This window comes from Oxalicibacterium sp. (assembly GCF_057353965.1).
This window is the reverse complement of record NZ_JBMQZD010000004.1, coordinates 1-57545: the sequence shown is the minus strand read 5'-3', so window position 1 is coordinate 57545 and position 57545 is coordinate 1. Positions and strand designations below refer to the sequence as shown.

At 61.0% G+C, this 57545-nt stretch carries 51 protein-coding genes (1 of these 51 running past the window's edge); 23 read left to right on the top strand and 28 right to left on the bottom strand.

What is annotated here, in order from left to right; translation table 11 throughout:
• Positions 1-1045: the 5' portion of a class II fumarate hydratase gene (gene fumC, locus ACO1VH_RS06720; RefSeq protein ID WP_486243726.1), read on the bottom strand. The gene continues 344 nt to the left of window position 1, outside the view; 1045 of the gene's 1389 nt are visible here — the first part of the coding sequence; its start codon is at positions 1043-1045; its stop codon lies off the left edge, out of view.
• 304 nt (positions 1046-1349) lie between these two features.
• Here fumC and ACO1VH_RS06715 point away from each other — a divergent pair, with 304 nt between their 5' ends.
• Together ACO1VH_RS06715 and ACO1VH_RS06710 are read left to right on the top strand one after the other, a co-directional pair.
• Positions 1350-2333: an aliphatic sulfonate ABC transporter substrate-binding protein gene (locus ACO1VH_RS06715; protein WP_486243724.1), complete on the top strand. Its 984-nt coding sequence runs from the start codon at positions 1350-1352 to the stop codon at positions 2331-2333.
• A 35-nt stretch (positions 2334-2368) separates the two neighbouring features.
• Positions 2369-3619 carry an acyl-CoA dehydrogenase family protein gene (locus ACO1VH_RS06710; protein WP_486243722.1) on the top strand — a complete coding sequence of 417 codons (1251 nt, stop codon included), beginning with the start codon at positions 2369-2371 and terminating at the stop codon, positions 3617-3619.
• Between the two features lie 89 nt (positions 3620-3708).
• Here ACO1VH_RS06710 and opgC read toward each other — a convergent pair whose 3' ends face one another.
• Together opgC and ACO1VH_RS06700 are read right to left on the bottom strand one after the other, a co-directional pair.
• Positions 3709-4833: an OpgC domain-containing protein gene (gene opgC, locus ACO1VH_RS06705; RefSeq protein ID WP_486243720.1), complete on the bottom strand. Its 1125-nt coding sequence runs from the start codon at positions 4831-4833 to the stop codon at positions 3709-3711.
• Positions 4834-4998: 165 nt separating this feature from the next.
• Positions 4999-5898 (bottom strand): LysR family transcriptional regulator, encoded by a 900-nt coding sequence (locus tag ACO1VH_RS06700; RefSeq protein ID WP_486243718.1) that lies wholly within the window; start codon positions 5896-5898, stop codon positions 4999-5001.
• Between the two features lie 102 nt (positions 5899-6000).
• On the opposite strand from ACO1VH_RS06700, the gene ACO1VH_RS06695 reads away from it, so the two are divergent.
• Complete coding sequence (locus ACO1VH_RS06695) at positions 6001-6621, top strand: glutathione S-transferase family protein (protein WP_486243716.1); 621 nt, start codon at positions 6001-6003, stop codon at positions 6619-6621.
• Positions 6618-7571, top strand: coding sequence for a pyridoxamine 5'-phosphate oxidase family protein (locus ACO1VH_RS06690; protein ID WP_486243715.1), 954 nt, complete (start codon positions 6618-6620; stop codon positions 7569-7571). Before ACO1VH_RS06695 ends, ACO1VH_RS06690 begins: the two co-directional genes overlap by 4 nt.
• Positions 7572-7583: 12 nt before the next feature.
• Here ACO1VH_RS06690 and ACO1VH_RS06685 read toward each other — a convergent pair whose 3' ends face one another.
• The 7 genes from ACO1VH_RS06685 to cyoA are packed head-to-tail and all read right to left on the bottom strand — an operon-like array spanning position 7584 to position 14350.
• Entirely contained in the window at positions 7584-8126 is a 543-nt protein-coding gene (locus tag ACO1VH_RS06685) for a response regulator transcription factor (protein WP_486243713.1), read from the bottom strand.
• On the bottom strand, positions 8116-9462 hold the full coding sequence (locus ACO1VH_RS06680) for an ATP-binding protein (protein WP_486243711.1): 1347 nt from the start codon (positions 9460-9462) through the stop codon (positions 8116-8118). The genes ACO1VH_RS06685 and ACO1VH_RS06680 overlap by 11 nt, the downstream gene beginning before the upstream one ends.
• The gene (locus ACO1VH_RS06675) at positions 9431-10282 is read right to left on the bottom strand and encodes an SURF1 family protein (RefSeq protein WP_486243709.1); all 852 of its coding nucleotides are present in this window, start codon (positions 10280-10282) and stop codon (positions 9431-9433) included. The genes ACO1VH_RS06680 and ACO1VH_RS06675 overlap by 32 nt, the downstream gene beginning before the upstream one ends.
• Positions 10279-10710 (bottom strand): cytochrome o ubiquinol oxidase subunit IV, encoded by a 432-nt coding sequence (cyoD, locus tag ACO1VH_RS06670; RefSeq protein ID WP_486243707.1) that lies wholly within the window; start codon positions 10708-10710, stop codon positions 10279-10281. Before cyoD ends, ACO1VH_RS06675 begins: the two co-directional genes overlap by 4 nt.
• On the bottom strand, positions 10707-11342 hold the full coding sequence (gene cyoC / locus ACO1VH_RS06665) for a cytochrome o ubiquinol oxidase subunit III (protein ID WP_486243705.1): 636 nt from the start codon (positions 11340-11342) through the stop codon (positions 10707-10709). Before cyoC ends, cyoD begins: the two co-directional genes overlap by 4 nt.
• Positions 11335-13332: a cytochrome o ubiquinol oxidase subunit I gene (gene cyoB / locus ACO1VH_RS06660; RefSeq protein ID WP_486243703.1), complete on the bottom strand. Its 1998-nt coding sequence runs from the start codon at positions 13330-13332 to the stop codon at positions 11335-11337. Before cyoB ends, cyoC begins: the two co-directional genes overlap by 8 nt.
• The gene (gene cyoA / locus ACO1VH_RS06655) at positions 13322-14350 is read right to left on the bottom strand and encodes a ubiquinol oxidase subunit II (protein WP_486243701.1); all 1029 of its coding nucleotides are present in this window, start codon (positions 14348-14350) and stop codon (positions 13322-13324) included. The genes cyoB and cyoA overlap by 11 nt, the downstream gene beginning before the upstream one ends.
• Before the next feature lie 149 nt (positions 14351-14499).
• On the opposite strand from cyoA, the gene ACO1VH_RS06650 reads away from it, so the two are divergent.
• A complete protein-coding gene (locus ACO1VH_RS06650; RefSeq protein WP_486243699.1) occupies positions 14500-15825 on the top strand; it encodes an MFS transporter in 1326 nt (441 codons plus the stop codon).
• An 84-nt stretch (positions 15826-15909) separates the two neighbouring features.
• Here ACO1VH_RS06650 and ACO1VH_RS06645 read toward each other — a convergent pair whose 3' ends face one another.
• The 6 genes from ACO1VH_RS06645 to ACO1VH_RS06620 form a co-directional block, all read right to left on the bottom strand.
• Positions 15910-17121, bottom strand: coding sequence for an MFS transporter (locus tag ACO1VH_RS06645; protein WP_486243697.1), 1212 nt, complete (start codon positions 17119-17121; stop codon positions 15910-15912).
• Positions 17122-17310: 189 nt separating this feature from the next.
• Positions 17311-18327, bottom strand: a complete 1017-nt coding sequence (locus ACO1VH_RS06640) for a lysylphosphatidylglycerol synthase domain-containing protein (RefSeq protein ID WP_486243695.1) — start codon at positions 18325-18327, stop codon at positions 17311-17313.
• Positions 18324-19547, bottom strand: a complete 1224-nt coding sequence (gene clsB / locus ACO1VH_RS06635) for a cardiolipin synthase ClsB (RefSeq protein WP_486243693.1) — start codon at positions 19545-19547, stop codon at positions 18324-18326. Before clsB ends, ACO1VH_RS06640 begins: the two co-directional genes overlap by 4 nt.
• A gap of 77 nt (positions 19548-19624) precedes the next feature.
• Positions 19625-20881: a CaiB/BaiF CoA transferase family protein gene (locus tag ACO1VH_RS06630; RefSeq protein ID WP_486243691.1), complete on the bottom strand. Its 1257-nt coding sequence runs from the start codon at positions 20879-20881 to the stop codon at positions 19625-19627.
• On the bottom strand, positions 20878-21669 hold the full coding sequence (locus tag ACO1VH_RS06625) for an enoyl-CoA hydratase/isomerase family protein (protein ID WP_486243689.1): 792 nt from the start codon (positions 21667-21669) through the stop codon (positions 20878-20880). Before ACO1VH_RS06625 ends, ACO1VH_RS06630 begins: the two co-directional genes overlap by 4 nt.
• 95 nt (positions 21670-21764) lie before the next feature.
• The gene (locus tag ACO1VH_RS06620) at positions 21765-22919 is read right to left on the bottom strand and encodes a DSD1 family PLP-dependent enzyme (RefSeq protein ID WP_486243687.1); all 1155 of its coding nucleotides are present in this window, start codon (positions 22917-22919) and stop codon (positions 21765-21767) included.
• A gap of 283 nt (positions 22920-23202) precedes the next feature.
• On the opposite strand from ACO1VH_RS06620, the gene ACO1VH_RS06615 reads away from it, so the two are divergent.
• The 3 genes from ACO1VH_RS06615 to ACO1VH_RS06605 are packed head-to-tail and all read left to right on the top strand — an operon-like array spanning position 23203 to position 26317.
• Positions 23203-24207, top strand: coding sequence for a Bug family tripartite tricarboxylate transporter substrate binding protein (locus tag ACO1VH_RS06615; RefSeq protein ID WP_486243685.1), 1005 nt, complete (start codon positions 23203-23205; stop codon positions 24205-24207).
• 60 nt (positions 24208-24267) lie between these two features.
• Positions 24268-24786, top strand: a complete 519-nt coding sequence (locus ACO1VH_RS06610) for a tripartite tricarboxylate transporter TctB family protein (protein WP_486243683.1) — start codon at positions 24268-24270, stop codon at positions 24784-24786.
• 10 nt (positions 24787-24796) lie between these two features.
• Positions 24797-26317 (top strand): tripartite tricarboxylate transporter permease, encoded by a 1521-nt coding sequence (locus ACO1VH_RS06605; protein ID WP_486243681.1) that lies wholly within the window; start codon positions 24797-24799, stop codon positions 26315-26317.
• Positions 26318-26486: 169 nt separating this feature from the next.
• Here the strand turns inward: ACO1VH_RS06605 and ACO1VH_RS06600 are convergent, their stop codons facing one another.
• On the bottom strand, positions 26487-27215 hold the full coding sequence (locus tag ACO1VH_RS06600; protein ID WP_486243679.1) for a GntR family transcriptional regulator: 729 nt from the start codon (positions 27213-27215) through the stop codon (positions 26487-26489).
• Between the two features lie 279 nt (positions 27216-27494).
• On the opposite strand from ACO1VH_RS06600, the gene ACO1VH_RS06595 reads away from it, so the two are divergent.
• From ACO1VH_RS06595 to ACO1VH_RS06585, 3 genes are all read left to right on the top strand, one after another.
• Positions 27495-28712, top strand: a complete 1218-nt coding sequence (locus ACO1VH_RS06595; protein ID WP_486243677.1) for a pyridoxal-phosphate-dependent aminotransferase family protein — start codon at positions 27495-27497, stop codon at positions 28710-28712.
• A gap of 104 nt (positions 28713-28816) precedes the next feature.
• Entirely contained in the window at positions 28817-29581 is a 765-nt protein-coding gene (locus ACO1VH_RS06590; protein ID WP_486243676.1) for a 2-keto-4-pentenoate hydratase, read from the top strand.
• Between the two features lie 57 nt (positions 29582-29638).
• On the top strand, positions 29639-32692 hold the full coding sequence (locus ACO1VH_RS06585) for an FAD-binding and (Fe-S)-binding domain-containing protein (protein WP_486243674.1): 3054 nt from the start codon (positions 29639-29641) through the stop codon (positions 32690-32692).
• Positions 32693-32740: 48 nt separating this feature from the next.
• On the opposite strand, the gene ACO1VH_RS06580 is transcribed toward ACO1VH_RS06585, so the two are convergent.
• The 3 genes from ACO1VH_RS06580 to ACO1VH_RS06570 form a co-directional block, all read right to left on the bottom strand.
• A complete protein-coding gene (locus ACO1VH_RS06580; RefSeq protein WP_486244223.1) occupies positions 32741-34813 on the bottom strand; it encodes a TonB-dependent receptor family protein in 2073 nt (690 codons plus the stop codon).
• A gap of 121 nt (positions 34814-34934) precedes the next feature.
• Entirely contained in the window at positions 34935-36227 is a 1293-nt protein-coding gene (locus ACO1VH_RS06575) for a PQQ-dependent sugar dehydrogenase (RefSeq protein ID WP_486243672.1), read from the bottom strand.
• Complete coding sequence (locus ACO1VH_RS06570) at positions 36224-36658, bottom strand: DUF2231 domain-containing protein (protein WP_486243670.1); 435 nt, start codon at positions 36656-36658, stop codon at positions 36224-36226. Before ACO1VH_RS06570 ends, ACO1VH_RS06575 begins: the two co-directional genes overlap by 4 nt.
• Before the next feature lie 575 nt (positions 36659-37233).
• Here ACO1VH_RS06570 and ACO1VH_RS06565 point away from each other — a divergent pair.
• The 5 genes from ACO1VH_RS06565 (at position 37234) to ACO1VH_RS06545 (ending at position 43199) form a co-directional block, all read left to right on the top strand.
• The gene (locus tag ACO1VH_RS06565) at positions 37234-38103 is read left to right on the top strand and encodes a hypothetical protein (RefSeq protein WP_486244222.1); all 870 of its coding nucleotides are present in this window, start codon (positions 37234-37236) and stop codon (positions 38101-38103) included.
• A 306-nt stretch (positions 38104-38409) separates the two neighbouring features.
• Entirely contained in the window at positions 38410-38700 is a 291-nt protein-coding gene (groES, locus tag ACO1VH_RS06560; RefSeq protein WP_325510838.1) for a co-chaperone GroES, read from the top strand.
• A 74-nt stretch (positions 38701-38774) separates the two neighbouring features.
• Positions 38775-40415: a chaperonin GroEL gene (gene groL, locus ACO1VH_RS06555; protein WP_486243668.1), complete on the top strand. Its 1641-nt coding sequence runs from the start codon at positions 38775-38777 to the stop codon at positions 40413-40415.
• 246 nt (positions 40416-40661) lie between these two features.
• On the top strand, positions 40662-41588 hold the full coding sequence (locus ACO1VH_RS06550) for a porin (RefSeq protein WP_486243666.1): 927 nt from the start codon (positions 40662-40664) through the stop codon (positions 41586-41588).
• Positions 41589-41678: 90 nt separating this feature from the next.
• Positions 41679-43199: a BCCT family transporter gene (locus ACO1VH_RS06545; protein WP_486243664.1), complete on the top strand. Its 1521-nt coding sequence runs from the start codon at positions 41679-41681 to the stop codon at positions 43197-43199.
• A 33-nt stretch (positions 43200-43232) separates the two neighbouring features.
• On the opposite strand, the gene ylqF is transcribed toward ACO1VH_RS06545, so the two are convergent.
• A complete protein-coding gene (ylqF, locus tag ACO1VH_RS06540; protein WP_486243661.1) occupies positions 43233-44144 on the bottom strand; it encodes a ribosome biogenesis GTPase YlqF in 912 nt (303 codons plus the stop codon).
• Positions 44145-44388: 244 nt separating this feature from the next.
• On the opposite strand from ylqF, the gene ACO1VH_RS06535 reads away from it, so the two are divergent.
• From ACO1VH_RS06535 to mltB, 5 genes are all read left to right on the top strand, one after another.
• Entirely contained in the window at positions 44389-45408 is a 1020-nt protein-coding gene (locus ACO1VH_RS06535; RefSeq protein ID WP_486243660.1) for a transporter, read from the top strand.
• 196 nt (positions 45409-45604) lie between these two features.
• On the top strand, positions 45605-46525 hold the full coding sequence (locus ACO1VH_RS06530) for an AAA family ATPase (RefSeq protein WP_486243658.1): 921 nt from the start codon (positions 45605-45607) through the stop codon (positions 46523-46525).
• A 25-nt stretch (positions 46526-46550) separates the two neighbouring features.
• Positions 46551-47558: a DUF58 domain-containing protein gene (locus ACO1VH_RS06525; protein WP_486243655.1), complete on the top strand. Its 1008-nt coding sequence runs from the start codon at positions 46551-46553 to the stop codon at positions 47556-47558.
• Positions 47555-49630 (top strand): transglutaminase TgpA family protein, encoded by a 2076-nt coding sequence (locus ACO1VH_RS06520; RefSeq protein ID WP_486243653.1) that lies wholly within the window; start codon positions 47555-47557, stop codon positions 49628-49630. The genes ACO1VH_RS06525 and ACO1VH_RS06520 overlap by 4 nt, the downstream gene beginning before the upstream one ends.
• A complete protein-coding gene (mltB, locus tag ACO1VH_RS06515; RefSeq protein WP_486243651.1) occupies positions 49627-50736 on the top strand; it encodes a lytic murein transglycosylase B in 1110 nt (369 codons plus the stop codon). The genes ACO1VH_RS06520 and mltB overlap by 4 nt, the downstream gene beginning before the upstream one ends.
• Before the next feature lie 49 nt (positions 50737-50785).
• Here the strand turns inward: mltB and ACO1VH_RS06510 are convergent, their stop codons facing one another.
• Entirely contained in the window at positions 50786-51340 is a 555-nt protein-coding gene (locus ACO1VH_RS06510; RefSeq protein ID WP_486243649.1) for a YaeQ family protein, read from the bottom strand.
• Positions 51341-51488: 148 nt separating this feature from the next.
• Here ACO1VH_RS06510 and ACO1VH_RS06505 point away from each other — a divergent pair, with 148 nt between their 5' ends.
• A complete protein-coding gene (locus ACO1VH_RS06505; protein ID WP_486243647.1) occupies positions 51489-52055 on the top strand; it encodes a DUF1415 domain-containing protein in 567 nt (188 codons plus the stop codon).
• 378 nt (positions 52056-52433) lie between these two features.
• Positions 52434-52787, top strand: coding sequence for a hypothetical protein (locus ACO1VH_RS06500; protein WP_486243645.1), 354 nt, complete (start codon positions 52434-52436; stop codon positions 52785-52787).
• A 32-nt stretch (positions 52788-52819) separates the two neighbouring features.
• Here the strand turns inward: ACO1VH_RS06500 and cysM are convergent, their stop codons facing one another.
• The 6 genes from cysM to ACO1VH_RS06470 form a co-directional block, all read right to left on the bottom strand.
• Entirely contained in the window at positions 52820-53722 is a 903-nt protein-coding gene (gene cysM / locus ACO1VH_RS06495; protein ID WP_486243643.1) for a cysteine synthase CysM, read from the bottom strand.
• Between the two features lie 142 nt (positions 53723-53864).
• A complete protein-coding gene (locus ACO1VH_RS06490; protein ID WP_486243641.1) occupies positions 53865-54215 on the bottom strand; it encodes a ComEA family DNA-binding protein in 351 nt (116 codons plus the stop codon).
• 170 nt (positions 54216-54385) lie between these two features.
• A complete protein-coding gene (lapB, locus tag ACO1VH_RS06485) occupies positions 54386-55561 on the bottom strand; it encodes a lipopolysaccharide assembly protein LapB (RefSeq protein WP_486243639.1) in 1176 nt (391 codons plus the stop codon).
• 38 nt (positions 55562-55599) lie between these two features.
• Positions 55600-55914: a LapA family protein gene (locus tag ACO1VH_RS06480; RefSeq protein ID WP_486243637.1), complete on the bottom strand. Its 315-nt coding sequence runs from the start codon at positions 55912-55914 to the stop codon at positions 55600-55602.
• A gap of 101 nt (positions 55915-56015) precedes the next feature.
• Positions 56016-56321, bottom strand: a complete 306-nt coding sequence (locus tag ACO1VH_RS06475; RefSeq protein WP_188420262.1) for an integration host factor subunit beta — start codon at positions 56319-56321, stop codon at positions 56016-56018.
• A gap of 11 nt (positions 56322-56332) precedes the next feature.
• The coding region (locus ACO1VH_RS06470) for a 30S ribosomal protein S1 (RefSeq protein WP_486243634.1) at positions 56333-57545 on the bottom strand (1213 nt) is incomplete at its 5' end.

The following is a 57545-nucleotide window of genomic DNA, read 5'->3' as shown; positions in this document are numbered from 1 at the left end:
CGATGTTCAGCGCGACGTCGTTGCCGAATACCTGACAGCACAGCATCGTCACCGCCTCGCTCTGCGTCGGATTCACCTTGCCCGGCATGATGGAACTGCCCGGCTCGTTTTCCGGAATGCCGAGCTCGCCCAGGCCGGAACGCGGGCCGGATGCCAGCCAGCGCACGTCGTTGGCGATCTTCATCATCGCCGCTGCCAGCGTCTTCAGGCCGCCGTGCACCGCCACCAATGCATCGTGCGCAGCCAGCGAGGCGAACTTGTTCGGCGCGCTGACGAAGGGCACGCCGGTGCGGCGCGCCAGTTCCGCCGCGATGCGCACGCCGAATTCCGGATGCGTGTTCAATCCCGTTCCCACTGCCGTACCGCCAGCCGCCAGTTCACGCAACGGCGGCTGCAGCGCCGCGATGCAGTTCCGCGCATGCGCCAACTGCGCGACGTAGCCGGAGAATTCCTGTCCCAATGTCAGCGGCGTCGCATCCTGCAGATGCGTGCGACCGATCTTGACGATGTCGGCAAACTCGTCCGACTTTGCCTGCAGCGTCGCGCGCAGACGTTCGATGGCCGGCAGCAGCCGGTTGTGCACGCCGATGGCAGCCGCGACGTAGATCGCGGTCGGAAAGATGTCGTTGGACGACTGCCCCATGTTGACGTCGTCGTTCGGATGCACGAGGCGCTTTTCGCCGCGTTCGCCGCCCAGCAGTTCGGAAGCGCGATTGGCCAGCACTTCGTTCATGTTCATGTTGCTCTGCGTGCCGGAACCGGTCTGCCACACCGCCAGCGGAAATTCCTGCGGATGGCGGCCGGCGATGACTTCGTCCGCCGCAGCGACGATGGCTTGCGCCTTCTCCTTCGGCAACCGCTCCAGATCGCGGTTCACCGTCGCCGCAGCGCGCTTGACTTCAGCCAGCGCCGCAATCAATTCCGGCGGCATCTTCTCGGTGGAAATGCGGAAATGCATCAGCGAGCGCTGCGTCTGCGCGCCCCACAGGCGATCGTTGTCGACATCGATCGGCCCGAACGTATCGCGCTCCTTGCGTGTGGTCATGGTGTCTCTCCTTGCATCGTGCATGGCGTCATGGTCTGCGGCGTGGCATTACACACGATAGCAAACAATACGGCCGGATGTCCGAACCCGCGTTTTTTTGCATGTACATATGCGCAAATCGGCTAATGCAAAAACCGCAGATGCATGCGCGAAGAGATTCGTTCCTTTCGCAAAGTCGAATCGTTAATCTGCCGTTTTCCCGCATGCGCTCCAGACATGTCTGCCGACACCCGCCAGTTATCGGTCGCACGCGTTCATCGTTTCGCCATCGCACGATTCAATCATTCATCACAGGGAGAACCACATGAACCATATTCATCAGCCTCTTTCCGCATTGCGACGCCGCGTTGTCACCCTGCTTGCGCTGCTGCCGGTGCTGGCGATCCTGTCCTTCACCGCACAGGCGCAGAGCAAGCCGGATACCGCTCATACCGTACGCATCGGCTACCAGAAATCATCGACGCTGATCACCATCCTGAAGACGCGCGGCACGCTGGAACAGAAACTGGCGCCGCTCGGCGTCAAGGTCAGCTGGCATGAATTCGCCAGCGGCCTGCCGCTGCTGGAAGCGCTGAACGTCGGCGCGGTCGACGTCTCGGCCGACGTCGCCGACACGGTGCCGGTGTTCGCGCTGGCCGCCGGCGCGCAACTGACCTACATCGCGCAGGAAGCACCGTCGCCGAGCGCGCAGGCGATCCTCGTCAAACCCGATTCGCCGATCAAGACCGTCGCCGATCTGAAAGGCAGGCGCATCGGCTTCGCCAAGGCGGCCGGCGCACATTACCTGCTGCTGGCCGCGCTCGATCAGGCCGGTCTGTCGCTGAAGGATGTGCAGCCCGCCTATCTGGCACCGGCCGACGGCCGCGCCGCATTCGAGAAAGGCGCGATCGATGCCTGGGTGATCTGGGATCCCTTCCTGTCCGCTGCACAGCGCCAGGCACATGCGCGCATCGTGACCGACGGCCGCAATCTCGCCGACTACCAGCGCTATTACCTCGCTTCGACACCGTTCGCGAAAGCGCATCCGGATGTCGTCAAGCTGATCGTCGATGAACTGAAAACCACCGGCAAATGGGTCAAGCAGGCACCGGCCAATGCCGCCGCGCTGCTGTCGCCGGTGTGGGGACTGGATGCCGCCACCATCGAGCAAGCCAATGCACGCCGCAGCTACAACGTGCGCGCCGTCGTGCCGCAGCACCTGAGCGAACAGCAGAAGATCGCCGATGCCTTTTTCACCGAAGGACTGCTGCCGAAGAAGGTGAACGCGACTGCCGTTCCGCTGTTCTGATTGATGTTCTGATTTTTGCCACATACGGAATCGAAATGGGCCAACTACCGAAGCCGGGCGAACTGCTGCCGTCCGCCGCTACTTTCACGCCGCAGCATCTGGCGCAGCGCGATTTCGGCGCGCTGACTGATGCCGTCGAATCCACCGCCGCCGCCTTGGCCGCCACCGCCGTCGCACGCGACCGCAAGGGCGGCACCGCGTGGGCGGAGCGGCAGGCATTGCGCGACAGCGGCCTGCTGAAGCTTGCCGTGCCGGCTGCCTACGGCGGACCGGAAAGGCCATGGCCGGACATTTATCGCATCATTCGCCGCTTCGCCGAAGTCGACAGTTCGCTCGCGCATCTGTTCGGCTTCCAGCATCTGCAGGTCGCCAGCGTCGCGCTGTTCGGCAATCCGCAGCAGAAGGAACGCCTGCTTGGCCAGACCGTCAGCGAGAACTGGTTCTGGGGCAATGCGACGAACGGGCTGGATACTCGCACGACATTGACGTGGAAGAATGAGGACGGCGGCTACTACGAGCTGAACGGCATCAAGTCGTTCTGCTCCGGCGCGACGGGTTCCGACATGCTGAACGTGACCGCGCCGCGTTCCGCCGATCCAGCCGACCGCGTATTCCTGTCGATTCCGACCAGCCGCGTCGGCGTGAAGGTGCTGGACGACTGGGACAACATGGGCCAGCGCCAGACCGACAGCGGCTCGGTCACCTTCACACAGGTGCGCGTCGAAAAGAACGAAGTGCTCGGTCCGCCGGGCACCGCCGGCACGCCACGCGCGACGCTGCGCACGCTGGTGTCGCAACTGATCCTGGTCGAGATCTACCTCGGCAATGCGCAGGGTGCGCTGCTGAACGCATGGAAATATGTACACGAACAGGGGCGGCCGTGGTTCCAGTCCGGCCTCGAACGCGCGAGCGACGATCCGTTCACGCAGCAGCGCTTCGGCGACCTGCGTATCGCACTGCGCGGCGCAATCGTACTGGCCGAAGATGCGGCACGGCGATTGCAGCATGCATGGGAACGCGGCGATGCGCTGACCGCGCAGGAACGCGGCGAACTGGCGGTGGCGATTTTCGAAACCAAGATTGCTGCAGCCCGCTCAGCGCTGGACATCACGTCGAAAATCTTCGAGGTGATGGGCGCACGCGCAACGGCGGCCAAGTACGGCTTCGATCGTTTCTGGCGCAACGTGCGCGTGCACACGCTGCACGATTCGCTGGACTACAAGCTGAAGGATGTCGGCCTATGGGTGCTGAGCGGAGAAACGCCGGCACCGTCGATCTATTCGTGACCCGCTGTTTGCCGCCATTCATGGCGATGCAGTTATTCGTGGTCTTTTCCGCAGGGAGAATCCTGCACGGCATTCTCCCTGCCGGCCATTCAGCGGCGTGGACGATTGCGCCAGCCCGCAGCAAGATGTGACACCAGATAGAGCAGCAGTACGCCGCCGATCAGCAGTACGGCATCGTCCCAGTCGGTGCGGTCGTCGAAGCTGTCGCCCAGCACGGCGCGGATCACCAGCACGACGAGCAGATGCATGCAGAACACCGGCAGCGATGCCGCGCCCATGGCTTCGAAGAAACGCAAGCGCGGCAGCATCGGCGCAATACGCTGACCGAAATGCTGCAATACGATCGCCAGCGCGAGGAAGTTCACCATGCGCAGCGGCGCCAGATGCCATTTGTCGAACAGCCAGCGATTCAGCACGTCATTACCGGGAAACGGCGCCTGCCCGACTGCATGGCGCCAGACGAAGCAGATGACGACAATCGCCAGCGCCGTCCCCAGAATTCTTGGCGAAAAAGCCAGCCAGCGATCGAGCCTGCCTTGCGCGTGCATGGATCCCAGCCACAGGCCCAGCACCCACAGCAATTGCCACGCATAGGTTTCGAACGCGCCCGTCTCGCGAAACGGCACGGTCAGGCCAGTCGCCGCAACCAGCATCGCGTACAGTGCGGCCGAAATATCGAACTGTGCCGCCGCCCACAGCAGCAGGCTGACGGCGAAGATGCCGCGCCAGCCGCACCGCATGCCGTGAGCCAGCAGCCACGGACTCAGCAGCAACAGCAGGATGTACAGCGGAAGAATGTCCAGCAGCGGCGGGTTGTAGATCAGCAGGACGCTGGCCCATAGCGCAGTCACCGGATCGTACAGATAGAAGCCGATCAGGCTCTTCAGCCCCGGCTGGCCGAACTTCAGGCCGAGCCCGGCGATGACGGTGAACAGCAACAGCAGACAGCCGACATGCCACGCATAGACGGTCAGCGTGCGACGGAAGAAGGCACGACGCATCGCCGGCACGCCATCACGCTGCGCCTTGCGCGTATAGACCATGCCGGCCATGAAGGCCGACAGGATGACGAAGCCTTCGGCGGCGGAAACGAAACCGAAGGACTGCCCGAAAATATTGCTGTAACGGGTCGGCAAATGGGTGGTGAACATCATCACCAGCATCAGGCCGCGCAGCGCATCCAGCTCCCAGCGGCGGGAAAGCGTATTGGTCATTCTGTCGATCGAGAGAGGAGCAACGCCGTGACGGCAGCATGTTTCATGCCTGCCGATGAAGCTGGCGTCCGTGGAGAGAACGTCTGTAGAACGCGCCAAACAGGAAAAAGTTCTTTCCGGCACGCATTTCTTTTACGCATTGCATGATGCAATGCACGAACTTCTTCAACGCTGCTGAATGATCTTCAGGCTGCGCAACTGCTCCACCGCAAGATCGAGGAAGGCGCGCACCTTCGGCGCCATGTGCCGCGTGCCGGCAACGACCAACTGTACCGGCAGCATTTCCGGCTCATAACTTGAAAGCACGCGCACCAGCGTGCCGGCAGCCAGATCGTCGGCCACCTGGTAAGACAGCACCCGCGCCAGACCGCGCCCGGCCTTCACCGCCAGCAGGGCGACATCGATTTCATTGACGATCAGACGCGGCGACAATTGCATCGTGCGTTCACGGCCTGCGTGGCGAAATCGCCATTCCATCGCAGCCAGGCGGCCGGACGTGTAAATGACGTCATGCGCCGCCAGATCGTCGGGCGTCTTCGGCTTGCCGCGTCGCGCCAGATATTCCGGGCTTGCCACCAGCATGCGGCGTACCGAACCGACACGCCGCGCCACCAGATTGGTATCCGCCATCGCACCGATACGGACCGCGACGTCCAACCCTTCCTCGATCAGATCGAGATTGCGATCGCTCATCACCATGTCGACCCGCATCCCGGGATACAAATCCAGATAACTGTTGACGATAGGCGCCACGTGCCGGCGGCCGAATACCAGCGGCGTCGTCAGACGCAGCGTGCCGCGCAACGGCGCATCCGCATCCTCGCGCACCGCATCGTCGTAATCCGCCAGCACCTGCCGCGCCTGCGCCGCCAGCCGCATGCCCGCTTCGGTCGCTGCCAGATGCCGCGTCGTGCGCTCGACAAGCCGCACGCCGATCCGCTGTTCCAGCGACGACAGCAGGCGTGTCACCGCAGGTGCCGAACGCCGCAGCTTGCGACTGGCGCCAATCAGACTGCCGGTATCGAGAATGGCAAGAAAGACTTCCAGCTCGTCGAGGCGATCCATGATTATTCCTGAAATTGAAATAGTTAATTGCAATTTTGCCTGATTTACTTCATTTTCAGAAATTCATACGATGAAGCCTCTCATTCAACGGAGGATTCCATCATGACCATCAAGCTTTACGGTGTGCCGCTTTCCGGCCATTGCCATCGCGTCGCGCTGCTGCTCGACATGCTGCAACTGCCGTACGAATTCATCGCCGCAGGTGCCGATGTGCGCAGTTCAGAGAATTTTCTGAAACTGAATCCGCTGAGACAGATTCCAGTGCTGGTCGACGGCGATCTCGTCCTCAGCGACAGCAACGCGATCCTGGTTTATCTCAGTCTGCGCCATGCGCCGCAAGGCAAGTGGTATCCATCAGACGCGATCGCCGCCGCGCAGGTGCAGCGCTGGCTGTCGATTGCCGCTGGCGAAGTGCGATACGGCCCGGCCAGTGCGCGCATGACGGCGCTGTGGAATATGCCGGGCGAAGTCGATGTCGCCCTTGCAGAAAAAATCACCGCGCGCCTGTTCCATATGATGGATAGCCATCTGGCGCAACGCCAGTGGCTGGCGACGCCGCATCCGACGATCGCGGATCTCGCCTGCTATTCGTATATCGCGCATGCGCCGGAAGGCCGCATTTCGCTGGAAGCATATCCGGCCATCCGCGCCTGGCTGCAGCGCGTGGAAGCATTGCCGCATTTCCATCCCATGCCGGCATCGCCCGTGCCCGCAGCATCATGAATAACGCACCTATCCTGCCGGCGCGCAAGGAAGAGCCTTTCCACGAAGGCGAACGACGCGCCCATGCACTGGCCGGCGGAGGCCCGCCCGGCTTCGCGATACGCGACGCGATGCCGGATCAGCATCGTGACTTCTTTTCGATGCTGTCGTACGTGATGCTGGCCACGATCGATGCAGACGGTGCACCTGTCGCCACGATCGTCACAGGCCCGCCCGGCTTTATCGATGCGCCGGATGCGCAGACACTGCATATCGACGGCCGCGCAAACTGGCAGGCGAATGTACGGCCCCTGCTTCAACCGGGAAAGCCGATCGGCATGCTGGGCATCGATCTCGGCAACCGTCGCCGCAATCGTGCGAACGGCATCGTCCGTCGCATCGATGGTGCCGTCAGTGAAGGCGGCATCGAACTGCAGGTGACGCAATCGTTCGGCAATTGCCCGAAGTACATCCAACTGCGCGAAGTCGTGCATGTCACGCAAAGCACACCTAGCGAAGAAATACAGATTGCCGACCAGCTGGATGCCTCAGCAAGCGAGATGATCGCGCAAGCCGACACCTTCTTCGTCGCCAGCGGCATCGATGCACGCAACAACGAAGGCGGTATCGACGTATCGCACAAAGGCGGCCACCCGGGCTTTGTACGCATCGACGGCAATACGTTGACGATTCCCGATTTCACCGGAAACCGCTACTTCAACACGCTGGGAAATCTGCTGGTGGACGATCGCGCGGCATTGCTGTTCGTCGATTTTTCGAACGGCGACCTGCTGCATCTGCAAGGCCGCACGGAAATTGTCTGGGAAGTGCCGGAAGCGGAGCGCTTCGATGGAGCCGAACGCCTGTGGCGGTTTCATGTGCAACGCGTACAACGCACGACACATGCGATCCCGTTACGCTGGATGTTGCAGGAAGTATCACCGGCGCTGGCGCGTACCGGCCACTGGTGATGAGAATTCCGACTACTTGACGCGCTGCTTCTCCAGCTTGCGCGCCAGTGTGCGGCGATGCATACCGAGGCGGCGCGCCGCTTCGGAGATATTGAAGTCGGTTTCCGCCAGCACCGCGTGGATGCGCTCCCATTCCAGCGTCTTGATCGACGTGGAACGATTGGTCAGCTCGACATCGGCGTTACCGGCGACCTGCTCGAAGGCAGCCTCGATGTCGTCGGTATTGGACGGTTTGGCCAGATACTGGATCGCGCCCAGTTTGATCGCTTCGACCGCCGTATTGATGCTGGCGAAGCCGGTCAGCACGACGATCAGCATTTCCGGGTCGTGCTCGTGCAGCATCTGCACGCAAGCCAGTCCCGACGTATTACCGTGCAGCTTCAGATCGACCACGGCATAGCCGGGCGAATGCTCTTCCAGCAACGTCTCCGCCTCGTCCTGGCTGGACGCGTGCAGCACGCGATAATTGCGGCGTTCGAACGAGCGCACCAGCGTGCGTGCAAATGCGGCATCGTCCTCGATGATCAGCAACAGGCGCTGTTCTTCAGACTGCATGGATATCGTCCTCCTCGATCGCGATCGTCGCCAGCGGCAACGTAATCTGCACCTGCGCGCCGCCCTCTTCGCGATTATGCGCGGTTACGGTACCGCCCAGCGTGCGTGCGACATTAACCGACAGAAACAGGCCAAGCCCGCCACCTGGCCTGCCCTTCGTCGATTGATACGGCTTGCCGAACTGCGCCAGCATCGCCGGCGCGAAGCCGGAACCGGAATCGGTCACCGTCAGCCGCAGCAGATCGGCTTCGCATTCCGCCTTCATCGCCAGCCAGCGCGGCGATGCTTCCAGCGCATTGTCGAGCACGTTGCAGATCATCTGCTTCAGCGCCGAATCGAAAACCACCGGCTGATCGCGTTCGATGCGATTGTCGTAATCGAAAGCGACGACAGGACGGCTTTCGCGCCATTCGTCGGCCAGCTCGTTCAGGAAGGTATTGATCGTGGTCTTCACCGACGATTCGCCGCGCGCTTCGCCGGCCGACAGCAGGATGCCGCTGACGATAGCCTTGCAGCGCAGCACCTGCGTCTGCATCTCGCCGATCTCTTCGCGCAGTTCCGGATTGTTGGCGAACTCCGGCATGCGGCGCCAGTCGCCGAGAATCACCGACAGCGTCGACAGCGGCGTGCCGAGTTCATGCGCAGCACCGGAGGCCAGCAAGCCCATGCGCACGATGTGTTCTTCCTCGGCCGCGCGCTGGCGCAGATCAGAGAGCTGTGCGTAGCCGGCGCGCAGATTGCGGCCGATGCGCGTAATGAAGAAGACCAGCAGCGCCGCATTGATCGCGAAGCACAGCAGCGTGCCTTGCACGTACAGGCTCAGATAACTGTCGCTGTCTTCGTACGACAGCACCAGCGGTGCGGAAAACTTGGCAAGCCCGGCCAGGCACAGGCTGGTGACGCCAACGATGATCCAGGTTGACCATGCCTCCAGCAGGACGGCGCCCAGGATGACCTGCAGCAGATAGAGGAACGCGAAGGGATTGGTGGTGCCGCCGCTCAGATACAGCTGCGCCGTCAGGATGGCGACATCAATCAGCAGCGCGAGAAAGACTTCGTTGTTGGTGACGATGCGGCGCTCATGCCAGCGCAGCTGGCTGCCGATGTTGAAGGCGATCAGGCAGACCAGCACTTCCAGCATGTGGCGCACCGGCAGTTCGATGCCGTAACCCATCGTGACGACGGCGATCGTCGTGATCTGGCCGATGACGGCGATCCAGCGCAGCTGGATCAACAGCCGCATGTTCTTGTGTCCAGCCGCAGCTTCGCCCTTGGGCGCACTCCATGGCCCGGCGATTCTTTTTTCAGTGACTGGGGTGTCGGTCGTGACTGCCATCTTTGCTGTGGTCCTCTGTTCCACGATGCTGTCGATCGGCGGCGCGCCGGGCGCGGCGCTCGTCGCGCTTGACCCAGAAGGCGGCGCCCGCCACCATCAAGGCTAAAGCATACCAAGTAAGCGCATAGACCAGATGGCTGTTGTGGAAACGGATGACCGTGAGCCCCCCGACCGGACGAACTGCACCATTTGCCGCCGGCGGCTCCATGCCGACATCGGCGTCGACAAAGTACGGCGCGACAGCCGTCAGGCCGCGCGAAGCGGCAATCGCCGCGACATCGCGCGAATACCAAAGGTTGCCGGCAGGATCATTGTGGCGCAGGAAACCGCCACCCGGTTCGCTGATGCGCAGCAGACCGCTGACCGTCACCGCGCCGTCGACCGCCGCGCTACGCGCTGTATCGACGTTCGGGAAGATGAAGCCGCGGTTGACCAGCACAACCGTGCCTTCTTCGGTACGCAACGGCGTCAGCAGCCAATAGCCGCTGCCAAGCTCGGTAGCAGCCTGTACTTTGACGGAAAGTTCGGGGAGATAGACGCCAGTCAGACGGACATGGCGGTATTCGTCGGATGCTGCAGTAATTTGCGGCCAGCGCTCAGGACCTGGCGCCTGCACCGGTGCGGCATGAACGCGCGTTTCGACACGTTCGATCAATGCCAGCTTCCATTGCAACCGATAGACCTGCCAGGTTCCCAGTGCGAGAAACCCGGCAAACAATACAACGGCCGTCGCGGCAAGTATCAGCCGCACGGCCAGGGAACGCGGGCGGCGTTCGATTTCGTGAGAAGCCGTGCCGTCGCGTTCCAGGGCGCCTGTCATGGCATGTCGGACATCGTGTGATTGCTCGGCATGTGCATTTCATGCGTCGGATCAGACATCATGTGCGGCATCATGTTGTGGTTCAGGTGGTACATGACCCAGATCGAACCGGCCAGCATGATGACGACGACGACGATGGTGAACACCATGGCCAGCATCGACCAGCCGCCTTCTACCTTCGAGTTCATGTGCAGAAAGTAGATCATGTGTACGACCACCTGCACTGCTGCGAAACCGAGGATGACGATGGCCGTCGTGCTCGAATTCTCGATCACCTTGCCCATCACCAGCCAGAATGGAATCGCGGTCAGGATGACGGACAGGATGAAACCGATCGCGTAGCTCTTCAGCGTGCCGTGATTGGCATGATCGTCGTGATGGCCGTGTCCGTGGTCATGGCCATGATCGTGGTTGTGATGCGCGCTCATGGCAGAACTCCCATCAGGTAGACAAAGGTGAAGACGCCGATCCAGATCACGTCCAGGAAGTGCCAGAACATCGACAGGCACATCAGGCGACGGTGGTTTGCCTGGCTCAGGCCGTGACGGTTCAACTGGAACAGCAGCGTGACGAGCCAGATGATACCGAAGGTCACGTGCAGACCGTGGGTAGCGACCAGTGCGAAGAACGAGGTCAGGAAGCCACTGCGCTGCGGACCTGCACCTTCATGGATCAGGTGATGGAACTCGTACAGTTCCAACGCCAGGAAGGCCGCGCCGAACAGACCGGTGATGACTAGCCAGACCATCGTGCTCTTCAGCTTGTTGCGTTGCGATTCGAGCATCGCGAAACCGTAGGTGATCGACGACAGTAGCAGGAAGGCGGTGTTGATTGCCACCAGCGACAGGTCGAACAGTTCGGCACCGGTCGGGCCGCCTGCATAGTTGCGGCCCAGCACGGCGTACGCTGCGAACAGGCAGGCGAACACCAGGCAGTCGCTCATCAGGTAGAGCCAGAAACCCAGCAGCGTACCTTGTTCCGGGTGATGCTCATGCACGTAGAAACGTGCGCTCGGGTCAGCGCTCATGGCGCCGGCAGATTGTGCAGTGATCTCAGACATGGCTTTCCAGCATACGGGTGCGAGCATCTTCGGTACGGACGACTTCTTCCGCCGGGATGTAGTAATCGCGGTTGTAATTGAAGGTGTGAATGATGATTGCAGCCAGCATCACGAAGAAGCTGGCGGCCGCCACCAGCCACATGTGCCAGATCAGTCCGAAGCCGACCAGCGCGCTCAAGGCAGCGATGATGAAGCCGGCGCCGGTGTTCTTCGGCATGTGGATTGCGGTGAAGCCGGACAGCGGACGCTTGTAGCCCTGCTTCTTCATGTCCGCCCAGGTATCGCCTTCATACACACGTGGCGTGAATGCGAAGTTGTAGTCAGGCGGCGGCGACGAAGTCGACCATTCCAGCGTACGACCGTTCCATGGATCGCCGGTCACGTCACGCAGCTTGTCGCGGCGCAGGAAGCTGACGCCGAACTGGATGATCATCGATGCGATGCCCAGTGCGATCAATACAGCGCCAACGGCAGCGACCTGGAACCAGATCTGCAGCGACGGATCGGTGAAGTGGCTCATGCGGCGGGTCACGCCCATCAGGCCCAGAACGTACAGCGGCATGAAGGCGAGGTAGAAGCCGATCACCCAGAACCAGAACGAGCACTTGCCCCAGAACGGATCGAGCTTGTAGCCGAATGCTTTCGGGAACCAATAGTTGATTGCGGCGAACACGCCGAACACCACACCGCCGATGATCACGTTGTGGAAGTGCGCGATCAGGAACAGCGAGTTGTGCAGCACGAAGTCAGCCGGCGGAACTGCCAGCAGCACGCCCGTCATGCCGCCGATCACGAAGGTGATCATGAAGGCAATGGTCCACATCATCGGCAGTTCGAAGCGGATACGGCCGCGGTACATCGTGAACAGCCAGTTGAAGATCTTCGCACCGGTCGGGATCGAGATGATCATCGTCGTGATGCCGAAGAACGAGTTCACGCTCGCGCCCGAACCCATCGTGAAGAAGTGGTGCAGCCAGACCAGGTACGACAGGATCGTGATGACGACGGTTGCGTACACCATCGAGGTGTAGCCGAACAGACGCTTGCCCGAATACGTGGAGACGATTTCGGAGAACACGCCGAACACCGGCAGAACCAGAATGTAGACCTCAGGGTGGCCCCAGATCCAGATCAGGTTCACGTACATCATGGCGTTGCCGCCCAGATCGTTCGTGAAGAAGTTGGTATCGAAGATACGATCCAGCGACAGCATCGCCAGCACGGCGGTCAGCACCGGGAAGGCAGCGACGATCAGCACGTTGGTGCACAGTGCGGTCCAGCTGAACACCGGCATCTTCATCATGTCCATGCCGGGTGCGCGCATCTTGACGATGGTCACGATCAGGTTGACGCCGGACAGCAGCGTGCCTACACCGGCGACCTGCAATGCCCAGATGTAATAGTCGACACCGACGTCGGGACTGTGCAGGATGCCGGACAGTGGCGGATAGGCCAGCCAGCCGGTCTTGGCGAATTCACCGACGAACAGCGAAACCATCACCAGCACCGCGCCGAAGGTCGTCATCCAGAAGCTGAAGTTGTTCAGGAACGGGAACGCCACGTCGCGCGCGCCGATCTGCAGCGGCACCACGTAGTTCATCAGGCCGGTAACGAACGGCATCGCCACGAAGAAGATCATGATCACGCCGTGCGCCGTGAAGATCTGGTCGTAGTGGTGCGGCGGCAGGAAGCCGGCGTTGTCGCCAAATGCAACTGCCTGCTGCGCGCGCATCATCAGCGCATCGGCAAAGCCGCGCAGCAGCATGATCAGACCGAGGATCATGTACATGATGCCGATCTTCTTGTGGTCGATGCTGGTGATCCAGTCGCGCCACAGCGGGCCCCACAGGCGGTATTTGGTCAGCAGGGCAAGAACCGCAACACCACCGACTACCACACCGAGGAACGTGGCGATCAGGATCGGTTCATGAAGGGGAATCGCCTCCCAGCTCAGGCGACCGAAGATGAGCTTCGTCAGATCAGTTTGCATCGTTGTTCTTCAATGAATTGGAAGAAGTGCACAGTTGCGCATCGATTTGTGCAATGCGCGGTGCGGATTTGTTGTCGAGGAAGTTGCGCGCCTCGGCATCGATCTTGATGCGTTTCGCATCGTCGGACATCATCTTGTCCATGCAGACGGTACCCTCTGCGACGCAGCGGTTGAGGATCGCATGGTACAGATCGGACGCCACGGTACCGTAGTAGGTCACCGGCTCGCGGGTGCTCGGTTTTTCCAGTTCGGTGTAGACCGCACGATCCAGCGTTGCGCCGTTGGCCTTGGCTTCATTGACCCAGCGGTCGAAGTCGGCGATATCCATGCCGTGATACTTGAAGCGCATGTGCGAGAAGCCGGCACCGCTGTAGTTCGCCGAGAAGCCTTCCGACTCGACCGGCTTGTTGATGACGGCATTCAGTCGCGTTTCCATGCCCGGCATCGCGTAGATCTGGCCGGCCAGTTCAGGAATGTAGAACGAGTTCATCACCGTCGAAGCCGTGATCTCGAAGCGCACCGGCACGTCGATCGGCGTCGCCAGTTCGTTCACGGTGGCGATGCCCTGCTCCGGATAGATGAACAGCCATTTCCAGTCGAGCGCGACGACCTGAATCGTCAGCGGCTTGGCTGCCGAAGAAATCGGACGGTTCTCGTCGATGCGGTCCAGCGGACGATACGGATCCAGCTTGTGCGTGTAGACCCAGGTGATCAGACCCAGGACGATGATGATCAGCAGCGGCGCGCCCCAGATGATCAGCTCCAGCTTGGTCGAATGATCCCATTCCGGGTCGTATTTGGCGGAGGTATTGTTTTTCCGGTAGCGCCATGCAAAGATGATTACCAGGGCGATCACGGGAACGATGATCAGCAGCATCAGCAGCGTGGAGATCACGATGAGATTTGCCTGCTGGACGGCAATGTCGCCTGATGGATTCATCACTACCGTGTCGCATCCTGCGAGCAGTACCAGTAGTGGCAGCAGTAACAATCCGCGACGAGTTGTCAAAGAAATCATGCGGGTGCATTAACAGAGGTTGAAGGATCGTGCTACTGTAACGTCAATGACGCGTTTTGCCGATTGGACGTTTTGTCCTACCCCGGCCGAAACCGTTGTACAGCAAGGGTTTCGACGCGTTAGATAATAACGAAATGGAGGCGAACACCATGGCTACCACCTACGATGCAGCACAGCACGACATTGGCGACGGTCCCCGGAACCTGAATACCCGGAATACCCACATCGCCCCCGGTGAAATCGCCATCGGCGTCATTATCGGGCGCACTTCCGAATATTTCGACTTCTTCGTCTACGCGATCGCCTCGGTGCTCGTGTTCCCGGCGGTCTTCTTCCCGTTCGCGGACAAGCTGGAAGGCACGCTGTACGCCTTCACGATCTTTGCCCTCGCCTTCCTGGCGCGGCCGTTCGGTACCGTCCTCTTCATGGAAGCGCAGAAACGGCTCAGCCGCGAAGCCAAACTGACCATCGCGCTGTTCCTGCTGGGCGGTTCCACGGCGGGCATCGCCTTCCTGCCGGCCTATGCCGATCTCGGCGTAACCGCCATTATCATGTTGTCATTACTGCGCGTCGGCCAGGGTATCGCGCTCGGCGGCGCCTGGGATGGCCTGCCGTCGCTGCTGGCGCTGAATGCACCGCCGAACAAACGCGGCTGGTATGCAATGCTGGGCCAGCTTGGCGCACCGACCGGCTTCATCATCGCCGCCGGCCTGTTCTCTTACCTGTTGCTGGAGCTGTCGCAGCAAGACTTCCTCGAATGGGGCTGGCGCTATCCGTTCTATGTGGCCTTCGCCATCAACGTGGTCGCACTGTTCGCCCGCCTGCGCCTGATTTCGACGCCAGAATACACCCATCTGCTGGATGATCGGGAACTGCAGCCGACCAATGTTATGGAAATGACACAGAACCAGGGGCGCAACGTGGTCATCGGTGCATTGGCCGCACTGGCCAGCTATGCGCTGTTCCATCTGGTCACGGTGTTTCCGCTGTCGTGGATCAACCTGTACTCGACACGCTCGCTCAGCCACTTCCTGGTGGTGCAGATGATGGGCGCTGCGATCGCGATGGTCGGCATCGTGCTGTCCGGCATCGTCGCCGACCGCTTCGGCCGCCGCACCACGCTGGGCACGCTGGCCGTGCTGATCGCGGTCTTCAGCGGCTTCGTGCCGACGCTGATGGACGGCGGCGATCTGGGTCAGGATATCTTCATCATGGTCGGCTTCGGCTTGCTGGGCCTGTCCTACGGCCAGGCTGCCGGTGCGGTTTCCGCCAACTTCCTGCCGAAATACCGTTATACCGGCGCGGCCCTCACGTCGGATCTGGCCTGGCTGGTCGGCGCGGCTTTCGCACCGCTGGTGGCGCTGGGCCTGTCGGCACACTTCGGCCTGGGCTACGTCAGCCTCTATCTGCTGTCCGGCGCAGTCGGATCGCTGGCGGCACTGAGCCTGAACCGGGCACTGGAAATCCGGAACTGATTTCCCTGATCTGAAATAAAAAAAGGGTTGCGGCAGCAATGCCGCAACCCTTTTTCTTTGCCCTTCTATATATAGATGTAGGACTCAGCGAGCCGAAACCGACCGCTCGTCGCGAATCAGCAGGGCGCCGCACAGCAACGCCAGCACGATTCCCAGCGCGCAGATCGTCGGCCAGCCGCCGTGCAACCAGGCCAGCGAACCCAGCGCCGACCCCGATGCAGCGCCGATGAAGTAAGTCGTCATATAGACGGCGTTCATCCGCGAGCGCGCCTCCGGCTCCAGTTCGAAGACGATATGCTGGTTCGTGATGTGCAGGCCCTGCAAGCCGAGATCGATCACCAGCATGCCGACGATGAACCAGACAAGGCTGGTCGCTCCCAGCCAGAAACATCCCCATCCCGCCAGCAGCAACAGCACGCAGACGATGCCAGCCTCGCGCGTCCAGCCGTGATCGGCGCAACGTCCGGCGACATTCGCCATCAACGCGCCCGCCACGCCGGCCAGACCGACTAAGCCGATGCTGGCGTCGCTCAATCCGTGCGACGGCCCGGACAGCAGCAAGGCCATCGTCGAAAACAAGGCGCTGACCGAAGCGAACGCCAACGCGCTCATCAACGCGCGACTGAGCAAACGCGGATGGCGGCGCATCAGCACGCCCATCGATCGCAGCACTTCGCCATAGCTGACCTGCGTCGGATTGCGCGACGTCGGCAGCCTGCGCCATAGCAGCAGCGCCACCACCACCATCGTGATACTGGAAAGCCGGTAGACGGTATGCCAGCCGCCAAGGCTGGACAGAATGCCCGCCACGCTGCGCGCCGCCAGAATCCCGAGCAAGAGGCCGCTCATTACCAGCCCGACCGCACGGCCGCTGCGCGACGGATCGGACAGGATGGCCGCCACCGGCACCAGGATTTGCGCCGCCACCGAAAACATCCCCGCCATCACGATGCCGGCGAACAGGAAATGGATGCTGACGGCAAATCCGCTGATGAATTGTCCGAGTCCGGCCAGCAGCATCAGCGTCACCGCAAGCCGGCGCCGCTCGAACTTGTCGCCCAGCGGCACCAGCAGCACCAGTCCGCAAGCGTAGGACACTTGCGCCGCCGTGACGGTCAGCGCCGCCGTGGTTTCGCTGACGCCGAAATCCAGCGCAATCGAATGCAGCAGCGGCTGATTGAAATAATTGCCACCGGCGCACAGGCCGGAAGCGACTGCCATCAGCAACAGCACGGATGCATCGAGGCCGCGATTGGCGGATGACGCCGCTGTGGGGGGCGTGTGGGATGAAGACATGGGCGGTGACGTACAGGCTCCCGGCATCGGGAGGGAAGGCGATGATAGCAGCCGCGCCGTTTTCCTGCCGGCGCTCGCCGCATCCACCCTGCATCCATGCCGTATCTGTATTACGTCATGGCCGTATTCGCCCTTGCGGCACACATGAAAAGTCTCGGCCGCAAAATCGCGCCAAAACCGATACGGCAGTCATCCGCCGCGCGCATTTTTTCTACTCGCACGCACTTCCATGACCAGCCAGCCGAGCGCCGCCGGCACCAGCGGCACCAGATAGTAAAGAAAGCGATAGGTCAGCAATGCCGCCAGCAACTCGCTGGCGGCCAGCCGATACGACAGCAGCGCCACGAACACCGCTTCCACCACGCCCAGCCCGGCCGGCACATGCACGATCACGCCGGCGACGACGGCGATCAGCAGCACGCACAGCACATTGGTATAGGCGATCTGCCGCTCCAGCAACAGATAGATCACGCACGCCATCAGCATCCAGTTGGCGCAGGACATGACCAGTTGCAGCAAGGCGAACCGCAGCCGTTGAATCGTCACGACGTGGCCACGAAAACTGAGGCGCCGCTCGCTGAAAAAAAGACATATCGCCAGATAGGCAAGCGCTGTCGACAGCAGCGCGGCCCCCAGCACATGCAGGCCCGCACCGCCGATCTTCCATTGCGGCGGCAACTGCAGCGGACTGACGAGAAAAACTGCGCCGGCCAACGCCAGATAGCCGAACCAGTTGGTGAAGATGCTGGTGCCGATGATGCGGGCGATCGCATCGGTCTGCAAACCCTGCCGTGCATACAGGCGATAACGCAGCATCGCCGCGCCGATCAGCGAACCGAGATTGATGTTGAAGGCATAGCTGATGAAATTGATACCCATCACGGTCGGCCACGCCAGCCCGTGTCGCGTCAGATGCCGCCCCAGCAGATCGAAGCAGCTGTACAGCGCATGGCTGGCCACCGTCGGCAGAACGGCCAACCACAGCCATTGCGGCGACTGGCGGCGCATCGCTTCGAACACTTCGCCCCACGCGATCGTGCGCGCCTGCGTCACGATCAGCCAGGCGACGACGAGAAAGAATGCCGTCTGCGCGATCCGCTTCAGCCACGGCCAGCTGCGCCGCCATAGCGACATGCCGCGTCCGCCTTTGCGCGCCGAATCTCCGGCCTGCCTGGCGCGGCCGGCGGCGTTCGACAGCCCGCTCATCGATATGCCTCGCCGTCCATCGCCTGCACGTCGATGGCTGCCACTTCCTGCGCCGGCGTCACGCGCGGCTTGTGCGCCGGCAGCCAGCCTATCCATGCCGGATAGCGGCGCAGGAAATGGAACAGCACAAAGCTGCGCATCAGGCGCCACCAGCTGGATTCCTTCAATTCGCGGATATCGATTTCCTTGCAGTTGCGATCGATCAGGCCCTGCAGCTTCTCCGCCAGCCGCGCGTTGAAATCGCGGTCGCGGATCATCACGTTGGCTTCCAGGTTCAGCGACAGACTCAGCGGATCGAGATTGCTGGAACCGACGGTCGCCCATTCCTCGTCGACCACCGCTACCTTGCCGTGCAGCGGCCGCTCGCAATATTCGTAGATGCGCACGCCGGCGCTGAGCAGATAGTGATACAGCATGCCGGCCGCCGTCTGCACGATCGGCATGTCGGGATTGCCTTGCAGGATCAGCGATACATGCACGCCGCGCCGTGCCGCCCTGCGCAATTCCCGCAGGAAGGCGTAGCCAGGAAAGAAATAGGCGTTGGCGATCGTCACGCGTTCGCGCGCCAGACGAATCGCCATTCGGTAATGACGCTCGATATCGGTCTTGTTACGTTCGTTGTCGCGCCAGACGAAGGCGGCGACGGCGCCCTCTTCATGCGTTTCGGAAGACAAGGCCGCTTGCCGGCGGCGAAACCAGCGCCGCCGTTCGCGCGTGCGCTGCACTGCCGCCAATGCGAAAGTGCGGATCTGCTCGACCAGCGGGCCGCGAATCGAAATCGAGTAATCCTGCTTGGCTTCGGGACCGAAATCGGCCAGATGGTCGGCCGAGAAATTGATGCCGCCGATGAAGGCCAGTTCGCCGTCGACGACCAGCAACTTGCGATGCAGGCGGCGAAACAGGCGCAGGCGATGGAAGATGCCGGGCGCGGGATCGAACACATGCATGCGCACGCCGGCTGCAACCAGCGTGGCGATGAATTCTTCGGACAGATCAGGCGAGCCCCAGCCGTCGACCGTCAGATCGACCTGCACGCCGCGCTGCGCAGCCGACAGCAGCACGTCATGCAGTTCGCGCCCGACCTTGTCGTCGAACAGGATGAAGGTTTCCAGCAGCACTTCGCTGCGCGCAGCGGCGATCGCATCGAACACGCGCGGGAAGAATTCCTCGCCGTTTTCGAGCAGGTCTATGCTGTTGCCGCCTATCCATCGCTGCTTCAATGTCCAGTCTCCTGCATTCCATGCGGAACGCCTTCGACTGTAAGCGGCGAGGCCCGAAAAGTATGTGCGCTGGTTAACTAACCGTGATGACGCATGGCAACGGCCGGGCCGACGAGGATCGCCTGCTGTTGCTGCAGCGCCGCGATTTCTTCGTCGGTGTAGCCCAGATCGCACAGCACTTCGCGCGTGTGTTCTCCGAGCAGCGGTGGTGGGCGGCGCGTGGCATCGTCGCCGGTATCAGCACCTTCCGAGAAACGGATAGGCAAACCGATGCCGCCGACGGTGCCGGCCAGCGGATGTTCGCTGGAGACCGTCATGCCGCGCGCCAGCGCCTGTTCATGCGACAGTGCCTGCGCAATGTCCAGCACCGGGCCGACCGGCAGGCCGACCGCATCGAATTCGCGCAGCCATTCGTCGGTCGTGCGCGTGACCAGTTTGGCGGTCAGCAATTCGACCAGCGCCGCGCGGTTTTCCATGCGCGCCGCATTGGTGGAAAAGCGCGCATCGCCTGCAAGTTCCGGCATCTGCACCACTTGCAGCAGGCGCTCGTAATTGCTCTGATTGGCTGCGCCGATATTGATCCAGCCGTCCTGCGTGCGGAACACCTGATATGGAGCGCTGGTGGAATTGGCCGAGCCCATCTTCGGCAGGATGGTGCCATCGGCAAAGTAGTTCGCGGCCGGCCAGTACATCTGCTGCAGCGCCGCCTCGAACAGCGAGGTATCGACGATCTGCCCGCGTCCGGTTTGCAGCTTGCTGGCATAGGCGGCGGCGATACCGAGCGCGGCGAGAATGCCGGCGTTGATGTCGGCCACCGGCGAGCCGGCCTTGATCGGCGCCTGCCCTTCTTCGCCGGTCATGCTCATCATGCCGCTCATGCCCTGCGCGATCAGGTCGAAGCCTCCCTTGTCGGCCCACGGGCCGGTGCGGCCGAAACCGGAGATCGAACAATAGATCAGGCCCGGATTGATTTCCTTCAGCGCGTCGTAGCCGAGGCCGAATTTTTCCATCGTGCCGGCGCGGTAGTTTTCGATGACGACGTCGGCATCCGTCAGCAGCCGGCGCAGCACGTCGCGCCCGCCTTCGGTCTTCAGGTTCAGGCCGATGCCGCGCTTGTTGCGGTTGACCACCATGAACGATGCCGATTCGCCGCATGGCAGCATGGGCGCGAAGCGGCGCGAATCATCGCCGTCCGGCGTCTTCTCGACCTTGATGACATCCGCGCCCATGTCGGCCAGCATCATGCCGCAGATCGGTCCCGACATGATGTGCGCCAGTTCGATGACGCGCATGCCGGCCAGCGGACCGCCGCGGTTTTTCTGTGGCGCGCTCATTCGCCGCTCCATGCAGGACGCCGCTTGGCAAGGAAGGCTTCGACTCCTTCATGGAAATCGCGGCTGCCGTAACAGGCGCTGATCAGATCGCTGCCGTCCGGCAGGCCGAACTGGATCAGACGGCTGATCGCTTCCTTCGACGCGCGCATCGTGATCGGCGCATGACCGGCCAGCTTGCCGCACAGCGATGCCGCCGTCGCCTCCAGTTCGTCCGGCGGCACGACCGCGGTCAGATAACCGGCAGCCAGCAATTCGTCGGCCGGCAGATTTTCCGCCAGCAGCAGCATGCGCTTGGCGCGATTGACGCCGAATGCCGCCATCACGCGCGCCATGTTCGCCATCGAGATGCAATTGCCCAGCGTGCGCGCGATCGGCAGGCCGAAGCGCGCGTCCGGTGTGGCAATGCGGAAATCGCAGGCGGTCGCGATCGCCAGTCCGCCGCCGGTCGCCCAGCCTTCGACGATGGCCAGCGTCGGCATCGGCAGCGCCTCGACTTGCGCGATGCGTTCGTTGATCGTGCGCTCGTAGGCCAGGCCGTCGTCGCCCGAACGGAAATCGCGGAACTGGGCGATGTCAGTGCCGGCGACGAAGGCTTCGCCGCCCGCGCCACGGAAAGTGACGGCACGCACGTTGCGCTCGCCGCGCAGCCGTTCGCAGATCTCGCCCAGTTGTTCGTACATCGTCCACGTCATCGCATTGCGCGCCTGCGGCCGGTCGAACACGACGGCGGCGATACCGTCGACGATCGTCAGATGCACGCAGCCCTGCGTATTGTCCTGCTCGCTCATCCTCTGCTCCTTTCCTTGCCGCGGTAGTCCGATTCATCAACCAGATTCAGCAACTCAATTCGGCAACGCGATCAGTAACTCGGTAACGGATTGGCTCAACGACTCAAGCCGCTGGCATCGATATCCCACAACGCTTCCACAGTATCGCCGCGATAGCAGACGTATTGCCGGTACAGATTGGCCGTCGGATCGCAGTGACCGGGAATCAGCATCAGCCGTTCGCCCAGGCGGTCGCGCACGTCACCGTCACCCTCGCCGCCATCGGTGATCTGCAAGATGCCGTGTTCGTCGTTGGCCGCCGTGTAGCGCAGCGCATCATCGTCACCGGGCCGCACGCGCGGCAGGCCGGAGTCGACCGCCACGCCCTTCAAGCCGACGTCGCACACCGCCATGCCGGGCTTGGCGGTACTCATCACGGTGGTGGCGATGAACAGGCTGTGGCGCAGCTTCAGTGTGCCGCCCCACTCGTTCGATCCGTAATGGCCGTCCATGAAGACGTAGGAGCCAGGCTGCAATTCGGTGAAGACGCCGCTCTCGGCATCGAATTCGACGGTACCGGTGCCGCCGCCGGTCACGACCGGGCAAGCGATGCCGCGTGCTTCCAGATGGCGCATGTGCTGCGCCGCCTTCTCGGCCGAACGCAAGGCGGCATCGCGGCGCGCGCTCCACGTCGCCAGATGCTGAATGCCGCCGTGATAGGCCTGCAAGCCGCCGAAACGCAGGCTGCCGTAACGCGCGATGCGCTCCACCAGCGCCATCAATTCATCGCTGCCGACCACGCCGCAGCGGCCCTGGCCGATATCCACTTCCGGCAGCACCGTGATGCGCGTGCCCGCCTGCGCCGCAGCCGCGCCGAGCGCATCGACCTGCGCCACGTGGTCGGCGCAGATGCTCAGCCGGACATGGCCCGCCAGCTCGGCCGCCATCGCCATCTTGTCGGCACCGACGACTTCGTTGCTCAAATGAATGTCGCGTATGCCCTGCCGCAGGAAGGGATAGACCTCGCTCAGCTTCTGACAGCAGACGCCAACTGCACCGGCTGCCAGCTGGGCCGCCGCGATCGCCGTCGATTTGTGCGCCTTCGCATGCGGCCGCAGCGCGACACCGTGCGCCCAGGCCAGCGTCGCCATACGGTCGATATTGAATTCAAAAGCGTCGAGGTCCAGCATCAGCGACGGCGTGCCGACCCGCTGCAGCGGATCGCCGATCCGCGCCGCCGGCGGCACGTACATTTCTAGGTCTTCGGCCATGCAGTCTCCCGATTTTTCTTTCTATTTCGCCAATGTATATAGCGGTACGGTCATCGCGGTAAAAACACTTTGCCCGCGATTGACATTTTTCTCAAAGTGTATATTGTATTCAATATTCTAAATGACCATTTGGAATAGCGGTAACGAAATTGTTTTCATGAATGCATATAAGGCTGAAGGCACGCAGAGGCCGACGCTTTATCCACAGCCGATCCGGACGGGCAGCACCGTGCGTCCGAAACGGTGACGTCAAAGGGTTCGCCCACACAAAGGAGACAGCATCATGCAGAAAAAAACATCCCGCCCGATCAAACTCGGCCTCTTCGCCGCCACGATGTGCTGGGCCCTCAGCGCATCGGCATGGGAACCGACCAAGCCGGTCGAGCTCGTCGTGCCGTTCAGCGCAGGCGGCGCTTCCGACCAGATGGCGCGCTCCATTCAGGGCATCATCGCCAAGCACAACCTGATGAAGCAGCCGATCATCGTGACGAACAAGGCGGGTGCCAGCGGCGCCGAAGGCCTGCTGGACATGAAGGCTTCACAAGGCGATCCCAACAAGATCATCGTCACCTCTTCCTCGCTCTACACCACGCCGCTGACCACCGGCCTGCCGTTCCACTGGCGCGACCTGACGCCGGTTGCGGTGATCGCCATGGACGCCTTCGTGCTGTGGACGAATTCGCAGGCCGGCTATAAGACGCCGATGGACTACATCGACGCCGTCAAGAAGAAGCCGGACACCTTCAAGATGGGCGGCACCAGTTCCAAGCGCGAAGACCACATGATCACGACGATGATCGAGAAGAAGACCGGCGCCAAGTTCCTCTACATTCCGTATAAAGGCGGCGGCGAAGCGGCTACCCAGCTCTCCGGCGGCCACATCGATTCCAATACCAACAATCCTTCCGAATCCGTTTCGCAATGGCGCGCGGGCGAACATACGGCACTGTGCGTGTTTGCCGACAAGCGCCTCTCCTACACGGCGAAGGTGACGTCGACGCAAGCCTGGTCCGATATCCCGACCTGCAAGGAAAAAGGCCTGGACGTCAGCTATGAAATGATCCGCATCTTCCTGCTGCCGGGCGGCGTCAAGCCGGAACAGACGCAGTTCTACGTCGACCTGATGAAGAAAGTCACCGAGACGCCTGAATGGAAAGCCTATCTGGAACGCAATGCGCTGACGCCGGCCTTCATCTCCGGCAATGCGCTGACGGATTTCCTGGTCAAGGATGAAAAACTGCATCAGACCATCATGCAGGAGGCCGGCTTCCTCGCCAAGAAGAAGTAAATTCTTTTCACCCGGACGCGGCACGCCGGTGCCTGCCGCGTCCCCATCAGGAACGAGAACATGAATCACCCTGAACACTCCCCGGAAGAGCGGGCTTCCTCTCGCACCGTCATCACCGTCCGCGCCATGGAACTCATCGTGGCAGTCGCCCTCGCACTGGGTTCACTCATCACCATGTGGAGCAATTACCAGCTCGGTTCAGGCTGGAGTTCCTACGGCCCCGAGCCGGGCTATTTCCCGATGCGCCTCGGCATCATCATCCTGATCGCCAGCGGCTTCGTGGTGTTTCACGCATTGCGCGACAACGACCGCACGCCGTTCCTGGAAGTGGCGCAGGCGAAACTGGTCGCGGTCATCCTGCTGCCGCTGATCATTTACGTATTCGGCATCAAATGGCTGGGCATCTATGTGTCGTCGGCCATCTTCATCTGTGCCTTCATGTACCTGCTCGGCAAGTTCCCTTGGTGGAAATCGATCGGCGTATCCGCGCTGACGATGATCGCCTTCTTCTACATTTTCGAAATCCAGTTCCGCGTGCCGCTGCCCAAGGGTCCGCTGGAAGCATGGCTGGGCTATTGAGGAGACGCGCATGGAAGAACTCAACTCGCTCATGACCGGCTTCGGCCACGTGCTCAGCCTGCAGAACACGGGCCTGATGTTCATCGGCATCCTGCTCGGCATCGTGGTCGGCGTGCTGCCCGGACTCGGCGGCCCGAACGGCGTCGCCATCCTGCTGCCGCTGACCTTCTCGATGCATCCGACGTCGGCCATCATCCTGCTGTCGTGCATTTACTGGGGCGCGCTGTTCGGCGGCGCAATCACGTCGGTGCTGTTCAACATTCCCGGCGAGGCGTGGTCGGTCGCGACAACCTTCGACGGCTATCCGCTGGCGCAACAGGGCAAGGCCGGGCAGGCATTGACCAGCGCCTTCACCGGCTCCTGCATCGGTGCGCTGTTCGGTGTCGTCATCATCACCTTCCTCGCGCCGATGGTGGCGAAGTTCGCATTGCGTTTCGGCCCGCCGGAATTCTTCGCCGTCTACTTCCTCACCTTCTGCAGCTTCATCGGTATGGGCAAGGAACCGAAGGCCAAGATCATCATCTCGATGTGCGTGGGCTTCATGCTGGCGGCAGTCGGCATGGATACCGTGTCCGGCCAGCTGCGCATGACCTACGATTTCCCCGAGCTGCTGCGCGGCTTCGATTTCCTGGTCGCCGTCATCGGTCTGTTCGGCATCAGCGAGATTCTGCTGACGATGGAAGAAGGCCTGGCGTTCAAGGGCAAGAAGGCGGCGATCGATCTGAAAGTCGTGCTGAAGACCTGGTCCATGCTGCCGCGCTACTGGATGACGCTGCTGCGCTCGTCCGTCATCGGCTGCTGGCTCGGCATCACGCCGGGCGGCGCGACGGCGGCATCCTTCATGGGCTACGGCATGGCCAAGCGCTTCGCGCGCGATCCGGAATCATTCGGCAAGGGCAACATGGAAGGCGTGCTGGCACCGGAAACCGCGGCGCATGCAGCCGGCACCAGCGCCCTGCTGCCGATGCTGGCGCTCGGCATCCCGGGTTCGGCCACGGCGGCCGTGCTGCTGGGCGGCCTGATGATCTGGGGCCTGCAGCCGGGACCGATGCTGTTCGTCGAACAGAAGGAATTCGTCTGGGGCCTGATCGCCAGCATGTATCTCGGCAACATCGCCGGCCTGTTGGTCGTGCTGTCGACGGTGCCGCTGTTCGCCGCCATCCTGCGCATCCCGTTTTCCATCATCGCTCCCGCCATCATGGTGGTCTGCGCAATCGGCGCCTATACGGTGCACAACGCGCAGTTCGATATCTGGCTGATGGTGGTCTTCGGCGTGATCGGCTACATCTTCAAGAAGCTCAACTATCCGCTGGCGCCGCTCGTGCTGGCGCTGGTGCTGGGCGATCGTGCGGAAGATGCGTTCCGCCAGACGATGGTCGGCTCCAAAGGCGCGCTCGGCATCTTCTGGAGCAACGGCCTGGTCGGCACCATCATGACGCTGGGCGTGATCGCCCTGTTGTGGCCAGTAATCAGCGGACTGATCAACATCCTGCGTCAGCGCATGTTCAACAAGTCGCATGCCAATGCATGACGGCAGATGCAGCAAACAAAAAGCCCGGATCGTTCCGGGCTTTTTGTTTCTACTGCTGTTAGCGATTCACTATCGATCGTTTCACGATCGGCCATCAATTATCGGTAATTGAGCATCGACGACCGATAATCAGTTATCGGCTATGCTGCGGCACGAACATCCTTGCAGATCACGTTTTCTCCGCTGCTGCCTTCGCCGCTGCCTCACGCAGATCGGCCATCACCGAATCACGCTTGTCCAGCAGATGCTGGCGCAGGATGCCGGCCAGCCGTTTGCCGTCGCGCGTTTCCAGCGCCTCGATCATTTCCTCGTGTTCGCGAATCGCACGATCCCATTTGGCCTCGCGGAAGTTCGACTTGAAGCGCAAAGCCAGCAGGCGACGGTTGATCGACAGATAGATCTGGCGCAGCACCGAATTGCGCGCCGCTTCGTTGATCTTGTTGTGGATCGTCTGGTTGCGGCTGTAATAACCGGGCAGATCGTTCTGCGCGCGACACACGATCATCGCTTCGTGCAGTTCCTTGATTTCGGCGATCTCTGCCGGCGAAATGCGTTCCGCCGCCAGTTCGCCGGACAATGCTTCCAGGCCGCTCATCATCTCGAAGGCTTCCCAGATTTCGGTATCCGTCATCTTCGAGACGAAGGCGCCGCGATTCGGCTCGATATCGATCAGACCTTCCGACGCCAGCACCTTCATCGCTTCGCGCAGCGGCGTGCGCGAAATGCCGAGGCGTTCGCACACTTCACGTTCGTTCAGTTTCATTCCCGGCGCCAGCACGCCTTCGATGATCAGGTTCTGCAGATGTTCGACCACCGTATCGTGCAGACGCTGCCGTTCCAGACGCGGAAGTGCCGGCGCAGCGTTGCCGTTATCGCCACTCGTCAATGTATTTTGCATGCTAAGTCCGATTCTTGATTTGGCGTATTTTAATCCAATTACCCTGTCACAACCTATTGCCGTACCGGCAATCCCCTCCCATTTCCGTCCGCCCACTTTCTTCGGAATGCTCGCCGAAGCCATGGCTTTCCAGCCATGAAAACAACAGTTTCCCGCGATTGTCGACATTTCTCCCTATCCGTTCATCCAGCGACAAGAAAGCCTTTACTTCCCTGGCTTCGGCTGTTACAGTATTTTGTATTCAATATTCAATTGTACGCCGTTCCTTAGGAGACCCTCATGTTGAAGCTCGATTTTCATCCAGCCGGCCGCCATTTCCTGCAGATTCCGGGCCCCAGCCCGGTGCCGGATCGCATCCTGCGCGCGATGAGCTACCCGACCATCGACCATCGCGGCCTGGAGTTCGGCGCGCTGGGATTGCATGTGCTGTCCGGCATCCAGAAGATTTTCAAGACCGCGCAGCCGGTCGTCATCTACCCGGCGTCCGGCACCGGCGCATGGGAAGCCGCGCTGTCGAACACGCTGTCGCCGGGCGACCACGTGCTGATGTATGAAACCGGCCATTTCGCCACGCTGTGGAAGAAGATGGCCGAAGCGCTCGGCCTGAAACCGGAATTCCTCGGCCTGCCCGGCATCGAAGGCTGGCGCCGCGGCGTGCAGGCCGACATGATCGAAGCCCGCCTGCGTGAAGACAAGGGCCATTCGATCAAGGCCGTCTGCGTCGTGCACAACGAAACCTCGACCGGCGTCACCTCCGACATCGCCTCGGTACGCAAGGCCATCGATGCCGCCGGCCATCCGGCGCTGCTGATGGTCGACACGATTTCCGGCCTGGCCGCCGCAGACTACCGCCACGACGAATGGGGCGTGGACGTCACCGTCTCTGGTTCGCAGAAAGGCCTGATGCTGCCGCCGGGCATCAGCTTCAACGTGCCGTCGAAGAAGGCGATCGAAGCCAGCAAGAACGCCAAGCTGCCGCGCGCGTTCTGGGCCTGGGGCGAAATCATCGAAATGAACAAGACCGGCTACTGGCCGTACACGCCGAACACCAACCTGCTGTACGGCCTGCACGAAGCGCTCGACATGATCCTCGGCGAAGGCCTGGACAACGTGTTCGCACGCCACAACCGTCTCGCCGCCGCCTGCCGCCTCGCAGTCAAGGCGTGGGGGCTGGAAATCCAGTGTGCCGATCCGGCCGTCTATTCGCCGGTGCTGACCGGCGTGATGACGCCGGAAGGCATCGATGCCGATGCCGTGCGCAAGACCATCTACGAACGCTTCGACATGTCGCTCGGCACCGGCCTCGGCAAGATGAAAGGCCGCATGTTCCGCATCGGCCACCTCGGCGAAGCCAACGACCTGACGCTGATGGCCACGCTGGCCGGCTGCGAGATGGGCCTGAAACTGGCCGGCGTCAAGGTTGCCGGCAGCGGCGTCGCGGCAGCGATGGATTTCCTCGCCGGCCAGAAGGTGCCGGCGCTGAAAGCCGCGGCCTGATCGGCAGATATCGACAGGAATCCTCGACGATATCGCGCAACGCCAGACGACCGCCAGACGACCGATTCATTAGCGACCATCAACCACCGCCAGCCGACGCCAGCATGTCCGCCAAACCCGCCATCGACGACGCGCTCACCGCCCTGCTGCTGCGGGCGCATCGCGATGGCGGCAGCGTCACGGTGCCGGCCGAACTGGAACCGGCATGCGCGGCCGATGCGTACGCGATCCAGCATGCCTTGATCGCGGCACGCGGCGAACGCATCGCCGGCTGGAAGGTCGGCGCCAAATCGCCGCTGGCGCCGCGTCATGGCGCGGCGCTGCCGTCGGATTGCGTGGTGCCGGAACCGGCCTATCTGGCGCGCCGCGATTTCGGCGTGCTGGGGCTGGAACTCGAAATCGCCTTCGCCTTCTCGCGCACGTTCGAGCCGCGCCCCGATGGCTACAGCGACGACGAAGTGATGGCTAGCTTGGCCCTGATGGCGGCGTCGATCGAAATCGTCAGCAGCCGCATCACCGACTGGCCCGATGCCGGCAAGTTGACCCAACTGGCCGACATGCAGAACCACGGTGCGCTGATCCTCGGCGTGATGGTTCCCGTCGACCCCGATTTTCCCTTTATCGCACCCGAAGTCGAATTGCACATCGACGAACGCACGACCTTCGTCGGCCCCGGCGCCAATCCGGCCGGCGATCCGCGCCGCCTGCTGCCGTGGATCGTCAACCACTGCAGCACGCAAGGCGTGACGCTGCCGGCCGGTCAGCCGATCACGACCGGTTCCTACGTCGGCATGCATTTTCCGGACACGGTGGAAACCGTGACCGGGCGCGTCGGCGATCTGCCGCCGGTGCGGTTGATGTTCGTCTGATGCATTTCTGATGTTGGTTTGATGTTGGTGCACCCCTTCACAACTTCTCGCGACGCCATGCAAAGAATGTCCGCAACGACCACCGTCAAGCCCATCCACTTCACGCCGGGCAAGCGCACCGACGGCAGCCCGCTGGCGCGCCGGCTGGCGAACGAATTGCGCGGCGACGTGCTGTTCAGCCGCGCCGACCGCGGCCGCTATGCGACCGATGCATCGATCTACCAGATCCTGCCGGTCGGCGTGGTCGTGCCGCGCGATCAGGAAGACCTGCTGCTGTGCCTGGACATCGCCCGCTCGGAAAACGTGCCGCTGCTGGCACGCGGCGGCGGCACCAGCCAGTGCGGCCAGACTGTCGGCGAAGCGCTGGTCATAGACAACAGCAAGTGGCTCAACAACATCATCGATTTCGATCCGGTCGCGCGCACCGTCACCGTCGAGCCCGGCCTGGTGCTCGATCATCTGAACGCGTGGCTGAAACCGCACGGCCTGTGGTTTCCGGTCGACGTTTCCACTGGCGCGCAGTGCACGATCGGCGGCATGACCGGCAACAATTCCTGCGGCTCGCGCTCGATCGAATACGGCAACATGGTGCACAACGTGCTCGGCATCGACGCGGTACTCGCCGACGGTACGCAAGCCCGCTTCGAGACGCTGGAACGCATGGCACAGACACCGCGCCTGCAGCAGATCGTGCAGCAGGTGCAGCAGATCGCGCAGCGTGAGCATGACGAAATCGTCGAACGCGTGCCCAAGGTGCTGCGCCGCGTCGCCGGCTACAACATCGATTTGTTCGACTGCCAGAATCCGCGCGCCTATACCGACGACGGCTCGGCCAATCTCGCGCATCTGCTGGTCGGCTCCGAAGGCACGCTCGCCTACAGCCGGCAGATCGTGCTGAAACTTGTGCCGCTGCCCAAGCATAAGGTGCTGGGCGTCATCAACTTTCCGACTTTCTATCAGGCGATGGATTCGTCGCAGCACATCGTCAAGCTGGGTCCGACCGCCGTCGAACTGGTCGACCGCACGATGATCGATCTGTCGCTGAACAATCCTTCCTTCCGCCCCGTCATCCGCAAGGCATTGATCGGCGATCCGCAGGCGATGCTGCTGGTGGAATTCTCCGGCGACGACAAAGCTGTGTTGACGGAACGACTGGAAGCGCTGAACGACCTGATGCGCGACCTGAACCTGCCCGATCTGATCGTCGGCATGACCGACGCCGCAGAACAGAAAGCGCTGTGGGATGTGCGCAAGGCCGGCCTGAACATCATGATGAGCATGAAGGGCGACGGCAAGCCGGTTTCCTTCATCGAGGATTGCGCGGTGCCGCTCGAACATCTGGCCGACTACACGGCGCGACTGACCGACGTGTTCGCCCGCTACGGCACCAAAGGCACGTGGTACGCGCACGCCAGCGTCGGCACGCTGCATGTGCGTCCGATTCTCGACATGCGGCGCGACGGCGCGGTACGCATGCGCGGCATCGCCGAAGAAGCGGCCGCGCTGGTGCGTGAATACAAGGGTGCCTATTCCGGCGAGCACGGCGACGGCCTGTGCCGCGGCGAATGGGTGGCATGGCAATACGGCCCGAAATTGAATCGTGCATTCGCCGAGATCAAGCAGTTGTTCGATCCGGACAATCGTTTCAATCCGGACAAGATCGTGCGGCCGCCGAAGATGGACGAGAAAAGCAACTTCCGCTTCGCACCTGGCTATCGCGAACTGGCGATCGAACCCAAGCTGGACTGGTCCGCATGGGATCTCACGCGCGATCCGGTCAGCGGCGAAGAATCCGCACCCGGCAGCGGCGACGATTTGAGCGGCGGCCTCGCGAAAGCCGTCGAGATGTGCAACAACAACGGCCACTGCCGCAAGTTCGATGCCGATACGATGTGCCCCAGCTACCGCATCACGAAGGACGAACAACATTTGACGCGCGGCCGCGCCAACACGCTGCGCCTTGCCGTATCGGGCCAGCTCGGCAACGACGGTTTGGCCGATCCGGATGTGAAGGCGACGCTGGACCTGTGCGTCTCGTGCAAGGGTTGCAAACGCGATTGCCCGACCGGTGTCGACATGGCGCGCTTCAAGATCGAGGCGCGCGCCGCGTGGGCCGATCGTCACGGACATACGCTGCGCGACAAGCTGGTCGGTTTCCTGCCGCGCTATGCAGCGCAGGCCGCAAGCATCGCCGGCCTGCTGGCCGCCGCGGAAAAACTGCCGGGCGCGGGCTGGCTGAAGCAGCGCATCGGCCTCGCGCCGCAACGCAGCTTTCCGCGCTTTGCCCGCCCCTTCCTCGACGGACGGAAAACGACACAGGCGCAGAACAACAGCAAGGAAGTGCTGCTGTTCGTCGACACCTTCAACAACAGCATGGAACCGGAAAACGCGCGTGCCGCGCAGCGCGTGCTGGAAGCGGCCGGTTATACCGTCCACTTCAACATGCGTGAAGGCGAGCGTCCGCTGTGCTGCGGCCGCACCTTCCTGTCGGCCGGCATGGTGAAGGAAGCGAAGGAGGAAGCACGCCGCACGCTGGATGCATTGATGCCGTTTGTCGAACGCGGCGTGGCCGTCGTCGGGCTGGAACCGTCGTGCCTGCTGTCATTGCGCGACGAATTCCTCGGTTACGGTTACGGCGACGAAGCGAAAAAACTGGCGGACAACGCCTTCCTGTTCGAGGAATTCCTGGTGCGCGAACATGCGTCCGGACGACTGTCGCTGGAATTGAAACCGCTGGCGACATCGAAGGCGATGGTGCACGGCCATTGCCACCAGAAAGCCTTCGATGCAGTACGGCCGGTGCAGACGGTGTTGAAATGGATTCCGCAGCTGGAAGTCTCCGTCATCGAATCCTCGTGCTGCGGCATGGCTGGCAGCTTCGGCTACGAGGCCGAGCACTACGATGCGTCGCAAGCAATGGGCGAACTGTCGCTGTTTCCGGCCATCCGCAAAGCGGAAGCCGGCACACTGTTCGTGGCGGACGGCACCAGTTGCCGCCATCAGATCGCGGACGGCACGCAGCAGCAGCCGGTGCATGTCGCGCGTGTTCTGGCCGATGCGCTGGCCGCTGCATCGGTCGATACATTGGCCGAAACACCGGCCGTGCATTGATTCATCTCTTCGCCGGCAAACAACGCCACCCCGATACGCGGGCGCAGATCAGAACTGCGTCCGCAGCCCGACGTACAGCCGCCGTCCCGGCGCAGGTTCGAAGAACCGCTGGTTGCCGTCGTTGACGATGACCGATCCCGCATAGGCGCGGTCGAACACATTGTCGATGCGGCCGAACAGCATCACCTTCGCCGGACCGGCACCGAACTCGTACCCTGCCCTCAGATTGAATACCGCATAGCCGCCTGCGGCATCGCTATTGATGTCGTTGACATAGACCTTGGAGTCGGCGCGCATCTCTACTGCAGTCGTCACGGTGTTTTGCCAGCGGTATTGCAGTTCGGCATACAGACTGTGTTCAGGCGCACCCGGCAGGCGATTGCCGGAATCGACCGTCCCGTTGGCGCTGCTGAACGACTTGCCGAATCGCGCATCCAGCCATGTATAGGCGACGCTGCTCGACAGCTGGCTGTTCCAGTCGCTGCGCAATGACGCTTCGATACCGCGCCGCTCCACATCGTCGACGTTCTGGAAAATCGCCCGTCCGTATAGGGATTCCTGCTGCACGATTTCATCGTCGCTACGCGAACCGAAAACGGCGAAGTCCATCAGGTGACGGCCGCTCCTGATCTTGGCGCCGATCTCGGCCTGCACGCTGGTCGATGCGCGCAAGCCGAGATTGGGGCCGCTGCCGTCGGCGCGGTAGGCGGATTCCGCCAGCGTCGGCGTTTCGAATCCTTCGCCGACGTTGGCGTAAATATTGACGTTGTCGCTGGCGCTCCATACCAGTCCGAGGACCGGGCTGGTCTGTTTGTATTCGACGCTGCCGCTGTCGTCGGGATTGTTCAGCGTCGGATCGGGATTCGGCACGATGTAATCGTCGTCGACCGACAGCCTGACGCGGCTCATGCGCACGCCGGCGATGGCGCGCCATTGCGGCGCGAAGGTCCAGTCGACCTGCCCGAACACATCGGTATTTTTCGCGTGATCGTTTTCATTGCGCCGCAACGCGCCCGGCGTGCCGCCATCGTTGACGAAGCCCTGGCGGCGCTCGCTCAGCGAATCGGCTTCCAGGCCCAGCGTCCAGTTCAAAGGCAAGCCGTTTGCCCTGGTCTCGTGCGTCCAGCTCAGGCCGATACCACCGTAGCCGCGATCCAGATCGATGATGCCGCCGGCCTGAACATCCTCATCACCGGGAAAGGCCAGCGACTGGAACACCTTGCGCGTGCCGCCATACACGCGGGCATTCAGCGTATCGCTGGCGCTCAGCCGCTGTTCGAGCAGGATACCGATCTGCTGCTGCGTGATCGTCTTGCGGGTATCGAACGCGACGGCGCGCGGCGACACCTGACGCGGGTTGCTCTCGAAATCCGCACGCGTCAAACCCAGCGGGTCTTGCGACAGAGGCTGATCGAAACTGTTGAGAATGGCGGTGATCTTGGTGTCGCTGGATGGCCGCGCCACGAGCTTGGCGTTGATGGTGGTGCGCCGTGCAGCGCTGTGATCGCGATAGCCGTCGGTCGAATACTGGCTGGCATCGATGATGCCGCTCACCGTTTCATTGCCGCCGCCGGCGGAAACGCCGAACAAACGTTGATCGTCGGACCCCGCGCCCAGCGACAACGATGCTTCCGGCTTCATCGGCGGCTCTCTGGTAAAGACCTGCACCACGCCACCCGCGGAATTACCGTACAACTGCGCCATCGGTCCCCGCAATACTTCGATGCGACTGGCGGACGACAGGCTGGCGGTCGATGCCTGCCCCTGCCCGTCCGGCATCGTCGCCGGAATGCCGTCCACCAGTATCCGCACACCGCGAACGCCGAAGGTGGAACGCGTGCCAAAACCGCGTACCGAAATCTGCAGGTCCTGCGCATAATTCTGCCGTTCGCGCACCTGCACGCCAGGCACCGGCCCCAGCAGTTCCGACATGTTGACCAGCGGCGATTGCGCGCGGAAATCGTCGACCTGCACGACATCGATTGCCGCAGGCGCATCGAATCGATCCTGTTCGGAGCGGCTCGCGCTGACGACGATCTCCGGCAGTGTCGACGGCGACTCCGGCTGCTGCGCATGCGCGGCGGACAGCGATGCCGTCAACGCAAGCAGCGCAACCGGCATCAGCAGTGTGAGCGGACAGAATGGCTTGAACCCAGAGACGGAATGTTCGGCACGATTGTTTTTCACCGCGCGGCAACGACCGCACATCGATTGAGTCGACAAAAGCCCCTCCGGCCCGGGATCAACGATTGCGGGTGACTCTCCACACGGTGTTTGCAAGATCGTCCGCGATGATCACCGCTCCGCGCGTATCGACCGTCACGCCGACCGGACGTCCACGGGTTTTCCCATCGTCGCCGCGGAAGCCCGTCGCAAAGTCGATGGGCTCGCCGGCAGGACGGCCGTTGCTGAACGGGACGAAGATGACCTTGTAGCCGACGGGATTGGGGCGATTCCAGCTGCCGTGCTCGCCGACGAATGCACCGTTCGCGAATTTTTCTCCCATCGCCGGCTTGGAAAAGTCCAGACCGAGCGCAGCGACGTGCGAACCCAGGCTGTAATCCGGCTTGACGGCGGCGGCGACTTTTTCGGGCTTCTGCGGCTTGACGCGGGGATCGACGTTCTGTCCCCAGTAGCTGTACGGCCAACCGTAAAATGCGCCTTCGCGCACCGAGGTCAGGTAATCCGGCACCAGGTCAGGGCCCAGTTCGTCACGCTCGTTGACGACTACCCATAGCTGTCCTGTTTCCGGCTGCATCGCCAGCGCGGTCGGATTGCGCAGCCCGGTCGCATAAACCCTGTGGGCGCCGGTCTTCACGTCGATCTGCCACACCTGTGCCCGGTCGAGTTCGACTTCCATGCCGCGCTCGGTGATGTTGCTGTTCGAGCCGATGCCGACATAGAGAAAACGGCCGTCGGGGCTGAGCGTCATCGATTTCGTCCAGTGATGGTTCACTTCCGAAGGAAGCTGCGTGATCGACACTGGCGGACCGCTGGCCTTGGTCTGGCCTTCCTTGTAATCGAAACTGACGAGCTCGTCCTGATTCGCGACATAGAGTTTGTTGCCGTCAAACGCCAGGCCGTAAGGCGCGTTGAGGTTTTCGGCGAAGACCGTCTTCATCTCGTACGTACCGTCGCCATCTGCATCCCGCAGCAACGTCAGGCGGTTGCCGCCCTTGACCTTGGTATTGCCCTGCGCCTTGATATAACCGGCGATCACATCCTTGGGCTTCAGCTTCGCAGCATTGCCGCCACGGCCTTCCGCCACGATGATGTCGCCATTGGGCAGAACCAGCGTCTGGCGCGGAATCTTCAGATCGGTGGCGATGGCCGTAATGGTGTAACCGTCCGGCACCGTCGGTTTGCGATCGCCCCACGCAGCGGGTTCGGCGATCTTCATGTTGGGTAACAGGCCGCGTTGCGGCTCGGGCAATTTGGGATCCGGCCCGCGTGCCTGCGTCTCATCTCCCTTGCCGCCGCATGCGCTCAAAAGCAGCGCGACGCTCATGCAGGTCACCATGCTAAATCGTTTCATCGCACACCTCCCACGAGCGGGCCACGCAATCCGATCCAGGCCGACACGCAGCTCAACAGCGTGACGATGACCGACAGCACAAGACCGAGCGGCATGACCGCCCATGCATCCTTCGCATGCTGGAAGGCATTGATCAGTCCGAGCCCCCAGGTCACTGCCAGCAACAGCACATACCAGACGGGTTGCCCCGCCTTTCTGTCCGCCGTGGCGAGATTGACCAGCGCAAACAGCAGCGCCAGTCCGCAGAAAAGCAAGGCGCCGGCAATCAGCCAGGAAGCGAAGTTGCTCCACTGGATCTCGTACGACTTGTAATAAGCGAAATCGCTCAGCAGCGCGCCCAGAAACAGCGAAACGGAACCGGCGACCAGAATCGCGTGCAGAGGACCGGGAGGGGAATAATAGGTAAGGCTGGACGAGGCGGACAATGGCATTGCATGCTCCTTGTGGTCACATTGGCAATTGACACAAAGTCTATTAGCATCCGAAGTCCGATCTTGTCAGACTAAGCCGCGTCATTAGGTCAGACGGCGCTGACAAGTGTGCCCGTCTGCGTCACTGGCAGGAATGTCCGCATCTCGAAAATGGGGCCGTTTGCCGCCCCACCGCGAATCGCCTATACTCCCGCCACATGGTTTCCCACGTCTACGGCTTCAGCGCATTCGCATCAAAACGGTCCGCAGTAATTGCCCCGTTTTTGCACGCGCTCAGGTTTCAGGGCATCGATTACGCCCTTTTGCTCACAGCAGATTCTTAAGCCCGACGATACTCCCTCTCCCTTTAGCGCAACTCATCTATCGTCGGGCTTAAGCCAAGCGCGATAGTAGCCAGCTCATTTCTAGCATTGGCTGCGCTTTAGGATGAATCGAATGTTTCTCAATTGCTATGGCGAGAATGATCTCGCCGGGTCCCGCTTCGTGCGTCTGTTACGTCTGGATATAGAACCTCCCTGTGCCGCGTTATCGAAGCGCCAAACCAGATGCGCATCACACTCTCTGCGGAGACTGCGATGGAAGTGACAAAGAATTTTGTGAAACACAAGCGGCCTTGTGCGGATGGATTTCGCTGGTTTCTCAAGAACTACCAAAAAGGCTGTGATTATCAGCCTCTGCTGGATGCGCTTGTCGACGCGGGAAGGATCGACGATGCGCAATGGCTTCTCACCCAGTTCGGTCCCACCGATGCAGTACTGAAAGCAGATGCGATTGAGGCTGAATCAATCGTGTTTGCGGGAACACTGGAAATCCAGGGCAACATCGAAGTCGCATCTGTTGTAAGGGCAGGACGTGCTATTCACGCTGGCGGCGGGATTCGTGCGGGTCATGTAATTGTGGCAGGAGAAAATATTCGTGCGTCTGGCGGCATCCGTAGCGGAACATCCATAGAAGCCGGTGGCGATATCAAAGCGGGAGGACTCGATGTTCAGGAAGATCTTCGCTGCGGAGGTGACGTGCGCGTCGAGGGGGATTTATTCTGCGGGGGAAAATTCTCTGTAGGCGGTAATGTATTTGTTAGACGAGACCTGACGAGCAATGGCGCAATTCATTGTGGCAAAAATATCCGGACCGGCGGATCGATCACAGGCTTGAACTGCATCTCGGCCGGCAACGGCATCGAATGTGGTGGAACGATTGTCTGCGAAGGACATCTGGAAGCAAATTGGGGAATCAAAGCCCAGGAAGCCATCGTCGCCAACGGCATGATCAAGGCTGGTGAAAGTTTGTTTGCAGTGGAGGAGATCAGGGCTGGAGAAGGCTACGGCATTTACGCCGGCTTGGTTGTCCAGTTTGATGCATGGGAGGCAAGTGCGCAGGTGCGGGCCAGGGTCAAGCCGGAGCGTTTGATGAGCGGTTGGTGGAGCGGCAGTTTCACTCCCTGAATCTCGCGAAGGCATACCTGAAAATTACCTGCCGGGCAAAGCCGAACGCTTTCCAAATTTGCAAAAGATATCGACATGGAGCCCGATGGCAAATAACAGGCTTGAAAACAGGCCTGAATGTTCTTTTGTCAGTCCCTTGAATTAAAAGACAACCGTCCATATACTTAGCACTCGCCGGGGTAGAGTGCTAACACCCTCTGCACCCGAACCCACTTTCAGTGCGGCAGGTCAGCAGTGAACACATCCGCACGGCAGCGGCCCAGCCGCAAAAAATCATCCTAACCTACTGATAATTAAGGAGTTTGTATGAACCTTCGTCCCTTGCACGATCGCGTCATCGTCAAGCGCCTCGACCAGGAAACCAAAACTGCGTCCGGCCTCATCATCCCTGAAGCAGCAGCGGAAAAACCGGACCAGGGCGAAGTGCTGGCAGTCGGCAACGGCAAGATCCTGGAAGACGGCAAGGTCCGTCCGCTCGACGTGAAAGTCGGCGATCGCGTCCTGTTCGGCAAATATGCCGGTCAGACCGTCAAGGTCGACGGCAACGAAGTCCTCGTGATGCGCGAAGAAGACATCATGGCAATCGTCCAGAAGTAATCGCCAGGCGAATTGCTTCCCCGGTGATGCAAATCACTAACGCGAATTACTAACGAACAATCAGGAGTAAAAACATGGCAGCTAAAGAAGTGGTATTCGGCGACGCAGCCCGTGCCAAGATGGTCGAAGGCGTCAACGTTCTGGCGAACGCCGTCAAAGTCACCCTGGGCCCGAAAGGCCGCAACGTCGTCCTCGAACGCTCGTTCGGCGCACCGACCGTCACCAAGGACGGCGTCTCGGTTGCGAAGGAAATCGAACTGAAAGACAAACTGCAGAACATGGGCGCGCAGCTCGTCAAGGAAGTTGCTTCGCGCACCAGCGACAACGCCGGCGACGGCACCACGACCGCAACGGTTCTGGCACAAGCGATCGTCCGCGAAGGCATGAAATACGTTGCCGCCGGCATGAACCCGATGGACCTGAAGCGCGGCATCGACAAGGCTGTTGCAGCCACCGTCGAACAGCTGGCTACCATCGCCAAGCCATGCACGACCACCAAGGAAATCGCGCAAGTCGGTTCGATCTCGGCCAACAGCGACGCATCGATCGGCGAACGCATCGCTGAAGCGATGGAAAAAGTCGGCAAGGAAGGCGTCATCACTGTTGAAGACGGCAAATCGCTGAACGACGAGCTGGATATCGTCGAAGGTATGCAATTCGACCGCGGCTACCTGTCGCCGTACTTCATCAATAACGCAGAAAAGCAGACCGCGATTCTGGAAAACCCGTTCATCCTGCTGTTCGACAAGAAGATCTCGAACATCCGCGACCTGCTGCCGGTACTGGAACAAGTTGCCAAGGCTGGCCGTCCGCTGCTGATCATCGCTGAAGACATCGAAGGCGAAGCGCTGGCGACCCTGGTGGTCAACAACATCCGCGGCATCCTGAAAACCTGCGCAGTGAAGGCGCCTGGCTTCGGCGATCGCCGCAAGGCCATGCTGGAAGACATCGCGATCCTGACCGGCGGTCAAGTGGTTGCGGAAGAAGTCGGCCTGACGCTGGAAAAAATCACGCTGGAAGAGCTGGGCCAAGCCAAGCGCGTCGAAATCGGCAAGGAAAACACCACGATCATCGACGGCAACGGCCAGGCTGTTGCAATCGAAGCGCGCGTCAAGCAGATCCGCACGCAGATCGAAGAAGCGACCTCGGACTACGACCGTGAAAAACTGCAGGAACGTGTTGCCAAGCTGGCAGGCGGCGTTGCCGTGATCAAGGTCGGTGCAGCAACCGAAGTCGAAATGAAAGAGAAGAAAGCCCGCGTCGAAGACGCGCTGCACGCAACCCGCGCAGCCGTCGAAGAAGGCATCGTGCCGGGCGGCGGCGTGGCCCTGCTGCGCGCACGCGCCAACCTGAAGCTGCAAGGCGACAACTCCGATCAGGACGCCGGCATCAAGATCGTGCTGCGCGCGATGGAAGAGCCGTTGCGCATGATTGTGCAGAACGCCGGTGAAGAAGCATCGGTCGTCGTCGGCAAGGTTCTGGAAGGCAAAGGCAACTTCGGCTACAACGCGTCCAACGGCACCTATGGCGACATGGTCGAAATGGGCGTGCTGGATCCGGCCAAGGTCACGCGTTCGGCACTGCAGAACGCCGCATCGATCGCCGGCCTGCTGCTGACCACGGATTGCATGGTCGCCGAGATCGTCGAAGAAAAACCGGCGATGCCTGACATGGGCGGTATGGGTGGCATGGGCGGTATGGGCGGCATGATGTAATTGCCGCACCAGCGAAAACCGGCCTCCGGCTTTTCGCCTTCTGCACAAGACAAGCCCGCAAGGTAAAACTTGCGGGCTTGTTTTTTGTTGCAAATCATGTTTCCCTGTCTCCCATGATGTCGCTGTTGTAGCAGGTTTCTTTCTTACTGCATGGGAGGAAAGTGCTTGCCGGAAATAATCCCCCTTCATTTCTCTACAGGCAGACGAACATGGCGCACGTTCTCGGCATACCGACGGGTCTTTGCCTTGTTGATCGTTGCTGCCGTTTCCGCCCCGCTCGCCGCACAGACCAACGTCGTTCCCTACGGCTATTTCGACCTGGGGATTGCCAAGGAAAGCGGATCGGCAACACGCCTCGATCGCGGCTTCAACAACTGGCTGGGAATCAAGGGAGAAGAAACGCTGTCCGCAGGATTGGCAGCCACCTTCGTTCTCGAAACCCGCTTCAACCTCGATACCGGCGAACAGGAGCGTCCGAAAACCTATTGGCAAGGCGAGACCACGGTCGGACTCAAGGGCAGCCGCTTCGGCCGGCTGCGCCTGGGACGGGCCATGACGCCCTTGTGGCAGAACGTGTGGGAATACGAACCGTGGATGAACAGCGGCTTCAACGCCTCACTGGCCTCCTATCAGACCGGCCGCTATACCAGCGACGGCATCCATGACGCGGAATTGGGATACGCGGACTTTTCCCGCTTCAGCGATGCGCTGTTCTACAGCACGCCGGATTTTTTCGGCATGCATGTACAGACTGCCGTGAAGCTGGAAACGGATGCCGCGGCCGACAGCCGCCCCGTCGGCGGCGCGATCAGTTACACTGGCGGCCCGCTGCGTGCAGTCTTCTCCTACGAGAGAAACGCGCATCGCGACGACATTCGGCTGCTGGGCGCGCGCTATCGCATCGGCCCCGCCGACATCATGGGTTCCTGTGCACGCAACCGCCTGCGCGGAAGCGAACCGGAAGATACCTGTGTGCTGGCAGCCACCTATACCGTCGACCGGCATACGGTTCGCGCCGGCTATGGGCATAATCGGCTCAACGGCGATCACAAGATCAGTGCCGGCTATGTCTACGCGTTCTCGCGCACCGTCACGACCTATGTCGATCTGTATCGGGATGACCGGACGGAACAATACAAAGGGATGGCCATCGGCATGACCTATTCTTTCTGATCGATTTGTTCTGATCGGTTCGCGCTGATTATTCTGGAGAGGTACACCGTTGTCGTCGCGGCATGTCCACACAAAAAGAAAGGAACATCCATGCAACTGCTTTTTTCCGCTGGATCCATACTCATCGTCGTCCTGTGGGGCATCCTCTCGCCATCGTCGCTCGGCAGGTTTTTCGATTCGGCGCTGGCAATCACGACCAAGAATTTCGGATGGCTGTATCTGTGGCTGGTGCTGGCGCTGGTCGTTTTCGCGCTATTCCTTGCCTGCAGCCGATACGGCAACCTGAAGCTTGGCGGCGAGGACGACGATCCCGAGTTTTCGCTGCACTCATGGTTTGCCATGCTGTTTTCTGCCGGCATGGGCATCGGCCTAGTGTTCTGGGGTGTGGCCGAACCCGTTTCGCATTATCTGATTGCGCCGCCCGGCATCATCCCCAGCACGCCGGAAGCAGCCAATGCCGCGATGCGCTACAGCTTCTTCCACTGGGGCCTGCATCCGTGGGCCATCTATGGCGTGGTCGCCTTGGCGATCGCCTTTTTCCAATACCGGCGCGGCAGTGCCGCATTGATCAGCGAATCCACGCGTACCCTGCCATGGCGGCCGATCCAGCGGATGTCCGGCCTGTTCAACGTGCTGGCCGTGATCGCCACCGCCTTCGGCGTCGCCGCCTCGCTCGGCATGGGCGCGCTGCAGATCAACAGCGGCTTGCATACCGTCTTCGGCGTACCGATCGGCACGACCGCGCAAGTCTGCATCATCGCAGTGACGACGGCATTGTTCATCGCGTCGGCAGTCAGCGGCGTGGACAAGGGTATCCGTCTGCTTTCCAATTTCAACATAATCCTGGCTGCCCTGCTGGCGCTGACCGTATTCCTTCTCGGCCCCACCATCACCATCATCGATACGTTGACCAACACGCTGGGCTCCTACCTGAGCGAATTCATCCGCATGAGCCTGCGCATGACACCTTTTCGCGAAACGCAGTGGGTAGGCGGCTGGACGCTGTTCTACTGGGCTTGGTGGATTTCCTGGTCGCCGTTCGTCGGCCTGTTCATCGCACGCGTATCACGCGGCCGCACGATACGCGAATTCATTCTCGGCACCGTGCTGGCGCCAACGCTTGCCGCTTTCCTGTGGTTCTCCGTATTTGGCGGTGCGGCGCTGCACATGGAAATCTGGCAAGGCGTTCCTATCAGCGAAGCCGTCACCAGCGATGTGTCGACAGCATTGTTCGCGATGTTTAATGCGATGCCGCTGGGTTTGCTGATGTCGATCGTCGCCACGGTCCTGGTGCTGGTATTTTTCGTGACCTCCGGCGACTCCGCGACGCTCGTGCTCGGCATCATGAGTTCGGGCGGCGATCCCGATCCGTCGGCACGCGTCAAGACGATATGGGGCCTGCTTGTAGCCGGCATCGCCGTCAGCCTGCTTCTGGCAGGCGGCCTGCAGGCGGTGCAGACTGCCACCATTGTGTTTGCCCTGCCGTTTACCGTCGTCATCGTGCTGATGGTGATCGCGCTGTGGTCGGCCATCCGGCACGACTGGAACGAGGAACAGCGCCGCGAGCGCGAACTGCGGCGCAAGATGCGCGAAATGACGTCGTCGAAATAAAGGAACGCGGGGATAACGGAACGCGGAGGAAATCTAGTCGCTTTCCTCTTCGTCGGCCTGCACGTCGCTCAGCGATTCCGGCGGCTGATAGCTTGCCAATAGCGCGGCGCGGCTTTCCGGCGTTTCCAGGCTGATGCGGCCGAGCGCGCCGCTGCGGTAATCCTGCAGGAAGGTGTGCGCGGCCTTTTCCAGATCGAAGTCGCCGCCCTTGATGCGGAAGGCGCGCTTCTGCGCCACGCCTTCGACAACGGCCACGCCGTCCATGCCGTCTGTCTTGAGTGCGTAGCGTGCCGTCAGCAATTGCGGATAGCGCTGCAGCAGGATGTCGGCCAGGAAGGTCGCGACCTCTTCCTCGATCAACGCATTGCTGCCGATCGCATGGCTGGCCGCCAGCATCAGGCCGTCGGTCGGATGCTCGATCTTCGGCCACATCATGCCGGGCGTATCGGTCAGCACGATGTTGTTGCCAAGGTAAAGACGCTGCTGCGTCTTCGTCACCGCCGGCTCGTCGCCGACCTGCGCCACGCGCTTCTTCAGCAGCGCGTTCATCAGCGTCGATTTGCCGACGTTCGGAATGCCCATGATCATGATGCGCAGCGGCTTCAGCGCCGTGCCGCGATGCGGCGCGATCTTCATCGCCAGACCCGGCACCTTGGCCACGTCGGCCGGCTTCTTGCAGCTGAGCGCGACCGCACGCACGTCCTTCTGCGCATTGTAGAAATCGATCCACAGCTTCGTCGCCGCCGGATCGGCCAGATCGGCCTTGTTCAGGATCTTCAGGCAGGGACGCTGGCGGAAGGTGCGCAACTCCTCGATCATCGGATTGCGGCTGGCCTGCGGCACGCGTGCATCCAGCACCTCGATCACCAGATCGGTCTTTTCCATGGCTTCCGCCGCCTTCTTGCGGGCGGCGTTCATGTGACCGGGGAACCATTGGATGGACATGCGTGACTCTTTCTGCGGATTTCTCTGCGAATTCTCTAGCGAAGCGAGCCGCTATTCTACCCGCTTGGCTGCCTCTCCCGCCGATTCTGCAGCCCTGTCACACGGAGGTCACATCCGCTACGCAGAATGGCGGCTGCCAGCGCCGACGGGGTCCGGCGCATAAAGGGCCCCGACCAGATTCCCGCCGCAGCGTATTGCCGCTTCGGCATCACCACCGCCCCGCATCGCTTCTTCCCATTTGCTCATGTCCACCGCTGCATTCGGCAACTACGGTTCGGACCCGTCCGGTCTGATCTGGGGCTTCCTGTTTGGACGCGGCACGCACGCGATCCAGATCGGTTCGCAGGAAGCGTTGGAATGGCTGGCACAGGCCTCATCCACAGATGACAAATTTCTCTGGCTGCATTTCAACCTGAGCAATACCGCCAGCGAAAAATGGATGACCGAATACGGTGGCGTGACCGAGGAATTCGTCGAAGCGCTGCACGACGGTTCGCGCTCCTCTCGCATCGAACTGGCGAACGACACGCTGGTCGCCGTCGTCAATGACGTGCTGCACAACTTTTCGCTGGATTCGGCAGACACCGCGACGCTATGGCTGAACGTGTCGCGCCGCGTCGTCTTCAGCGCGCGCCGCACGCCGCTGAAATCGATCGATCGGCTGCGTCATGCCGTAGCAACGGGCGACGCCGTGCGTTCTTCGGTCGAACTGCTGATCCATTTGTTCCACGACCAGGCCGACGTGCTGGTCAACATCGTGCGCAATGCGGTGGCACGCGTCGATCGCGTCGAAGACAATCTGCTGGCCGGCCGCCTGACCGAGAGGCGCGCCGATCTGGGAGCGCTGCGCCGCGTGCTGGTGCGCCTGCAGCGCCTGCTGGCACCGGAGCCGGCTGCGCTGTTTCGCCTGCTGCAGCGGCCGCCGGCATGGATGGCGGAAGAAGACCTGCAGGAACTGCGGCAATCGACCGAGGAATTCTCCGTCGTGTTGAACGACATGAGTTCGCTGCAGGAGCGCATCAAGCTGCTGCAGGAAGAAATCGCCGCACAGGTCAACGAGGAGAACAACCGCAGCCTGTACGTGCTGACCATCGTCACCGTACTGGCGCTGCCGATCAACATCATCGCCGGCCTGCTCGGCATGAACGTCGGCGGCGTGCCGCTGGCCGAGCATGCGCATGGCTTCTGGATTGTCGTCGGCATCGTCGCCGCCTTCACCGTCATTGCATTCTGGATCGTGCTGCGCAAGCAGAAGCAGGACTGAATCGCCTTTTCTCTCTCTTCCGCTCCCATATTCACGCGTTCCCGCGACGCGACGTTCTCGCATAGAATCTGTCTGCTTCACGCTTGTTTCACGCTTGATTCACGCCTGCTTCGCTTCTGTTTCCGATTCGCCTGTTCCTTCACGCTGTTCTTTTCAATATTGCGCGCCGATGGCACGCATCGCCATGGAAGATCGCATGTTCGCAAAACTGCACGAAGTCGCCCGACAAGTCGCCACCATCGTCGTCGGCAAGGATCTGCAAATCCGGCAATCGCTGGTCTGCCTGCTGGCCGGCGGCCATCTGCTGATCGAGGACGTGCCGGGCGTCGGCAAGACCACGCTGGCGCACGCGCTGGCGATCTCGCTCGGCCTGCGCTTCAATCGCCAGCAATTCACCAGCGACCTGTTGCCGGCCGACGTGGTCGGCATCTCGATCTTCGACCGCGAAAAGAACGGCTTCGTGTTTCACCCCGGCGCGATCTTCACGCAGGTGCTGCTGGCCGACGAGATCAACCGCGCCACGCCGAAGACACAGTCGGCGCTGCTGGAAGCGATGGAAGAGCATCAGGTTACGTCCGACGGTGTCACGCGCGATCTTCCTGAACCCTTCTTCGTCATCGCCACGCAGAATCCGGCGCACCAGATCGGCACCTTTCCGCTGCCGGAATCGCAGATGGACCGCTTCCTGATGTGCCTGTCGCTCGGCTATCCGGACGCAGCCGCCGAACGCGCGCTGCTGATGGGCGAGGATCGCCGCGTACTGCTGAAAGCAATGAGGGCAGCAATGCAGCCGTCCGACCTGCTGGCCGCGCGCGCCGCGCTGAAGACGCTCCACGTCGCGCCGTCGCTGATCGACTACGTGCAGGCGCTGGCGCATGCGTCGCGCCAGAACGGCATGTTCGTCGAAGGCCTGAGTCCGCGCGCCACGCTGGCACTGCTGCAGGCGGCGCGTGCGTGGGCCGCGATGGAAGGCCGCAATCATGTAATACCGGAAGACGTGCAGGCCGTGCTGGTACCGGTCGCCGCACATCGTCTGCGTTCGCTGAAATCGGCAGCCGGTAGCGCGCTGAACAGCCGCGATCTGGTGCTGCAGCTGATGAAGTCGGTTCCGGTCTGATCCGTCGCCATTCGCCGAAACTTCCGTGGCCACTTTCTTTCGACGATTCCGCCAGCGGCTCGCACGCCGGCTGCTGAAGCTGCGCGACGCCGAGCCGGGTGAAGTGGTGCTGAACCAGCGTCGCGTCTTCATCCTGCCGACGCGCGCCGGACTGACATTCGGTGTGATGCTGATCGTGCTGTTCATCGCATCGGTCAACTACAGTCTGGGTCTGGGATTCGCGCTGACCTTCCTGCTCGCCGGCTGCGCCGTCATCGACATGCACCTGACGCATCGCAACCTCGCACAACTGCATCTATCGCCCGGCCGCACCACGCCTGTCTTCGCCGGCGAGGAAGCGCAGTTCGAACTGCATCTGCACAATCGCCGCAAACACGATCGCTACGCGATCCTGCTCGGCTTCGTCGATACGGACAACACGATCGAACATGCAAGCGACATCGCCGCGCAATCGTCCGCCAGTGTCACGCTGAGCGCCACCGCGCACGAACGCGGCTGGATGCCGATACCGCGCATCCGGCTGCAGACGCGCTTCCCGCTCGGATTGATGCGCTCCTGGAGTTACTGGCGTCCGGACTTGCGCGCGCTGGTCCATCCGCATCCGGAAGACGACGCGCCGCCGCTGCCGCTGCTGCAGGGCGAAAGAGAAGACGGCCGCGGTGCTGTCGGCCATGACGATTTCGCCGGCATCCGCGCCTATCAGACCGGCGATTCGCCGCGCCTGCTGGCATGGCGGCAGATCGCGCGCACCGAAGGCAACGCGCTGATCGCCAAGCAGTTCGAAGGCGGCGCCAGCAGCGAGCTGTCGCTCGACTTCGCCCGCCTGCCGCGCACGATGGATGTGGAGTTGCGCCTGTCGCGCATGACGCGCTGGGTGCTGATGGCCGAGGCGCGTGGACTGCCGTATGCATTCCGGCTCGACAATCTGTACTTCCCGCCGGCCATCGGCCCGGCGCATCAGGCGGCGTGTCTGCAAGCGCTTGCGTTGTATGGACTGCCTACCGACGACGATATGCACGGAGCAGGCAGATGAAGACGCTGCGCCGGTTTTTCACCGACCGCGATACGCGTACGCCATCGCACATGCCATCGCGCCCGTCATCGCACACGCACATATCGCGCGACAAGTCCGACACGCTGCTGCTGTTGCTGGCCTGTCTGCTGGTGCTGGCGCCGCACGCCGCGCATCTGCCGCTGTGGGTAACGGGCGTTGGCAGTATCCTGCTGTTCTGGCGAAGCTGGATCACCTTTCGCGGCAACCGCCTGCCGTCGCGCTGGCTGCTGCTGCCGCTGGCCGCATTGGCGATGGGCGGCATCTACCTGAATTACAGAACGCTGCTCGGACAGGATGCGGGCGTGGCGATGCTGACGCTGCTGCTGATCTTCAAGCTGCTGGAAATGCATGCGAAGCGCGATCTGTTCGTCGTCGTGTTTCTCGGCTTCTTCCTGATCCTCGCCAATTTTCTCTACACGCAAAACATCGCGACCGCCGCGCTGATGATCGTCGCGGTCGTCACGATGCTCACCGCGCAGCTGTCGTTCCAGTACACCGGCGCCGTGCCACCGCTGGCGCGCCGCTTTCGTTCCGGCGCAGCCATCGTCGCATTGGCCGTACCGCTGACCGTCGTGCTGTTCCTGCTGTTCCCGCGCATCCAGGGGCCGCTATGGGGCTTGCCGAGCGATGCCAATGCCGGCCGCACCGGCCTTTCCGACCAGATGGCACCCGGCAATATCGCCAAGCTGACAATGTCGCGGGAAATCGCCTTTCGCGCGCAGTTCGTCGATGCGGTACCGCCGAACGCGGCGCTGTATTGGCGCGGTATCGTGCTCGACCGCTTCGACGGAAAAACATGGACGCACTACCGGACGCATCGTCCGATGCGTTACGACGATGGGCACGCGGCCGATGCGCTGACCGTGCAAGGCGATCCGCTGCGCTACCGCATCACGCAGGAACCGGGTTCACGCCCATGGCTGTTCGCGCTCGACATGCCGCAAGCCGCGCCGCAACTGCCGGACAACCCGGTACGGCTGACGTCGGACATGCAACTGCTGGCACGCCATCCGATCGACACGCGTGTCCGTTACGACGTCGTCTCCACGCTACGCTATACGCTGCAGCCCGAACTCGCCAAGACCGACCTGCAGCCATCGCTGGCGCTGCCGCCCGGCTATAACCCGCGCACGCTGCAGTTCGCCGCCAGTTTGCGTCGTTCCATTCCGGACGATGCCGAACGCATTGCCGCAGTGCTCGCCCTCTTCCGCGACGACAAGTACGGCTTCCGCTACACGCTGGAACCGCCGCTGCTGGGCCGCAACGGCATCGACGAATTCCTGTTCGTTACGCGCGCCGGCTTCTGCGAACACTATGCCGGCGCGTTCGTGGTCGTGATGCGCGCGTCGGGCATTCCGGCACGCGTCGTCACCGGTTATCAGGGCGGTGAAATCAATCCGGTCGACGGATTCATGACCGTGCGGCAATCCGATGCGCATGCGTGGGCCGAAGTCTGGCTTCCGCAACGCGGCTGGGTACGCGTCGATCCGACTGCAGCGGTCTCGCCGGCTCGCATCGAACGCAGCGTCAGCATCGCGCCGACGACGGAACCGATGCTCGGCGGATTGATCAATCTGGATACCGGACGCGATTCGTGGATCGCCGCGTTGCGTTTCCGCTGGGATGCACTGGATAACAGCTGGAACCAGTGGGTGCTGAATTACACACCGGAAAGACAAAAGAATTTGCTGCGCTCACTCGGCTTCGGTAACATCGGTTGGCAAACGATGGTGCTGATGATGTGTGTGATCAGCGCAATCGTGATGTTGATCGTTGCCGTGCCGCTGCTTGCCGGACGCCGCAACAGCGATCCGGTTGAAGCGCTGTATGCGTCATTGTGCAAGCGGATGGAAAGACGCGGTTTTCCGCGCAGTCCGCATGAAGGGCCACGCACCTACGGCAGGCGCTTGCTGGCGGATCGGACATTGGCACCGGCAACGCAAAAAGCGCTGCAACGCTTTCTGTCGCTGTATGAACAAACGCGCTACGGCCATCCGTCGCCAAAGGATGCGCTGTCGCAACTCAAAACCCTGCTGAACCAGATTCGATGAAATTTTCCCTCTCCAGAAGAAAAACCGTTTCGCTGCTGGCCCTCTCTTCCATTCTCGTACTGGCGGGCTGCGCCACCGCCAGCGAATCCGGCCGCAAGGCCGCACCGCAAGCCAAGACGAAGAAAGCCGTCAAACCCGTTCAGGGCGAAGCATTTACCGATGTCATTCAGCGCAGCGACATCGATGCATTCATTGACGACATGGTCGCGCGCAACGGTTTCGACCGCGCGGAATTACAGGCTACGCTGGAACAGACGCAGTATGTCGATCGCGCCGTCCAATTGATGATGCCGGCGCCGCCAGGCAAGCCGAAGAACTGGACCGCCTATCGCAGCCGCTTCGTCGAACCGGTGCGCATCGATGCCGGCGTCGCCTTCTGGAATACCTACGCGGACGCACTGGCGCGAGCAGAAGCGCAATACGGCGTACCGGCCGAAATCATCGTCGCCATTCTCGGCGTCGAAACCATCTACGGCCGCAACACCGGCAACTTCCGCGTGATGGATGCCATCGCCACGCTCGCCTTCGCCTATCCGGATACGCCGAATCGCAACGCACGCATGGCCTACTTCCGTCGCGAACTGGAAAACACGTTGCTGTTTGCGCGCGATGAGCGCATCGATCCGTTCTCGCTGCTGGGCTCCTACGCAGGCGCCATCGGCTGGCCGCAATTCATGCCTGGCAGCATTCGCAAGTACGCAGTCGATTTCGACGGCAACGGCCATATCGATCTACGCAACTCGCCGGTCGATGCGGTAGGCAGCGTGGCACACTTCCTCGTCGAACACGGATGGCGGCCCGGTGAACCGATCGTGTTTCCGGCCGTCGTCGATCCCACACGCAACGACTGGCAGCGCTTCCTCAATCAGGGATTGGAAGCGAAATTCAGTCTGGAAGAATTGAAGTCAGCCGGCGTGATACCGACTTCGGAGCCGCCGGCGAACATGCCGTATGGCCTGGTCGATCTGCAAAATGGCGACGGACCGACCGACTACTGGCTGGGCGCGAACAACTTCTTTGCCATTACGCAGTACAATCGCAGCTTTTTCTACGCCATGTCGGTGGTCGATCTGAGTCGCGCCGTACGCGCTGCGCGAGCGCAGTAATCCGCCGGCAGGAATGCCGGCAAATCGTCAACGTTTGGTCAACGTGTGATTAACGTTTGACGTCGCCCGCCGTCTTCCACGCCACCGGCTGGATTTGCACGCTGCCTTCATCGCTGCTGATCCAGACTTCGCCATCCTGGATCGTGCATTGCAGTTGCATGCCGCGTTTCGCCAGTCCGGCCAGTGCCTGGCAAGACTCGGCAGGCAAGTTGAAGACGTCGAGATTCTTCGCACGCTCCAGCTTTCCCACGACCTGATTCCACCAGATTGCACTAGCGCTGCTGTAGCTATAGACAACAACACGTTCGGCACGGCCGCAGGCTTTCAGGATGCGCCGCTCGTCCGGCTGACCGACCTCCATCCATAGATCGATTGCGCCGGTCAGATCCTTCTGCCACAAATCCGGTTCGTCATCGGCGCTCAAGCCCTTGCCGAATGACAGCGCCGGATCGGCATGCAAGGAAAACGCCAGTATTCGCACCATCATCCGCTCATCCGTCTCGGACGGATGACGGGCAATCGTCAAGGCATGCGTGCCGTAATAAGCGCGATCCATGTCGGCAATCTGCAGATCGGCTTTGAAGATGGTGGATTTGAGTGCCATGCGTGCATTTATTCTGTCAGCGAAGGCGGGATTGTAAGGGAACGGCGTAATCGCGTGGGCAGCCACTATCGCGCAAACACGTTCATCTTCCTAGCTTCGACACGCCGGGGGATTAAAATGGCCGCCTGAAACTGTCTCTCCAAGCCTCATGCCTATTCCGAAAACTTCCGCCGAAACCGTTATCGCCGCCACCCAAGAGTGGATCGAGAAAGCCGTCATCGGACTCAATCTCTGCCCTTTCGCCAAGGCCGTGTACGTGAAGGAGCAGATCCGCTACGTCGTCAGCACCGCCACCGATACCGACGCCTTGCTGGCCGAACTGCGCAGCGAGCTGCTCCATCTGCAAGAAAGCGATCCGCAGCAAGTCGATACGACGTTGCTGATCCTGTCCGGCATGCTGAAAGATTTCCTCGACTACAACGATTTTCTGGATGCCGCCGATGCGCTGGTCGACGCATGCGGCTTGCGGGGTGAAATCCAGATCGCCAGTTTTCATCCGGATTATCAGTTCGCCGGCACCCTGCCGGACGATATCGAAAACTACACGAACCGTTCGCCTTACCCCATCCTGCATCTGCTACGCGAATCGAGCATCGATCGTGCGGTGGAAGCCTATCCGGATGCCGAGAGCATCTTCGAGAAAAATATGGAGACCTTGCGCCGGCTTGGACAGCAAGGTTGGGAAGCGTTGCAGCTCCATACCCGCAGGCAATAATTCTGTTGCCTGTTTTTTACGCTAATTCAAAACATCCCATATAATGGGGATGTCCAACAGACATTGTCTGTCGGCAAATTCCCGATAAAGATGAATTATTTGCAACTTTATTTGGTAAAAACGTTTGCATAATGGGAACTCCGGCCAAAATGGCAGGCTCGAACCGTTGACCCAAAGCATTCGGGGCTTTAATTGCTTTCCTGGGACTCTTTGCTACATTGGTTGCATGGCGACAACTTTTTCTTTATCGAAAAAACATCACCATTTGCAACTTTACCAATGTGACAAGACTCCAATCAGTAGCCAATGATCGCCATGATGATTCGCACGGCAAGATTCGTCCCGATCCTTGTTTGATTTTTTGACATCGAAGAAATTATGACTACTATGGACACTCAAACCACGAGCAACCGACTGGCCGATCAGGTCAACTACGATCCCAACCACCTGCTGGATTCGCTGATCGAAAAACTGCATCTGAAAAATGATGCAGCTCTGTCGCGTGCACTGGAAGTTGCACCGCCCGTCATCAGCAAGATCCGCCACCGCCGTCTGCCGGTCGGCGCCTCGCTGCTGATTCGCATGCACGAAGTCAGCGATCTGAGCATCCGCGATCTGCGCATCCTGATGGGTGATCGTCGCGATAAATTCCGTATCAGCGACAAGCAGTTCAAACCGAAGGACAAGGATGCCGCACCGGCAATGAATACTGCGGTGGAACAGCCGGAATAATCCGGCTGTTTTTCAGTTCATCGGGAAAACTATCAGGCCGGGAATACACCGGTAGATAGATAGCGATCGCCACGATCGCATACGATGAAGACGATGGTCGCGTTCTCGACCGTTTGCGAGATGCGCAAGGCAACCTCGCATGCTCCCGCTGCGGAAATTCCGCAGAAAATTCCTTCTTCGATTGCCAGCCGGCGGGCCATCTGCTCCGCCGCAGCTTGGCTTACATATTCGAGCTGGTCGACGCGTGCCGCATCATAGATTTTCGGCAGGTAGGCTTCCGGCCATTTGCGAATGCCGGGAATCTGCGAACCTTCTTCCGGCTGCGCACCGATGACGCGAACATCCGGATTTTTTTCCTTCAGGTAGCGCGACACGCCCATGATGGTGCCGGTCGTTCCCATCGCACTGACGAAGTGAGTGATGCGGCCTTCCGTCTGCTGCCATAGTTCCGGGCCCGTGCTTTCGTAGTGCGCCAGCGGATTGTCGGGATTGCCGAACTGGTCAAGGATGATGCCCTCGCCATTCTTCTGCATTTGTTCAGCCAGATCGCGGGCATATTCCATGCCGCCGGTCTTTGGCGTCAACACGATCTTCGCACCATAGGCCGCCATGCTCTGGCGCCGTTCCTCGCTCAGGTTTTCCGGCATCAGCAGGACCATCTTGTAACCACGCATCGCCGCCACCATCGCCAGCGCAATACCGGTATTGCCGCTGGTCGCCTCGATCAGCGTGTCGCCCGGCTTGATGTCGTTGCGCGCTTCCGCATGCTTGATCATCGACAACGCCGGCCTGTCCTTGACCGAACCGGCCGGATTGTTGCCTTCCAGTTTGCCGAGAATGACATTGTTGCGGCGCGCCGTCTCTTCGCCGTTCAACCGCTTGAGTTGCACCAGCGGCGTGTTGCCGATGGTGTCTTCGATCGTCATGTATTGCATGAAATTGAAATCCGCTTCCTGAAAAGTGCCATTTTAATCGACGATGCCTGGCGGCGTGTTTTCACCCCAAATGCGTTTCAAACGAAAACGCCCCGGCATACCGGGGCGTAAAGACGATGGATAGTCTGCTTATTTCATTTGCTTATTTCTTTGCATTGCCCGTCTTAGCCTGAGCCGATGCGATCGCGGGCTCCTTCACCGGGTGCTTGTTCATCGCCTTGGCTCCCGGTTTGGAAGCGCCATTGACGGTCAAGCCGGCCTGCGAGAATTTATCGGAGCTCTTGTCGCCGATTCCCTTGACGCGTGCCTGCAGGTCGTTCCAATCCTTGAAGTTGCCCTTCTTGCGTTCATCCACAATCGCTTTCGACATCGTCGGGCCGATGCCGCGCACACTGTCCAACGCGGCCTGGTCCGCCTTGTTCACATCCACTTCTGCAAAGGCTGTACCCATTACCAGTACCGAGGCAATTGCCAGCAACCATTTCTTCAACATGATGTTCTCCTTCCCTTGGGATTGATAGTGATGAGCATCTCGATTCCTTGACAACAATACAAAAGAAATCGTGAGCAAGATATCAACAAACCTTGCCGATCGACATCCCATAAAAACGGGGAATTTCAAGGAGAAAGGGAAAGAAAATCCGCCGGAAACGGCGGATCAGATCAGTTCATCACATTCAGTTCTTCCGTCCTGCGGGGCGGATAGGTTTCCCATTTGCTGCAGCCGGGGCATTGCCAATAGTATTGGCGCGCCTTGAAACCGCAATGGCTGCATTGATAGCGCGCCAGCTTTTGCGTATAACCGTGCACCAGATTCTTGACCATCGACAGCTCAGAACGCATTTCCGGCGGCGCATCCATCAGGCGCGCCTCCAGCAACTTGTCGAGGCCGAGCAGCGTCGGCGTGCGGCGCAATTCATCGCTGACCAATTGATTCGCCGCATCCACGCCTTCGAGCTCCAGCACAGCCTTGAACACGACTTCGATCAGATCGATCGACGATGCTTCGCCCAGATAGAAACGCAACAGCTTCAACCCTTCCTGCGGACGCCCCACTGCACGATAACCGTCCATCAGGCGCTGCGCCACCAACGCGACGTGCGGCACGCTTTGGTGCTCGACGCGGCGCCATGCCATCAGCGCTGCCTCTGTATCGCCTTTCGCCAGAAAAGCGTCGCCCATCAGGATGGTTGCGCGCACGCTGGTACGATCTGCAGCCAGAGCCTTGTCCAGCAGGGCGATGGCGGCATCAGGATGCGTATGTACCAGCTCATCCTGCGCCAGCTCGCAATAGAACTGCGCAATCTCGGTTTGTCGGCCGCCGGCACCGGATTCCTGCAGCGCCTGCGCTGCCTCGATGGCGCGCATCCATTCCTTTTCGCGCTGGTAGATTTCCAGCAATGCGCGGCGCGCCTGTGCGCCATACTGCGTTTCGACCAGTTGATTGAACGTTTCTTCCGCACGGTCCAGCAGGCCCGCATTCAGATAATCCTGGCCCAGTTCGTACTGCGCATGCACCTTCTGGTCCTGCGGCAGGTCCGGGCGCGACAGCAGGTTCTGATGAACACGGATCGCACGTTCGGTTTCTCCGCGACGGCGAAACAAGTTGCCCAGCGCGAAATGCAGTTCGACCGTTTCCGGATCCAGCTTGACGATTTCGATGAAGGCATCGATCGCCTTGTCCGGCTGTTCGTTCAACAGGAAGTTCAGCCCCCGAAAATAGCCGCGCGGCAGGCTGCGCGATTCGGAGACCAGTTGTTTGATATCCACGCGTGCGGCCAGCCATCCCAGCGTGAAAAAGGCCGGAATCGCCAGCAGCCACCAGGTTTCAAATTCCATGAAATATCGTATCGGTGAGAATCAACTATCCAAGCGCATCACAGATGCGCCATCGTTTCCGGCTGCGGCGGCTGCGATCGCGCCAGCGCCTGTTCCTGTGCATTCTTTTCCATCGTGGCGATGGTCTTCCTGTGCCTTGCCGCCTCACGGCGATAGCGGATCAGCGTCGGCGCCATGCCCAGTACGCCTAGTACCGCGCCAACGACGAAGAAACCGAGCAGCAGCAATACCAGCGGACCGCGCATTTCGTATCCCATGAAGAACTGTAGGGCGACTTCCTGCGTGTTCTTCAGGGCGAAACCGAAGAACACGATAAAAAGAATCACGGCGAATATTCTGAACAGGATTTTCATGGCAGGGATTCCCTTTATCGTAGATGGGAGTGGAACGTCAGAATTGTACGTGAAAAAAAACGGCATCCGAAGATGCCGTTCCATTATTCATTGCAAACAACTCAGTCATCGATGATCGGCTGCCCCACCATCGCATCCACGCGCTCGCGCAACTGCTTGCCGGGCTTGAAGTGTGGCACCCGTTTTTCCGGAACCATCACCTTGTCGCCCGACTTCGGATTGCGACCGATACGTGGCGGACGGCTGTTGAGCGCAAAGCTGCCGAAACCACGGATCTCGATGCGCTGTCCGTTCGCCAGCGCGTCGGACATCGCATCGAGGATGGTCTTGACAGCGAAATCCGCATCCTTTGCAACCAGCTGCGGATAACGCTCGGCCAGACGGGCAATCAGCTCCGACTTGGTCATTGACGATGAACTTAGTTCTTGTTGTCGAGCTTGGCCTTGAGCAGCGCGCCCAGGCTGGTCGTGCCGGAAGCAGCGTTGGCGTCAGCCGACATCTTCTGCATCGCTTCCTGCGTTTCAACGTTGTCTTTCGCCTTGATCGACAGCTGGATGCTGCGCGATTTGCGATCGACGTTGATGACCATGGCTTCGACGGAATCGCCGACTTTCAGGTGCGTACCGGCATCTTCCACGCGATCGCGGGAGATTTCGGAAGCGCGCAGATAGCCTTCGACTTCATCGGACAACTGGATCACGGCACCTTTCGGCTCGACCGACTTGACCGTACCGGTAACCAGCGCGCCCTTGTCGTTCAGTGCAGCGTAGTTGTTGAACGGGTCGCCTTCCAGTTGCTTGACGCCCAGCGAAACGCGCTCGCGTTCCACGTCGATTGCCAGCACGACTGCTTCCAGCTCGTCGCCCTTCTTGAACTTGCGCACGGCTTCTTCGCCGGCTTCGGTCCAGGACAGGTCGGACAGGTGAACCAGACCGTCGATGTTGCCCGGCAGGCCGATGAACACGCCGAAGTCGGTGATCGATTTGATCGCGCCCTTGACCTTGTCGCCCTTCTTGTGGGTAACGGCAAAATCGTCCCATGGGTTCGGCTTGCACTGCTTCATGCCGAGGGAGATACGACGACGCTCTTCGTCGATTTCCAGAACCATGACTTCGACTTCGTCGCCCAGTTGAACGACCTTGTTCGGAGCAACGTTCTTGTTGGTCCAGTCCATTTCGGAAACGTGCACCAGACCTTCGATACCTTGCTCGACTTCGACGAATGCACCGTAGTCGGTCAGGTTGGTGACTTTGCCGAACAGGCGGGTGCCTTGCGGGTAGCGACGCGACAGACCGGTCCACGGATCGTCGCCCAGTTGCTTGACGCCCAGCGAGACGCGGTTCTTCTCTTGATCGTACTTGAGGACCTTGGCGGTGATTTCCTGGCCGACGGTGAGCACTTCCGACGGATGACGCACACGACGCCATGCCAGATCGGTGATGTGCAGCAGGCCATCGATGCCGCCGAGGTCGACGAACGCACCGTAGTCGGTGATGTTCTTGACGACGCCGTCGATGATCTGGCCTTCCTCGAGGCTCTGGACCAGCTCGGAGCGCTGCTCGGCCCGGGTCTCCTCCAGCACGGTGCGGCGCGAGACGACGATGTTGCCGCGCCTCTTGTCCATCTTGAGG

Coding starts and splice junctions, on each gene's coding strand:
- ACO1VH_RS06700 (WP_486243718.1), bottom strand. CDS start 5,898: ATGGATCGCCTCGACGAGCTGGAAGTCTTTCTTGCCATTCTCGATACC.
- ACO1VH_RS06590 (WP_486243676.1), top strand. CDS start 28,817: ATGTCCGCCAAACCCGCCATCGACGACGCGCTCACCGCCCTGCTGCTG.
- ACO1VH_RS06580 (WP_486244223.1), bottom strand. CDS start 34,813: ATGCCGGTTGCGCTGCTTGCGTTGACGGCATCGCTGTCCGCCGCGCAT.
- ACO1VH_RS06475 (WP_188420262.1), bottom strand. CDS start 56,321: ATGACCAAGTCGGAGCTGATTGCCCGTCTGGCCGAGCGTTATCCGCAG.
- ACO1VH_RS06715 (WP_486243724.1), top strand. CDS start 1,350: ATGAACCATATTCATCAGCCTCTTTCCGCATTGCGACGCCGCGTTGTC.
- ylqF (WP_486243661.1), bottom strand. CDS start 44,144: ATGTCCATCCAATGGTTCCCCGGTCACATGAACGCCGCCCGCAAGAAG.
- ACO1VH_RS06690 (WP_486243715.1), top strand. CDS start 6,618: ATGAATAACGCACCTATCCTGCCGGCGCGCAAGGAAGAGCCTTTCCAC.
- ACO1VH_RS06545 (WP_486243664.1), top strand. CDS start 41,679: ATGCAACTGCTTTTTTCCGCTGGATCCATACTCATCGTCGTCCTGTGG.
- ACO1VH_RS06535 (WP_486243660.1), top strand. CDS start 44,389: ATGTCCACCGCTGCATTCGGCAACTACGGTTCGGACCCGTCCGGTCTG.
- ACO1VH_RS06675 (WP_486243709.1), bottom strand. CDS start 10,282: ATGACAGGCGCCCTGGAACGCGACGGCACGGCTTCTCACGAAATCGAA.
- ACO1VH_RS06605 (WP_486243681.1), top strand. CDS start 24,797: ATGGAAGAACTCAACTCGCTCATGACCGGCTTCGGCCACGTGCTCAGC.
- ACO1VH_RS06630 (WP_486243691.1), bottom strand. CDS start 20,881: ATGAGCGCGCCACAGAAAAACCGCGGCGGTCCGCTGGCCGGCATGCGC.
- ACO1VH_RS06645 (WP_486243697.1), bottom strand. CDS start 17,121: ATGTCTTCATCCCACACGCCCCCCACAGCGGCGTCATCCGCCAATCGC.
- cysM (WP_486243643.1), bottom strand. CDS start 53,722: ATGCAATACATGACGATCGAAGACACCATCGGCAACACGCCGCTGGTG.
- groL (WP_486243668.1), top strand. CDS start 38,775: ATGGCAGCTAAAGAAGTGGTATTCGGCGACGCAGCCCGTGCCAAGATG.
- ACO1VH_RS06615 (WP_486243685.1), top strand. CDS start 23,203: ATGCAGAAAAAAACATCCCGCCCGATCAAACTCGGCCTCTTCGCCGCC.
- ACO1VH_RS06610 (WP_486243683.1), top strand. CDS start 24,268: ATGAATCACCCTGAACACTCCCCGGAAGAGCGGGCTTCCTCTCGCACC.
- ACO1VH_RS06505 (WP_486243647.1), top strand. CDS start 51,489: ATGCCTATTCCGAAAACTTCCGCCGAAACCGTTATCGCCGCCACCCAA.
- ACO1VH_RS06695 (WP_486243716.1), top strand. CDS start 6,001: ATGACCATCAAGCTTTACGGTGTGCCGCTTTCCGGCCATTGCCATCGC.
- ACO1VH_RS06585 (WP_486243674.1), top strand. CDS start 29,639: ATGCAAAGAATGTCCGCAACGACCACCGTCAAGCCCATCCACTTCACG.
- ACO1VH_RS06680 (WP_486243711.1), bottom strand. CDS start 9,462: ATGGCAGTCACGACCGACACCCCAGTCACTGAAAAAAGAATCGCCGGG.
- ACO1VH_RS06600 (WP_486243679.1), bottom strand. CDS start 27,215: ATGCAAAATACATTGACGAGTGGCGATAACGGCAACGCTGCGCCGGCA.
- opgC (WP_486243720.1), bottom strand. CDS start 4,833: ATGACCAATACGCTTTCCCGCCGCTGGGAGCTGGATGCGCTGCGCGGC.
- mltB (WP_486243651.1), top strand. CDS start 49,627: ATGAAATTTTCCCTCTCCAGAAGAAAAACCGTTTCGCTGCTGGCCCTC.
- ACO1VH_RS06510 (WP_486243649.1), bottom strand. CDS start 51,340: ATGGCACTCAAATCCACCATCTTCAAAGCCGATCTGCAGATTGCCGAC.
- lapB (WP_486243639.1), bottom strand. CDS start 55,561: ATGGAATTTGAAACCTGGTGGCTGCTGGCGATTCCGGCCTTTTTCACG.
- cyoC (WP_486243705.1), bottom strand. CDS start 11,342: ATGTCTGAGATCACTGCACAATCTGCCGGCGCCATGAGCGCTGACCCG.
- ACO1VH_RS06480 (WP_486243637.1), bottom strand. CDS start 55,914: ATGAAAATCCTGTTCAGAATATTCGCCGTGATTCTTTTTATCGTGTTC.
- cyoD (WP_486243707.1), bottom strand. CDS start 10,710: ATGAGCGCGCATCACAACCACGATCATGGCCATGACCACGGACACGGC.
- ACO1VH_RS06570 (WP_486243670.1), bottom strand. CDS start 36,658: ATGCCATTGTCCGCCTCGTCCAGCCTTACCTATTATTCCCCTCCCGGT.
- ACO1VH_RS06565 (WP_486244222.1), top strand. CDS start 37,234: ATGGAAGTGACAAAGAATTTTGTGAAACACAAGCGGCCTTGTGCGGAT.
- ACO1VH_RS06650 (WP_486243699.1), top strand. CDS start 14,500: ATGGCTACCACCTACGATGCAGCACAGCACGACATTGGCGACGGTCCC.
- ACO1VH_RS06625 (WP_486243689.1), bottom strand. CDS start 21,669: ATGAGCGAGCAGGACAATACGCAGGGCTGCGTGCATCTGACGATCGTC.
- ACO1VH_RS06500 (WP_486243645.1), top strand. CDS start 52,434: ATGACTACTATGGACACTCAAACCACGAGCAACCGACTGGCCGATCAG.
- ACO1VH_RS06530 (WP_486243658.1), top strand. CDS start 45,605: ATGTTCGCAAAACTGCACGAAGTCGCCCGACAAGTCGCCACCATCGTC.
- ACO1VH_RS06490 (WP_486243641.1), bottom strand. CDS start 54,215: ATGTTGAAGAAATGGTTGCTGGCAATTGCCTCGGTACTGGTAATGGGT.
- ACO1VH_RS06575 (WP_486243672.1), bottom strand. CDS start 36,227: ATGAAACGATTTAGCATGGTGACCTGCATGAGCGTCGCGCTGCTTTTG.
- ACO1VH_RS06710 (WP_486243722.1), top strand. CDS start 2,369: ATGGGCCAACTACCGAAGCCGGGCGAACTGCTGCCGTCCGCCGCTACT.
- groES (WP_325510838.1), top strand. CDS start 38,410: ATGAACCTTCGTCCCTTGCACGATCGCGTCATCGTCAAGCGCCTCGAC.
- ACO1VH_RS06685 (WP_486243713.1), bottom strand. CDS start 8,126: ATGCAGTCTGAAGAACAGCGCCTGTTGCTGATCATCGAGGACGATGCC.
- ACO1VH_RS06640 (WP_486243695.1), bottom strand. CDS start 18,327: ATGAGCGGGCTGTCGAACGCCGCCGGCCGCGCCAGGCAGGCCGGAGAT.
- ACO1VH_RS06620 (WP_486243687.1), bottom strand. CDS start 22,919: ATGGCCGAAGACCTAGAAATGTACGTGCCGCCGGCGGCGCGGATCGGC.
- cyoA (WP_486243701.1), bottom strand. CDS start 14,350: ATGATTTCTTTGACAACTCGTCGCGGATTGTTACTGCTGCCACTACTG.
- ACO1VH_RS06520 (WP_486243653.1), top strand. CDS start 47,555: ATGAAGACGCTGCGCCGGTTTTTCACCGACCGCGATACGCGTACGCCA.
- ACO1VH_RS06595 (WP_486243677.1), top strand. CDS start 27,495: ATGTTGAAGCTCGATTTTCATCCAGCCGGCCGCCATTTCCTGCAGATT.
- cyoB (WP_486243703.1), bottom strand. CDS start 13,332: ATGCAAACTGATCTGACGAAGCTCATCTTCGGTCGCCTGAGCTGGGAG.